Here is a 56,051-nt window from a genome sequence, read left to right as displayed (position 1 = left end):
GCGCATGCGCGATGCCGGAACGCAGGCGAGTTTCGCGCCGGCGCTGCCTTTCGCGCTGGTGTCGGATCGCGAGACGGTGGTCGGACGGGGCTGCCTCGGCGTGGTGCCGGCCGGCGAGCGCCCGCTCGGCGAGCGGGTCGGCGCCTGGTTCGCCGATCATCCGGGTGCGCGGCTGCTGGTCGGGGCGCTGCCCTACGATCATCGCGCGCCCGCCCATCTGTTCCAGCCGGCCGAGGTCTCGCGCAGCCCCGGCCGGGACTGCTTCGCCGCCGCCTTTTCCCCGCCGGCGCTCGTGCCGGCCGCGCCGGTGGCCGCCCCGCGCTGGGCCGCGCAGCCCGAGCCTTCGCTCGCCCGCTATCGCGCGGCGGTGGAGGAGGCTCTGGCGATGATGGCGCGCGGCGAGGACGGGCTGCGCAAGATCGTGCTGTCGCGCAGCCTGCGTCTGACGTCGGATCGGCCGGTAGAGGCCAGCGCCCTGCTGCGCCGGCTCGCGGAGGACCACCATGCCGTGGCGTTTTGCGTACCGCTGCCCGGGGAGCGCCCCCGCGCGCTGGTTGGCGCGACGCCGGAGCTCTTGATCGACAAGCAGGGTGCGGCCATCTTCTCCCATCCGCTCGCCGGCTCTGCCCGGCGTTCGCGAGAGAAGGTGGCCGACGAGGCGGCGGCGCGCGCGCTGCTGGCCTCCGAGAAGGACAATCGCGAGCACCGCGAGGTGGTCAGCGCCATTCTCGACCAGCTCGCGCCCTATTGCGCCGAACTCGGTGCGCCGGAGGGCACCCAGCTCACCGCGACCAACAGCATGTGGCATCTCGGTACCCGCATCACCGGGCGGCTGCGCGATGCCGCGATGCCGTCGGTCGACATCGCCGCGCTGCTGCACCCGACGCCCGCGGTCTGCGGCACGCCGCGCGCGGCGGCGGACCGGGCGATCACGGCGCTCGAAGGCTATGATCGCGGCTTCTACGCCGGCGCGGTCGGCTGGTGCGACGCCTCGGGCGATGGCACCTGGCATGTCGCCATCCGCTGCGCCGAGATCGCCGGCGCCGAGGCGCGGCTCTATGCCGGCGCCGGAATCGTGCCCGGTTCCGACCCGCAGGCCGAGGGTGACGAGACCTCCGCCAAGTTCGCCGCGCTGCTGCGCGCGCTCGGCATCGACGAAGACGGGCACCCTCTGTCGGAGGATGCGGCGTGATCCCGCTGACGCAGACATGGCCGGCCGAGTTGGCCGCGCGCTATCGCAAAAAAGGCTATTGGCGCGGCGAGACCTTCTCCGTCTTGCTGCGCGAGCGGGCGGCGCGCTTTGCCGGGCATACCGCCGTGGTCGCGGGCGAGACGCGCTGGAGCTATGCCGAGCTGCTGGCGCGTGCCGAACATCTGGCGGGCGGTTTCCTGGCGCTGGGGCTGAAGCCCGGCGACCGGGTGGTGGTGCAGCTTCCCAATATCGCGGAGTTCCTCTCCGTCGTGTTCGCCCTGTTCCGGGCGCGACTGGTGCCGGTCTATGCGCTGCCCGCCCACCGCGTGGTGGAAATCGCGCATTTTGCCCGTACGGCGGAGGCGCGTGGCTATGTGATCGCCTCCAGCCATGACGGCTTCGACTACCGCGCGCTTGCAGCGCAGGTGCAAAACGAGGTGCCGGCGCTGGAGCATGTCGTGGTGGTGGGCGAGGGCGGGCCGTTCGTCGCGCTCGACGCGCTGCCCGCCTTCAACGGCGAATTGCCGGAGGATGCCGACCCCTCCGAGGTCGCGTTCCTGCAGATTTCCGGCGGCTCGACGGGGCTGTCCAAGCTCATCCCCCGCACCCATGACGACTACATCTATTCGTTCCGCGCCAGCGCCGAAATCTGCGGCATGACGCCGGAGACCGTCTACATGGTCGCGCTGCCGGCCGCGCATAATTTCCCGATGAGTTCGCCCGGTTTCCTCGGCACGCTTCATGCCGGGGCCACTGTGGTGATGAGCCCGTCGCCAAGCCCGGAGGTCGCGTTCGCGCTGATCGAGCGCGAGAAGGTGACGATGGTCGGCCTCGTGCCGCCGCTCGCTTTGCTGTGGATGCAGGCGGCGCCGGGCACGAAGCACGACGTGTCCTCGCTCCAGGTCCTTCAGGTTGGCGGCGCCAAGTTCATGCCGGAAGCCGCGCGCCGTGTGCGACCGATACTCGGCTGCACGCTCCAGCAGGTGTTCGGCATGGCCGAGGGGCTGGTGAACTACACCCGCCTCGACGACCCGGAAGAGACCATCGTCGGAACGCAGGGCCGTCCCATCAGCCCCGATGACGAGGTGCTGATCCTCGACGACGAGGGCCGGCCCGTGGCCGAGGGCGAGGCCGGCAACCTGCTGACGCGCGGGCCCTACACCATCCGCGCCTATCACAATAATGACGGCGCCAATGCCCGCGCCTTCACCCCGGACGGCTATTACCGCACCGGGGACGTGGTGAAGCGCACGGCGGAAGGTTATCTGGTGGTGCAGGGCCGCGCCACCGACCACATCAACCGCGCCGGCGAGAAGATTTCGGCGGAAGAGATCGAGGATCATCTCCTCGCCCATCCGAACGTGTTCGATGCCGCGGTGGTGTCGCTGCCCGACGACTTCCTTGGCGAGCGCTCCTGCGCCTTCGTCATCGCGCAGGGCGAGATGCCGAAGGCGGCGGTGCTGAAGGCGTGGATGCGCACGCGCGGCCTCGCCGACTTCAAGGTGCCCGACCAGGTGGTGTTCGTGGACGCGTTCGAGACCACGGCGGTCGGCAAGGTCTCTCGCAAGGAGCTGCGCGCGAGCCTGCGCCGCCGCTTCCTCGAACAGGCAGAGGCGTGAGCATGGCGGACAAGCCCGGCCTTCCGGTCATCGGCACCTATGAACTGCCGCGCGCCGACGAACTGCCCGCTGCCCGCGCGCCTTGGGCTCTGGAGAAGCACCGCGCGGCGCTGCTGGTCCACGACATGCAGAACTATTTCCTGCGCATCTACCAGCACGATGCCGAGCCGATGCGCACGACGATTGCAAACATCGCCACGCTGATCGCGGCGGCGCGGGCGGCGGGCGTGCCGGTGTTCTACACCGCGCAGCATGGCAACCAGGACCGGCGCGACCGCGGGCTTCAGGCCGACCTCTGGGGGCCGGGAATGAGCGATGCGCCCGAGCACCAGCCGATCCACGAGGCGCTGGCGCCGGTAGTCGGCGATCTTGTACTGGTGAAGCACCGCTACAGCGCGTTCCAGCGCTCGAACCTTGAGACGCTGATGCGCGCGCGCGGCCGCGACCAGCTGGTCATCTGCGGCGTCTATGCCCATATCGGCTGCACGCTCACCGCCGCCGACGCCTTCATGCGCGACATCGAGCCTTTCATGGCCGCCGATGCGCTGGCCGATTTTTCCCGCGAGAAGCACGACCTCGCTTTGATATACGTAGCGGATGTCTGCGGCGTGCCGCTCGCCACCGAGCAGATTGTGGAGTTGCTGCGATGAGCATCGAACCCGGCGATATCCAGCGCATGGTCATCCCGGCCGAGCCGGTGACCAGGGAGAAGATGCGCGCCGACATCGCCCGTATGCTGCACGAGGACCCCTCCGAGATCGGCGACGAGGACAGCCTGATGGACCTCGGCCTCGATTCCATGCGCGCCATGAATTTGGTGCTGGCGTGGAGCGAGGGCGGGCTGGAGCTGGAATTCGCCGAATTCGCCGAGAACCCGACGCTCGCCGGCTGGTGGGCGCTGGTCGAGGCCCGGCAGAACGCGCGAAACGGCTGACGCCAGATGCCCGGTTCCGCATATCCGCTCACCGAGGCGCAGTCGGGCCTGTGGTATGCGCAGCAGCTCGCGCCCGGCAATCCGCTGTTCAACACCGGGCAATATATAGAATTGACCGGTCCGCTGGACCTCGCCGCCTTCGAGGCGGCGCTGGCGCAGGGCGTGAGCGAAGCGCAGGCGCTTGCGCTACGCATGGAAGAGACCGCCGCCGGCCCCGTACAGCTCGTGCTGGATGAGGCGCGCCCGCGTCTCGACATCATCGACGTGTCGTCGGCGCCGGACCCGCTGGCGGCGGCGGAAGCCGAGATTTCCCGCGACATGGCAGTGCCGGTCGACCCCGTGAGCGACCCGCTCGCGGCCGAGCGGCTGTTCCTGCTCGGCCCGCAGCGTTTCGTCTGGCAGCAGCGCATCCACCACCTCGCCATCGACGGCTACGGCATGATCCTGCTCACGCAGCGCATTGCCGAACTTTACAATGCGCGCCTGCGCGGCACGCCTGAGGGCAATCCGCTGCCCGGCCTTGAGGTGGTGCTGGCCGAGGACGCGGCCTATCGCGGCTCCGAGAAACGCGGGAAGGACGGCGCGTTCTGGCGCGAGCAGTTCACCGACAAGCCGGATGTCGCCTCGCTCGCCCCCGGGGCGCCGGTGAGCGCCGCCCATTTTCACCGGCGCGCGGTGGAGATGGACCGCGACGCCTTCGCCCGGCTGCGCGCGCTGGCCGAGCGTAACGCGATCCCGTGGCCGGACGTTCTCACCGCTCTCGCCGGGGCCTATGTCCGCCGGCATACCGGCGCGCCGGAAGTCATTCTCGGCGTGCCGTTCATGGCGCGGCTCGGCAGCGCGGCGGCCCGCGTGCCGGCGATGCTGATGAACGTGCTGCCGCTGCGGCTCGCCCCTGATGAAGAAGCCCCGCTCGACGAGATGCTGGCGCAGGCGGCCAAGGCGCTGACCCGCGCGCGCCGGCACGGGCGCTACCGCAGCGAGCAGCTTCGCCGCGACCTGAAGCTGATCGGCGGCCAGCGCCGACTGCACGGGCCGCTGGTCAACATCCTGCCCTTCGACGAGACCCCGCGCTTTGCCGGACTTGAGGCGCGGCTGGAGGTGCTGTCCACCGGGCCGGTGGAGGACATCACTTTCACCTTCCGGCTGCACGGCACGGACGGGCTGCGCCTGGAAGTCGACGCCAATCCGGACCTTTATCCGGCGCATGAGGTCGAGGCCCATGCCGCGCGACTCTCCCATTTCGTCGCCGCCTGCGTGGAGGCGCAGCGCCTCGCCGAGGTGCCGACCGCAACCCCGGACGAGTCGCGGCGCTACCTCCATGAGGTGAACGACACCGCCCATCCGGTGCCGGATCTGACGGCGAGCGCGCTGATCGAGGCTGGGCTTGCCCGCACGCCTCAGGCGCCGGCGGTGTGCTTTGGCGACGAGATGATCGATTACGCGACGCTGGAGGCGCGCAGCCGCGCGCTGGCCGGGCAGATGATGCGGGCCGGCGTCGGGCGCGGCACCATCGTTGCGGTCGCCCTGCCGCGCTCGACCGAGTTGATCGTGGCGCTCATCGCCGTGCTGCGCGCCGGGGCAGCCTATCTGCCGCTCGACCTCGCACACCCGGATGAGCGCCTCGCGCGTATCCTCGGCTCGGCCCAGCCGGTTCTGGCGCTGGCACTGCCGCAGGATGCGGCGCGGCTCTGTGGCGTGCCGGTGCTGGCGCCGGGCGACTGGGAGAGTCGGCCCGACGCGACGGCGCTTCCCGCCCCCCGCCCGGACGATGCGGCCTATGTGATCTACACCTCCGGCTCCACGGGGGAGCCCAAGGGCGTGGTGGTCGAGCATCGGGCCATCGTGAACCGGCTGGAGTGGATGCGCGTCCATTACGGCTTCGACGCGCGGGATCGCGTCCTACAGAAGACGCCGATGACCTTCGACGTCTCGGTCTGGGAGTTCTTCCTGCCGTTCATCTCGGGCGCCAGCCTCGTCGTCGCCCCGCCGGACGCCCACCGCGATCCGCGCGCCATCGCGACGCTCATCCGCGAGGCGGGCGTGACTACGGCGCATTTCGTGCCCTCCATGCTCGCCGCCTTCCTCGCCGAGCCGGCCGCGAAGGGGGTGGCGCTCGCCCGCGTGTTCTGCTCGGGCGAGGAACTGCCGGCGGAGCTGCGCGATCGCTTCCACCGCACGGTCACGGCGGAGCTGCACAATCTCTACGGGCCGACCGAGGCGGCGGTGGATGTCAGCTATTGGCCGGCCGGTCCGCAGGACGCCTCCCATCCCGTGCCGATCGGCTTTCCGGTGTGGAACACGCGGCTCTACGTGCTGGACGACGCCGACCGCCCGCAGCCGCCCGGCGTCGCCGGCCATCTCTATCTCGCCGGCGTGCAACTCGCGCGCGGCTATCTCGGCCGGCCGGACCTCACCGCCGAGCGCTTCGTCCCGGACCCGTTCGTGCCGGGCGAGCGCATGTACAGGACCGGCGACCTCGCCAGCTTTCGCCCGGATGGCGCGGTGGTCTATCTCGGCCGCTCCGACCACCAGATCAAGATTCGCGGCCTCAGGGTCGAGCTGGGCGAGATCGAGGCGGCGGTGATGAGCTCCGGCCTCGCGCGGCAGGCCGCGATCATCGCCCGCGAGGACCAGCCGGGGGCAAAGCGCATCGTTGCCTATGTGGTACCGTCGGGTGCGCCCGACATGGAACGGCTGCGGGCCCATGTCGCCGCCCATGTGCCGGACTATATGGTGCCTTCCGCCTTCCTCGCGCTGGAGGTCCTGCCGGTGACCGCCAACGGCAAGCTGGACCGCGCCGCGCTGCCGGCTCCGGACTATGCCGGCGCGGGCGGGCGGGCGCCGCGCACGGCGACCGAGGCGGTGGTCGCCGCCCTGTTCGCCGAGCAGCTCGGACTTGAGGGCGAATTGTCGGCGGAGGACGATTTCTTCACGCTGGGCGGGGATTCGCTTCAGGCGGTGGCGCTGCTGCTGCGCGTGCGCGAACTGTTCGGCAGCGATCCCGGCCTCGGCGCGCTGTTCTCACACCCCAGCGTCGCCGCGCTCGCGGCGCTGATCGAGGCCGGCGAGGGCGTGGTCGATGCCGGGCTCGGCCCGCTGATCACGCTCACTGAGGGCGATCCGGCGCTGCCGCCGCTGTTCGCCATCCATCCGGCCGGCGGCATTTCCTGGTGCTATGGCAGGCTGGCGCGGGCGCTTGAGCCGCGCCGGACCGTGTACGGCATCCAGGCCCCGGCGCTCTCCCCCAATGAGCCGCTGGCGGACAGCCTCGACACGCTCGCCGCCGATTATGCCGCGCGCATCCGGCAGGTGTTTCCGGAAGGTCCCTATCACCTCGTCGGCTGGTCGGTCGGTGGCATCCTCGCCCAGGCGGTGGCGGTGAAGCTGGCTGAGGGCGGCGCAAGGCTCGGCGTGGTGGCGATGCTCGATGCCTATCCCACCGATTGCTGGCGCGACGATCCGGAGCCGCAGGAAGGCGACGCGCTCAAGGCCCTGCTCGCCATTGCCGGCCATGATCCGGACCGGCTGCCGGCTCTCGCCCTGAACCGCGCCTCGGTCATCGCCTTCCTGCGCGCCACCAACAGCCCGCTCGGCACCTTGCCCGATGCGGCGCTGGACGGGGTGGTGCGGGTGGTGGCCGGCAACAGCGCGCTGGTGCGGGGCCATTTTCATGGAAGCTACAAGGGCACCATTACCTATTTCCGCGCTGCGCTGGACCATGAAGGCACCGGCCTGACGCCGGAACTGTGGGCACCGTATGTCGGGGCGCTCGACATCACCGAGGTCCCGAGCCTCCACGCCTTCCTCACCGGGCCGGACGCGGTCGCGGTGATCGCCCCGGTGCTGGCGCGAGCGATGGAGCGGACGGACAACAAGGACGAATCACCATGCGCGACAATGGCATCACCGGCCGCCTTGCTTTCGTCACCGGCGCCAGCGGAGGCATAGGCCGCGCGCTGGTCCGGCTGCTGGCGGAGGAGGGCGCGCGCGTGGTCGCCACCGACCGGCCGGACGCGCTGGAGGGCATCGAGGGCGCGCATCGCATCGCGCCGCTCGACGTGCGCGACAGCGCCGCCGTCGACGCTCTGGTGGCGCGGATCGAGGCGGAAGAGGGACCGATCGACCTTCTGGCGAATGTCGCGGGCGTGCTGTCCTATGTCCCGGTCACCGAGCTGTCCGATGAGGAATGGGACCGGGTGTTCGACATCAATGCCAAGGGCGTGTTCCGCGTCTCCCGCGCGCTGGCGCGGGTGATGCAGCCGCGCGGGCGGGGGGCGATGGTCACGGTGTCGTCCAATGCCGCCGGCATTCCGCGCCACGCCATGGCCGCCTATGCCGCTTCCAAGGCGGCCGCCACCATGTTCACGCGCTGCCTCGGGCTGGAGCTGGCGCCGCATGGCATTCGCTGCAACATCGTGGCTCCGGGCTCGACGCTCACCCCGATGCAGACCGGCATGTGGGCGGATGAGAACGGCGCGGCGCGGGTGATCGCCGGCTCGCTTGAGACCTTCAAGTCCGGCATCCCGCTCGGCAAGCTGGCGAACCCTGAGGATGTGGCGGAGGCGGCGGTATTCCTGCTCTCCTCTCGCGCCGGCCACATCACCATGACCGATCTTTATGTCGACGGCGGCGCGACACTGCGGGCGTGACGGCGATCAACTCTCAAGTGGCCGGTCGACCATGATCTGCAGCATGCCGCGCGAGCAGCGCTCCACGCGCGCCTCCACCTTGTAGACCTGCGCCAGCATCGGCGGCGTCACGGCCACTTCCGGCGCGCCGTCGGCGGCTATGCGGCCATTCTGAAGCACCACGATGCGCCGGGCGAAGCGCGCGGCCTGGGCGATGTCGTGCAGCACGATGATGACGATGATGCCGCGCTCGCGCGCCAGTTCCTCGACGAACTGCATCACCCGGATCTGGTGGTGAATGTCGAGTGCGCTGGTCGGCTCGTCCAGCAGCAGCACGGCCGGCTCGCGCACGATGGACTGGGCGAGGCTGGCGAGCTGGCGCTGGCCGCCGGAAAGTTCATCCAGCCCGCGCATGGCGAGATCGGCGATGCCAAGCCGTTCCAACGTCGCGAGCGCCTTCGCCCGCGCCTCGGCGGCCGGCAGGATGTCCTCGCGCGCGGACATCAGCGCCGAGAGCGTCGCCTCGAAAACGGTGAGCGCCACGCGCTGCGGCAGGGCCTGCGGCATGTAGGTGACATGGCGGGCATGGCCGGCAATAGAGAGCGCGGTCAGCTCGATATCATCGAGCCGAACCGAGCCGCGCGCCGGGTTGAGGCCGGCGAGCGCGCGCAGCAGCGTGGTCTTGCCGGCGGCGTTCGGGCCCACCAGCGCGGTGACGCCGCCCCCCGCAATATCCGGCAGGCTCAGATTTTCGATCACGGTCCGCCGGCCATAGCCGACATGCAGCCCCTCGACATGCAGCGCGCGCGCCATCACAGCCGCTCGCGCCGGGAGAAGATCAGGGCGATGAAGAACGGCACGCCGATCAGCGCCGTGACGATGCCGACCGGCAGCAGGGTGCCGGGCACGAGGATCTTGGAGGCGACCGACGCCAGCGACATGATCGCCGCCCCGCAGAGCAGGCTCGCCGGCAGGAAGAAGCGGTGGTCCTCGCCCACCAGCAGGCGCGCAATATGCGGCGCCACCAGCCCGATGAAGCCAATGGTGCCGACGAAGGCTACCGAGGTCGCCGCCAGGAGGCTGACCCGCAGCAGCGACAGGAAGCGCAGCCGGGCGACCGCGATGCCGAAGCTGCGCGCCCGGTCCTCGCCGAGCCGCAGCGCCGTCATCTTCCACGACGCCGCCAGCGAGAACGGCGCGGTGACGGCCAGCACGACGGCGAGGCCGGCGAGCTTCTCCCAGGTCGCCCGCGAAAGGCTCCCCATGCTCCAGAATACCAGCTGCTGCAGCGCCTCCTGGCTGGCGACGAACTGCACCAGCGCCACCAGCGCGTTGAAGGTGAACACCATGGCGATGCCGAACAACACCAGCGTCTCCACGCCCGTGCCGCGCAGACTGGCCAGCGCCTGCAACATCAGCACCGAGCCGAAGGCGAAGACGAAGGCCAGCGCCGGCAGGTTCCAGCCCGCCGGCAGGCCGGGGATGGTCAGTCCCAGCACCAGCGCCAATGCGGCGCCGAAGGACGCGGCGGAGGAGACGCCGAGCGTGAATGGGCTCGCCAGCGGGTTGTTGAGGATGGTCTGCATCTCCGCCCCCGCCAGCGCCAGCGCCGCGCCGACCAGCACGGCCATCAGCGCATAGGGCAGGCGCACCTCCCAGATGATCACCCGCGCCGGGGCGCTAAGCGCGGAGGGGTGCAGCAGGCCATTGACCACATCGCCGAGCGGCAGGTTCGAGGGGCCGGTGGCGATGTCGAACAGCAGCGCGACCATCATCACCACGCCGAGCCCCGCGACGATGGCGACGCGCCGGCGGATCAGCCGGGCGTAGGCGGCGAGCGGCGCGGGGGTGACGGCGGCGTCGGTCATGGCGGTGGTTATGGCTATCCTGCGCGCCGCCGGATCAGGCGGACGCGAATGGCGGCACGGCATGCCGCCGCCCGAGCGTTCAAGCATGCGGGGCGAGCATGGGTCAAGCCAATGAGGGATAAGGATAATCTTTAGAATCGTTCGATTCTGGGGTGAGGCGGTTTGCGTGCCCGCGCGCATCGGCTAGAGCTTTGCCGGCGCCCGGCAGCGGGTCTGCCCGAGGCCGAACGATGCAGCAGCCCGTCACCCTCCCCGATGCCTACAGCTTCGACCTCGCGGCGGGCGAGGGGCCGGCCTGGCGCATTTTTCTCGCCGTGCCGCACGAGGCGCCGCCGCCTGGCGGCTTTCCGGTGATCTATCTCCTCGACGCCAATGCCGGCTTCGCGACCCTCGTCGAGGCGCTGCGGCGTGGAGCGCAGCGGCCGCAGGGCACGGGCGTCGCGCCGGCCGTCATCGTCGGCATCGGCTATCCCGGCGAGGGGATCTATGACCGCGCCCGCCGCACCTTCGATTATACGGCGGGACCAAGCGTCGAGGCGTCGCCGAGCGCGGGCGAGGCGCGCGCGACTGGCGGGCGTGACGCCTTCCTCTCCTTCATCGAGGAGGTGCTGAAGCCGCGCATCACACGCGAATGCCCGGTCGATCCCGGCCGTCAGGCGCTCATCGGCCACTCGCTGGCCGGCTGGTTTGTGCTGGATGTACTGTGCCGGAACACGGCGTGCTTCCAGTCCTATGTCGCGATCAGTCCCTCGATCTGGTGGGACGAGCCCCGTCTTCTCTACGGGCTGGCGCATCTGGCGCGCGGGCCGCGCCGGCTCGCCGTCATGGTCGGCGAGTGGGAACAGCAGCTCGCGCCGTGGCAGCAGGGGCGCCCGCAATCGGCCGAGATGGCGGAACGCCGCGCCCGCCGCGCCATGGCCGACCGCGCGCGCGCCTTCACCGAGGCGGCGGCGGCTGCGCTCGGGCCGCAGGCGGAGGTGGCTTTCACCCTGCTGGCCGACGAGGACCATGCCTCCATCGTGCCCGCGGCGATGACGCGGGCGCTGCGCCTGATCTTGCGACCGTAAGGCGCCTTGCATGGCGGTGGCCGGCGCGGCATGAGTTTGGCGGCGTTTCTGTCGTGGAGACGTGATTTGCCATCCGGCCGGCGCGCGGTAGGTGTTGGCCTCCCCGGGCCTTTCCTAAAGCCGACAGGACTGCCGACGCATGACCGACATCGTTTCCCCCACGGCCTCCTCCACCCGCGCCGAGGTGCGCAACCGCCAGATCACCGCCGCCCTCATCGTGGCCGTCGGCGCGGCCGGGGCGCTGGCGGGGGCGTGGTACTTCCAGCTCGTGGTCGGCCTCGCGCCGTGCCCGCTCTGCCTGGAGCAGCGCCTGCCCTATTATATCGGCGTGCCGGTCGCGCTCGCCGTGATCGTCCTTGCCGGGATCGGCAAGGAAGGGCCGGCGCGGATGCTGCTCGGTCTGGCGGGCATGCTGATGGCGCTGTCGGGCGCGCTGGCGATCTATCATGCCGGCATTGAATGGCAGTTCTGGACCGGCCCGGTGACCTGCTCGGGCTCCGGCCCGGCGACCGGCGGCGGCAATCTGCTCGAAGCGTTGCAGACCGCCCATGTCGCGCGCTGCGACGAGGCGGCGTGGCGGCTCGCCGGCATTTCGCTGGCTGGCTACAACGCGCTGATCGCGGCGTTCCTGACCGTCGTCGCCATGTGGGGCGCGATGGCGAAAAGCCGGTGAGCGCGGCTCACGGGTCGAGCTCGGTGTCCCAGTAGAGATAGTCGACCCAGCTGTCGTGCAGGTAGTTGGGCGGGAAGTGCCGCCCGTTCTGGTGCAGGTCGAACACGGTGGGGTGATAGGGCCGCTGGCGCGGAATCATCCGCGCCTCCTCGGGCATCATCCCGCCCTTCCTGAGATTGCAGGGCGAGCAGGCAGCGACCACGTTTTCCCAGGTCGTCTGGCCGCCGCGCGAGCGCGGGATGACGTGATCGAAGGTCAGCTCGTCGCGGGATTCGCAGTACTGGCAGGTGAAGCGGTCGCGCAGGAACACATTGAACCGCGTGAAGGCCGGCTGGCGCGCCGGGCGGATGAAGGTCTTGAGCGAAACCACGCTCGGCAGCCGCATCTGGAAATGGGCGCTGGAGACCTGCCGCTCGTAATATTCGACGATGTTCACGCGATCGAGGAACACCGCCTTGATCGCATCCTGCCACGACCAGACCGAGAGCGGGTAATAGCTCAGCGGCCGAAAGTCGGCATTGAGCACGAGGGCCGGCCAGGCACCCTGCGAGATGCCGGACGATACGCCTTGGGACACAGCAGTCGCCGTCAAGCACTTGCTCCCCATTTCTGGAGCGCCGGCCCGGCACATGGCGCCGCGCGACGCACGGCCATACTCTATATGTAGCGTGTCAGTCTTGTGAAGCGCCTGTATGAGCCGCGATGATCGCGCGCCGCGCTCGGTTGCGCATCCCTCAGCTGCGCAGGACTTCCGACAGGAAGCGGCCGGCGAGCATCACGCCGGTCTCGTCGATGCCGTGGCCGAGCCCGTTCGACAGGTGCGCGCGGACATCGACGCCGCGCGCGCTCAGGCTTTCCACCGCGCGGGGCAGGGCCACCGGGGGAATCACCTCGTCGAGATCGCCATGGATCAGCAGCGCCGGCGGGCGGCTGTTGATCTGCGCATCCGCCGCCTCCAGCGCCGCGCCCTCGGGCAGCACATGGATGCCGGAGAAGCCGACAATGCCGGCCGGCGGGCGCTTGCGGCGTAGGCCGGTGTGCAGCGCCATCATCGTGCCCTGGCTGAAGCCGACCAAAGCGAGGCGCGAATCATCGAGCCCGAGCCGCGCCAGCTCGGCGTCGAGAAAGCCATCCAGCGCCGCCTGGGCGGACTGGACGCCGATCCAGCGCTCGCGGTCGTTGCGCTCGACATAGGCGAACCATTGCCGCCCGACCGGCGCTATGCCCAGCGGCTCCGGCGCGTGGGGGGAGACGAAGGCGGTGTCCGGCAGGCCGGACGCCCAGTAGCCGCCGAGATCGATCAGGTCGCGCCCATCCGCGCCGTAGCCGTGCAGCAGCACCACCAGCGAGGTCGCGGGGCGGCCGGAGCGGGGGGCGAGGCGGGGGCCGTCGAGCATCAGTTGCTCGCGGTGCGCGCGGCGCCGGCGACCTTGGGCGCCGGGCCGCGATTGAGCAGGGCGTCGATGCGCTCGCGCTCATCCTCGAAGGCGGCGTAGATCTTGCCGTCCAGCGCACGCCCGCGCGGCAGGCGGATACGCATCGGGTCGACGAAGCGTCCGTTCACCAGCACCTCGTAATGCAGATGCGCGCCGGTGGAGAGGCCGGTGGAGCCGATATAGCCGATGAGCTGGCCCTGCCGCACCCGTACGCCCTCGCGTATGCCCTTGGCGAAGCCGGACTGGTGCGAATAGGTGGTGACGTAGCCATTGGCGTGCTGGATTTCGATGCGGCGGCCATAGCCCGAGGTCCAGGCCGCCTTCTTGATGGTGCCGTTGCCGGCGGCATAGATCGGGGTGCCGGTGCGGTCCGACCAGTCGACGCCGGAATGCAGGCGGCTATAGCCGAGGATCGGGTGGCGGCGCATGCCGAAGCCGGAGCGCAGCGTGCCGCCCGAGAGCGGCTTGCGGACCAGGAACTTCTTCGCGCTCTTGCCGCCATCGTCATAGAAGTCGACCAGCCCGTCATCGGGGGTCTGGTAGCGATAATAGCGCCGCTCCTCGCCGCCGACCGTCAGGCCGGCATAGATCACGCCGCCAGCGCCGCCGCTCTCGTCCGGCTCGAACAGCACCTCGAACGAATCGCCGGCGCGCACGCGGCGCTGGAAGTCGACGTCGAAGGAATAGACCCGGATCAGGTTCTCGACCACCGGGCGCGGCACGTCGTTGCGCAGCGCGGTTTCCCACAGGCTCTCATAGAGCGTGATGCCGCCGCGGCCGGTCCCGTCCTCGTCGCCATCGTCGGGCGCGACGTCGGCGACCTGCATGTCCGCCGGCTCCTGCACGGCGAGGAAGCGTCCGGTATCGGACAGGGCGACCGTGCCCTGGTGGCCGCTGTCGCCGAACACGGCGACGCGCAGCGGAACAACGGTGCCGGCATCGCCCGCGTCCAGCAGCACCTTGAGGCGCAGGCCCTCGGTGAGCGGGCCCTTGAGGTCGCGGGTGGAGAAGGCCTCGGAGGCCGCGCGGGCGGAGACCTCGGCGACGCCGAGATCCATCAGGATCGAGGCGATGGTGTCGCCCTTCTTGGCGACCACCGCGCGCTCGGACCAGTCATTGCCGCCGGACGCGTCCTGATCGGTCTTGCCGATCGTGTTCATGTTGTCGGGCTGCGGCACGCCGTTCAGGGGGTCGTTCGCGCCAAACGAGGCATAGCCGAGCGCGCCGCCGAGGCTGGCCAGCGCGGGGGCAGTGGAATCGACCGTCGGCATGCCGAACTCGGCGGTCTCGCGCACCTTCATCAGCACGTCTTCCATCGGCAGCTCGCCGGTGAATTTGGTGCTGGGCGGCAGGCTGACCAGATCGCGCACCACGAGGGTCAATTCGCCGGTCGGCTCGGCCTGCACGGCCTCCTCGTCCTTCGCATTCACAGTCTCGGCGATCAGCTTGGCCGGGTTGAAACGCGGCACGTCGACCGAGGCGCTGGTGACGGTCTGGGCAAGGTTGGACGCGACCTTGGTGACGGCGCGCACCTTGATGACCTCGCGGTCGCCTTCCTTGGTCGCGGTGGACAGGCGGAGCGTCTGCTTGGCGCCAAAGCTCTCCGAGAGAAGCGACATGCGATCGCCCTTGCGGGCGACATTGGAAGGCCGCTCGCCGGCCGCCAGCGCACCGCGCAGCGCCGAGCGCACGGTCTCCGGGCTCTGGGCGAATCGATATTCGCCGTCGAGCGCGGCATAGACCGCCCCGCCCATCAGGGCGGCGCCGCAGATGCCGGTGAGCATGGTGGCCATCAGCCAGCGGATCGAGATGCGGCGGCGGTTGATCGGCTCCTCGGCATCGCCATCGACGCCGAGCGGGGGCTCGTCGCCGAGGTCGAAAGCCGCAGCGCGGGTGCGCCGCATGCCGATGGGTCCCCGCCTGCTCTCCAAGTCCATCCCCGTCTTCGCCGGCGCCCTGTCGATTGCCGGTCGTGCCGACCGGCCGGACGCCTTGTTCACCCGTTACCGGGCGGCTTGTGACCCGCCGAATGGCGGAAGCGGCCCGGTTTCAGCCGGATACCATCCGCCGGAAAGCCGGCCGGACGATGCCGGCTAGGGCCGGTGCCGTCAACCTCGCGATGACGCCGCGCTCGAATCGACGCGCGGCCATCGCGGACCGTTCGGGGCCGATGTAAAGCGGCGGCTCGCGGCGAAAGCAAGGCGGCGGGGGAAAATCGCGCAGCGGCGCCGCGAGTTACCGCAGGGCGGTGGCGGTCGCGCTGGAGGTGGCGGCGCGGCGTAGCGGCGAGGGCGTGGGCAGGGGCACCGGCGAGGGTTCCAGGGCAGTGCGCCAGGCCTCGGCATAATCCGGTTCCGTTGCCAGCGGCTGGAGCGCTGCGGGGGCGCCCAGCGCCACCGGGGTCGCGGTCACCGTCATCGGCACGGAAGAAGCCGCCGGCGTGCTCGCCGGGGCGAAGGCGGTGACGGAGGTGGCTGCAACACTCGCCGGGACGGCGCCGGCTGCCGACGCGCCCGCCATCTCGACGCCTGCCGGGGCGCCGCCATACTGCTTGAAGAACGACCAGATTTCCTCGGGCGCGTCGAGCCCCGAGCGGCGCGGGCCGAGCAGGACCGAGGCGAGCGCATCCACCGCGTCCACCGACTGGGCGGGGGGCTGGTGGCCGCCGGCGATCTCGTAATAGGCGACGCTCGCCCCGTCCTTGCACTCGCCCCAGCGGGTGATGCGGGTGTTGGGCTTATAGGCGGTCTTAGGCGCCGTGCAGCCGTCGATCTTCGCGAACAGCGCCGCGCTGGCATCTGCCGACATCAGCCGGGCGCCGGGGGTCGGGCGACCGAACATCGGAACGATGGGATCATAAGTGCCGTTCATCATCAGGATCGGCACCGGGCGCGCCGGCTTGCAGCTTTCGGCATAGCCCACCGGCACCGTCATCATCATGGTCGCGAAGGCGGCGAAGCGCTCGGCGTGGCGGCAGGCCATGAAAGCGGTGAGGAAGCCGCCATTGGAGAAGCCCATGAGATAGGCGCGCGAGGCATCCACGCGCCCTTCGGCCTCCAGCGTGTCGAGCACGGACAGCACGAACTGGGCATCGTCGCGCTTGTACAGCAGCGGGATGAAGCCCGCGATCGAGGAACGCCCATCGTTCCAGAGCAGGTTGAGCCCCTTGGGATAGGCGACGATGAAGCCTTCGCGGTCCGCGATGGCGTCGAGGTCGAGATAGCGCTGCATCGCCGAAGCCGGCTGCAACGCGCCATGCAGCGCGATCACCAGCGGCCGGGGGCCGGGCGGAAGCTGCTTGGGAACGTGCAGGATGTATTCGCGCGTCATGCCGCCGACCGCGATGGTGCGTTCCTGTGCGGCGAGCGGGGTCGAAAAGCTGGAGAGGAGCACGAAAGCCGCGAGCAACAATGCGCTCAGCAGGACGCAGGGTTTCGCGTTTTGCATGCTTGCTGCAGCCTCGATACGCCGGAACATGGGCGGTGCCTTTATAAACCGCCCTATTTCGCCAATTAAAAGGCAGGATGGTTAACAGCCCGTCATCGCCCGCCACCAAAGCAAGACGTGCAGTATAGCCGCAAGGGGGCTGCTCATCGCGCCGGCCTTGGGATAGGGTGCGCCCGCGGCGGTGCACCTGAACATTTGTGCCGCGCAATCGATAGGCGTCGCCTTTGGAATGATTGCGAACTGCAATCGTTTGGGTTACGCACACTCCGTATTCTTCAGGACTCAGGATGTCCGACATGGCAGGCGCGGCCCAGCGGCCCCTTTCCCCGCATCTCCAGATCTACCGTCCGATGCTCACGATGATGATGTCCATCGTGCACCGCATCACGGGCGTGGCTCTGTATTTCGGTACAGCTCTTCTGGTCATCTGGCTGGTCGCCGTCGCCAGCACCACGACATCGTTCGATGCCGTGAACGGCCTCTACGGAAGCTGGATCGGGCTGATCGTGATGGTCGGCTACAGCTGGGCGCTGATCCACCATCTGCTCGGCGGGCTGCGCCACTTCGTGTGGGACACCGGCGCCGGCTTCGGCCCGGAGGCGCGCGAGTTGCTGGCCAAGCTCACCATCGGCGGCTCCATCACGCTGACGGTCCTCTTGTGGATCGTGATCTTTCTGGTGAAGGGCTGAGCCATGAGCGGACCGTCGAACTCCTCGATGCTCACCCCGCGCCGACGCGTTGCCGGTCTCGGCTCCGCGCGCTCGGGTACCGGGCATTTCTGGCTGCAGCGCGTCACCGCGCTCGCCAATGTCCCGCTGGTGCTGCTCTCGCTCGCCATCATCATCTGCGTTGCCGGCGAGGGCCACGAATTCGCCCTCGAAGTGCTGGGCAACCCGGTGGTGGCGATCATCCTGCTGCTGACGCTGCTCTCCGTGGTGTTCCACATGCGGCTCGGCATGCAGATCGTGATCGAGGACTACGTGCACGCCGAGGGCTGCAAGGTCCTCTGTCTCATCGCCAATACCTTCTTCACGGTGGCGGTCGGCTGTGCCGGCGCTTTCGCCATCCTCAAGATCAGCTTCGGAGGCTGAACGATGGCCGGACCCACTGCCACCAACGGCGCGGCGAACGGCTCCACGGCGAGCCGCTGGGACGCTTACCCGATCATTGATCACACCTATGACGTGGTGGTCGTCGGTGCCGGCGGCGCCGGCCTGCGCGCGGTGGTGGGCTGCTCGGAAGCCGGCCTGCGTACCGCCTGCGTGACCAAGGTGTTCCCGACCCGCTCGCACACCGTCGCGGCGCAGGGCGGCATCGCCGCCTCGCTCGGCAATATGGGCAATGACGATTGGCGCTTCCACATGTACGACACCGTGAAGGGGTCGGACTGGCTGGGCGACCAGGACGCCATCGAATATCTCGTGCGCCACGCCCCCGCGGCGGTCTACGAGCTGGAGCACTGGGGTGTGCCGTTCTCGCGCACCGAGGAAGGCCGCATCTATCAGCGCCCGTTCGGCGGCATGACGGTCGACTACGGCAAGAGCCCGGCGCAGCGCACCTGTGCTGCCGCCGACCGCACCGGCCACGCCATCCTGCACACGCTCTACGGCGCCGCCCTGAAGCACTCGGCCGAGTTTTTCATCGAGTATTTCGCGCTCGACCTGATCATGGACGACGAGGGCCGCTGCGTCGGCATGATCGCCCTGAAGATGGACGACGGCACGCTGCACCGCTTCCGCTCGCAGATGGTGATTCTGGCCACTGGCGGCTACGGCCGCGCCTATTTCTCCGCGACCAGCGCCCACACCTGTACCGGCGACGGCAACGCCATGGTGCTGCGCGCGGGCCTGCCGCTGCAGGACATGGAGTTCGTGCAGTTCCACCCGACCGGCATTTACGGTTCGGGCTGCCTGATCACCGAGGGCGCGCGCGGCGAGGGCGGCTACCTCACCAATTCCGAGGGTGAGCGTTTCATGGAGCGCTACGCGCCCTCCGCCAAGGACCTCGCCTCGCGCGACGTGGTGTCCCGTTCGATGACGATGGAAATCCGCGAGGGGCGCGGCGTCGGCAAGAACAAGGACCACATCTACCTGCACCTCGACCATCTCGACCCGGCGATCCTGCATGAGCGCCTGCCGGGCATTTCCGAGAGTGCCAAGATCTTCGCCGGCGTCGATCTCACCAAGGAGCCGATCCCGGTGCTGCCGACCGTGCATTACAACATGGGCGGCATCCCCACCAACTTCCACGGCGAGGTGGTGACCAAGAAGGACGGCAATCCGGACCATGTGGTGCCGGGCCTGATGGCGGTGGGCGAATGCGCTTGCGTCTCCATCCACGGCGCCAACCGCCTCGGCTCCAACTCGCTGACCGACCTCGTGGTGTTCGGCCGCGCGGCCGCGCTGCGCTGCGCCGATATCCTCACCCCCGGCGAGAAGCAGCGCGAGCTGTCCAAGACCGCGAGCGACGCCGCGATCGCGCGCCTCGACCGCTTCCGTAACGCCACGGGCTCGACCCCGACCGCCGAGCTGCGCCTTTCGATGCAGAAGGTCATGCAGAACAACTGCGCGGTCTACCGCACCGGCGAGGTGCTGGAAGAGGGCCGCAAGCTGATTGCCGAGGTGTTCGCCGGCACCGACGACATCGACGTCACCGACCGTTCGCTGGTGTGGAACTCCGATCTCATCGAGACGCTGGAGTACGACAACCTGATCTGCCTCGCGACCGTGACCATGGAAAGCGCGGCCGCCCGCACCGAAAGTCGCGGCGCCCATGCCCGCGAGGACTTCCCCGAGCGCGACGACGCGAATTGGATGAAGCACACGCTGGCCTTCGTGGATTTCGAGACGCGCTCCGTCTCCCTCGACGACCGGCCGGTGCACACCTACACGCTGTCGAACGACATCCAGTACATCGAGCCGCGCAAGCGGGTGTACTGAGCCCGCGCGTTTAACGAACCTGCCGCCCCGTCCGGGGGTGGCGACCGAGGACGAAGGCCGACGATGGTCCAGCTCACGCTTCCGAAGAACTCGCAGCTCGTGGAAGGCAAGGTGTGGCCGAAGCCCGAAGGGGCGAACCGCCTCACCGAGTACCGCATCTATCGCTGGAACCCGGATGACGGGGTGAACCCGCATGTCGACACCTATTATGTCGATCGCGACGATTGCGGGCCGATGGTGCTGGACGGCCTCATCTACATCAAGAACACCATCGACCCGACGCTGACCTTCCGCCGCTCCTGCCGCGAGGGCATCTGCGGCTCCTGCGCCATGAACATCGACGGCACCAACACGCTGGCCTGCCTCAAGAGCATGGACGACGTGACGGCGAAGTCGGTGAACGTCTACCCGCTGCCGCATATGCCGGTGGTGAAGGACCTCGTGCCCGACCTCACCCAGTTCTATGCCCAGCACGCTTCGGTCGAGCCGTGGCTGCATACCGAGACCCCTTCGCCGGAAAAGGAGTGGCCGCAGGCGCGCGCCGACCGCGAGAAGCTCGACGGGCTCTATGAGTGCATCCTGTGCGCCTGCTGCTCGACCTCGTGCCCGAGCTACTGGTGGAACGGCGACCGCTATCTCGGCCCGGCGGCACTGCTGCAGGCCTATCGCTGGCTGATCGATTCCCGCGACGAGGCCACCGGCGACCGGCTGGACGACCTTGAAGACCCGTTCCGGCTCTATCGCTGCCACACCATCATGAACTGCGCCAAGGCCTGCCCGAAGGGGCTGAACCCGGCCAAGGCGATCGCCGAGATCAAGAAGATGATGGTCGCCCGCCAGTTCTGAGGCGGCGCCACCTGCCAATCTGACGTAATGGCCGGGCCTCTGTCCCGGCCATTTTCGTTTCCACGAGGCGACCGGCGTGCGGCGCGCAGCACGGCGGCTTGCCTCCGGCTTCCGCTGCTGTCTCACTGGCGCCATGTCGAGTTTCCGCCCCGCCTTCCGCTTCGCGCCGAGCCCGAACGGCCTGCTTCATCTTGGCCATGCCCGCTCGGCGCTGATCAACGCGCGGATGGCGCAGGCAGCCGGCGGGCGGTTCCTGCTGCGCATCGAGGACATCGACGCCACGCGCTGCCGTCCGGAGTTCGAGGCGGCCATTCATGAGGACCTCGGCTGGCTGGGTCTTGAGTGGGAACAGCCGGTGCGCCGGCAGTCCGAGCACATGGACGCCTACCGCGACGCGCTGGAGCGGCTCGCGGCGATGGGGCTGGTCTATGAGAGCTTCGAGAGCCGCAGCGACATAAGGCAGGCGCTCGACTCCCGCCCCGGCTGGCCGCGCGATCCGGACGGGGCGCCGCTGTTCCCGTTCCCGCGCGCGGCGATGAGCGATGCCGAGCGCGCCCGCCGCCGGCAGGCCGGGGAGCCGTTCGCGCTGCGGCTCGACATGGCCGCCGCGCTGGAGCGGGTGGGCAGGTCGCTGTTCTGGGACGAGGCGGGCACACCGGTCGCGGCGCGGCCCGAGCTCTGGGGCGATGTGGTGATCGCCCGGAAGGACACGCCGACCAGCTACCATCTTTCCGTGGTGGTCGACGACGCGGAGCAGGCCATCAGCCACGTCGTGCGCGGGGCGGACCTTTATGAGGCGACCGCCATCCATCGCCTGCTTCAGGAACTGCTCGGCCTGCCGGCGCCGGCCTACAGCCACCACACGCTGCTCATGGAGCTGGACGGGCGCAAGCTCTCCAAGTCGCGCGGCTCGCAGAGCCTGCGGGCGCTGCGCGCGGCCGGCATGACGCCCGAGGAGGCGCGTCTGCGGGCGCTGGCGTAAGACATGCCGGAAGCTATCCCACGCCGAGGATCAGGAACCACACCGTCACGGTGAACAGGCTGAGCACGGTCGACAGCGAGACCGCGCCGGCCGAGGCGGCGACGCCGACGCCGTAGCGCTGCGCCAGCAGATAGGCGTTGATGCCGCAGGGCATGGCGGCGAATACCACCGCCACATTCGCCCAGACCGGCGGCATGGGCAGCACCTGCACCAGCGCGAACACGATGGCCGGGTGCACGATCAGCTTCAGCAGCGCGATAGTCAGCGCCGGGCCGAAATCGCCGCGCATCGGATAGCGGTGCAGCGCCAGCCCCAGCGACACCAGCGCGCAGGGCACGGCGGAGGCGGCGAGCATGTCGAGCGTCTGCTTGAGCAGCCCGCCGGGCTGGAAGTCGACCAGCTTGGCGATGGCGCCGAAGAAGATGCCCAGCAGGATCGGATTGAACGCCAGCAGCCGCGCCAGCCGGCGCAGGCTGGCAGCGGAGAGCCCGCCGGAGGCGCCTTCCGTCAGCACGATGGCGACCAGCATCATAATCGGCAGGTGCACCGCCAGCAGCAGGAACAGCGGCACCGCACCTTCGGGCCCATAGGCCTGGAGGATCAGCGGCACGCCGACGAACACGGTGTTGCCCTGGCCGGAGGTGAGGCCGTGGATCACCGATTCGGTGTAGTCGCGCCCAAAAAGCCGGCGCGCTGCCAGCATGCCGAGCGCGAACACCGCGAAGGCGCCGGTGAAATAGGCGATCCAGTAGCCCCAGGGCTGCCCGGCCTCCGGCAGCTTCGCCTCAGCCAGCGTCTTGAAGATCAGCACCGGAACGGCGAGGCCGAACACATATTCGGACAGGCCCTCGGCGGCACGCTCGCGCAGATGGCCGGCGACCGAGGCGACGAAGCCGAGGCCGATCAGCCCGAACACCGGCGCCACGATGAAAGCGATGGCGCCGAGCTGCGCGAGCATGTCGCAAGGTCCTGATGTGGTTTTCACGCCGGGCGGAGGGTGCCCGTCGGCAGGAAAACATAAATCGCCCGGGCTGGGGAGCGCCCTGCGCGCATGCCTGCCGTCAGGCGGCCGCCATGTTCGCCATGTTGGATACCAGGTGCGATGAGCGCACCGGGACCATCACGTCGATGCGCGCCCACAGCCGCTCGGCGAGCTCAACCGGGGCGACAAAAGCGATTTCGGCGCGCAGCTCGCCGAGCTGGGCGGGGTCGATCCGTCCGTCGGACGGGCCGTCGATGCGCACACGGGTCGGCTGCACGTCGTGGAGGACAAAAGGCTCCAACAGGCGGAGCATGAGATTGGGATGGGCATCGGCCTCGACGACGAGGCGATGGCGAAACAGGTCGGCGGTCATGGCGAATTCCGATGACGGGAGAAGAGAGAGGACGCGCGTCAGAAATCCCGGCCGATTCAATCGGCCGGGCGACGAATTCGCCGGCCGAAGCGGGCGGGCGCTCTCCAAAGGGTCACCATCATGCTGGGGAAGCTATGTCCTCGCAGCGCGGTCGTCAATGGGTGCGGCGGCTCCGCCGTCGCGGATCCGGGGAGGGGCGAGGCGCCGGGAATTTGCAAAGCGGCGAGGCGCTTGCACGATTGTTGCTTGCGGCTTCACTGAACACGCGCGACCTGCGCGCGAAACCCTGCGACTGGTCCGCACGGCGCTTCGGTAACGGTGCGTGTTCCCCGCACCCGCGGGCTCTCCCACCTCAAGACAGGCTCTCTCCGATGGACCCGCACGACTATGGCAGCCCGGTCATCCGCATGATCGCCATGCCGGCCGATACCAACCCGGCCGGCGATATCTTCGGCGGTTGGCTTATGGCGCATATGGACCTCGCGGCCGGCAATGTCGCCGCGCGGCGCTCCAAGGGGCGGGCGGCGACGGTGGCGGTGGAGGCGATGAGCTTCCTCAACCCGGTGCTGGTCGGCGACGAGGTGAGCTTCTACGGCGCGGTGCTCTCGACCGGGCGCACCTCGATGCGGGTGCGGATCGAGGCGTGGCGCCGCAAGCGCGAGGCCGAGGACATGATCAAGGTGACCGAAGCGATCTTCACTTTCGTCGCCATTGACGAGAACCGCCGCCCGCGTCCGGTCGATTGAGCCGCTACAGGAAGCTCTGCGGGTCGATGTCGATCTCGACCTTGAGATTTCCGGTCGGACGCGGCGCGCCGGCCATCCATCGCCAGACATAGGCCGAGAGGTCGTAGCCGCGCGGCGCGCGCGTCAGCAGGCGGAAGCGGTGGCGCCCGCGCACCAGCGCCAGCGGCGCCTCCGCCGGGCCAAGCACGCGCACCTCCTCCGCGCGCGGCGAGCAGGCGGCGAGTGCGCGCGCATGCGCCTGCGCGGCATGGGCGTCGGTACCGGAGACGATGAGTGCGCAGAATCGGGCGAAGGGCGGAAGATGCGCCTCCTCGCGCACCGCGATCTCGCGGTCGTAAAAGGCGTCGCGGTCGCCCGCCACCAGCGCCTGCATCACCGGATGCTCGGGCATGTAGGTCTGCAGGAAGGCGCGGCCCTCGACCTGCGCGCGGCCGGCGCGGCCGGCGACCTGATGCAGCAGCTGGAAGGTGCGCTCCGCCGCGCGGGGATCCCCGTGCCCCAGTCCCACATCGGCATCGATCACGCCGACCAGCGCGAGGCCGGGGAAATTGTGCCCCTTGGCGACGAGCTGGGTGCCGACCACCACATCGACCTCGCCGTCCTCGATGGCCTTCAGTTCGGCGCGCAGCCGCTCCACGCCGCCGGCAAGATCGCTGGACAGCACCTGCGTGCGGGCATGGGGCAGCAGCGCCGCCACTTCCTCATGCAGCCGCTCCACGCCCGGCCCGCAGGGGATCAGCGCGTTCGGCTCGTGGCAGGACGGGCATTCGCTCGGCACCGGCGTGGCGTAGCCGCATTGGTGGCACTCCAGCCGGCGGCGGAAACGATGCTCCACCAGCCAGGACGAGCAGGACGGACATTTGATGCGATGTCCGCAGGCCCGGCACAAGGTGAGCGGGGCATAGCCGCGCCGGTTGAGGAACAAGAGCGACTGCCCCCCGGCCTCGATGGTGCGCTCCATCTCCTGCACGAGGCGCGGGGCGATCCACTTGCCCTTGGGCGGACCGTCGCGGCGCAGGTCGATCGGCTCCAGCCGCGGCACGCGGGTGCCGGCGAAGCGCTCGGGCAGATGCAGGCGGGTGTAGCGCCTGCGTCGGGCATTGACCTCGGTTTCCAGCGAGGGGGTGGCGGAGGCGAGGACGATCGGCGCGCCGACGAGGCGGGCGCGCACCACCGCCATGTCGCGGGCGTGGTAATGCACGCCGTCTTCCTGCTTGTAGGCGCCGTCATGCTCCTCATCGACGATGATGAGGCCGAGATCGCGGAAGGGGAGAAACAGCGCGGAACGCGCCCCCGCCACAACGGAGACCTCGCCCGAGGCGACGCCCGCGAACAGCCGGGAGCGCTTCTTGGTGGCGACGGCGGAATGCCACTGTCCCGGCGCCACGCCGAAGCGCCGGGTGAAGCGGTCGAGGAAGGCCTGCGTCAGGGCGATCTCCGGCATCAGGATCAGCACCTGACGTTTTTCGCGGATCGCGGTCGCCACCGCCTCGAAATAGGCCTCCGTCTTGCCCGAGCCGGTCACGCCGTCGAGCAGATGCGCCTTGAAGGCGCGCGCGCTCACCGCCGCGCTCAGCTCGGCGGCGGCCTCGGCCTGCGCCGGCAGCAATTCCGGCACCGCATGGTCGGGGTCCGGCGGCTCCGCGGCGGGCTCCGGCGGCAGCACCACGGTTTCCAGCGCGCCGTCGTCGATCAGCCCGTCCACCACCGAGGGCGAGACGCCCGCCTCCCGCGCGGCATCCGCCTTGGCACGCACGAAGCCGTCCGCCAGCGCTGTGATCAGCCGCTCGCGCGCGGCCGTCATGCGCTCGGGCCGGCGACCCGTGGCGCGCACGCCGGTGCGCTCGCGCCCTTCGCCACGCGTCTCGTCATGGCGCAGGGCGAGGCGCAGCACCATGCCAGGCGGCGTCACCGTGTACTCGGCGATCCAGCGGATGAAGGCCAGCATGTCCGCCCGGAGCGGGGGCACGTCATATTTGCGATGGATCGGCTTGAGCTTCGCGGGATCGACCGTCGGAGCACCCTCCGCGCGGGGCCAGACGCAGCCGAGAAGGCGCCGCGTGCCGAGCGGTACCACCACAATGTCGCCCGGCTCCACGCTCATGCCTTCCGGCACGCGATAGGAATAGGCCGAACCGACCGCGACCGGCAGCAGCACGTCCGCGATGGTCTCGCGCGGCGGGAACAGGGACGGTGAATCGGCGGGGCTTGTCTGCGGCATCATGCCTTCATAGCGTCATCCCGCCCGCAGGCGTAGCCGGATAGGCCCGTCGTCGTCCAGCAGGGTGATGCGGTGGAAGGGCGACGTTAAGAACACCGCGGCATCCTTGCCGCCTCACTGCAGGAGACACCATGGCCAGCACCGATGCGCAGAAGGCGGCCCGCGCGGAAGACGCGCTGATGGCCGGCGCGGCGCCCGATGTTGCCGCCGTCGCCAAGGCATGGCTGGCGCGGCTGGCCCATGAGCGTCGGCTCTCGCCCAAGACCCGCGAAGCCTATGCCCGCGACCTGCTCGTCTTTCTCGGCCTGCTCGCCGGCCACATCGGCGCGCCGCCGGACATGGCGGCGTTGGGCGCGCTACATCCGCGCGATGTGCGCGCGGTGATCGCGGCGCGGCGGGCGGAGGTCATCGAGCCGCGCACGCAGATGCGCTTTCTCGCCGCCGCCCGCTCCTTCGCCCGCCATATGGAGCGCGAGGGGCTCGGCAAGGTCGGTGCATTGACGGCGGTGAAGGCGCCACGCATCGCCAAAACCCTGCCGCGCCCGGTCTCAGTCGACGACGCGCGGGCGCTGGGCAATGCGGATACCCGCGCGGGCGAGAACCGCGAGCCCTGGGTGCTGGCGCGCGACGCCGCCGTGATCTCGCTGCTCTACGGCTCCGGCCTGCGTATTTCCGAAGCGCTCGGCCTGCACCGGCGCGACATGCCCGAGCCGGGGCGCGGCGACCAGATCATCGTCCACGGCAAGGGCAACAAGACCCGCATGGTGCCGGTGCTGCCCGGCGTGCTGGCGCTGATCGACGATTATGCCCGCGCCTGTCCCTATGAGCTGGAGCCCGACCGCGCGCTGTTTCGCGGCGCCAAGGGCGGGCCGCTCTCGCCGCGTATCGTCCAGCTCGCGGTGGAGCGGATGCGCGGCAGCCTCGGCCTGCCGGACAGCGCGACGCCGCACGCGCTGCGCCACTCCTTCGCCACCCATCTTCTGGCGCGGGGCGGCGATCTGCGCTCGATCCAGGAGCTGCTCGGCCACGCCTCGCTCGCGACCACGCAGATTTACGCCGCGGTGGATTCGGCGGCGCTGATGGCGGCGTGGAAATCCGCCCATCCGCGCGCGCGATGACGGACAGGGAGACACGCATGCAGACGATCCGCCCGATGATCGAGCATATGTCGATCGGCGTTTCCGACTATGAACGTTCACTCGCCTTCTATGACGCGGTGCTGGCGCCGCTCGGGTTCACACGGGTGTCCTCCCATCCCGAGCCCGAGGGCGAATCCGCCTGCTGGGGACCAGAAGGCGAATTGCCCTCGCCGGAGGGCACGCCCGGCGCCGCGCCGTTCTGGATTCAGCACCGCGCGGACAAAGTGGTGCCGCCGCCGGGCTTTCATCTGTGCTTCATGGCGCCTTCGCGCGCGGCGGTGCGTGCCTTCCATGCGGCGGGGGTGGCGACGGGCGGGCGCGACGAGGGCGCTCCGGGGCTCCGCCCGCATTATGGCGAGGGGTATTATGCCGCCTTCCTGTTCGATCCCGATGGCTGGAAGATCGAAGCCGTGACCTACACGGATGCGTGAGACCGCCGCTTCTGCCGTCTATTGAGGCACCTAGGTGCCGGTGCCGGTCTTTTCATCGCGGGCAAAGCGGGCGACACTTTTCCCCATCGTCAACCTAACCTCTGAGGAGAGTGTCTGATGAAGCGTCTTGCCACCGCGCTCTGCGCACTTGCCCTGACCGCTGCGGCCTCCGGCGCCGCGCTCGCCGACTGCTCGCCGGGCCACACCGCCTCGACCCCGGTACAGACCGACACCAAGGGCACCTGAACCCGCATTCCTCCGAACGCGAACGGCCCGGAAGTCGCCTTCCGGGCCGTTTTTATGTCGTGAACGCCGCGCTTCACATGTGGATGGCGCGCTTCTCCACCGCCATCGCCGCTTCCTTCACCGCCTCTGAGCGGGTGGGGTGGGCGTGGCAGGTGCGGGCGAGGTCCTCGGACGAGCCGCCGAACTCCATCAGCACCGCGCATTCATGGATCATCTCGCCGGCCTCGACGCCGATGATGTGGGCGCCCAGCACCTTGTCGGTGGTGGCGTCGGCGAGGAACTTCACGAAGCCGTCGGTCTCGTTGTTCGCCTTGGCGCGGCCATTGGCGAGGAACGGGAACTTGCCGACCTTGTAGGCGATGCCGGCGCTCTTGAGCTCTTCCTCGGTCTTGCCGACGCTCGCCACTTCCGGCGAGGTATAGACCACGGCCGGGATGACGTCGTAATTCACATGGCCGGCCTGGCCCGCCAGCAGTTCGGCGATCGCCACGCCCTCGTCCTCGGCCTTGTGGGCCAGCATCGGGCCGACAATGGCGTCGCCGATGGCGAAGATGCCGGGCACGTTGGTGCGGTAATAGTGATCGGTGACCACGCGGCCGCGCTTGTCGGTCTCGACGCCGAGCGCCTCCAGCCCGAGCCCTTCGGTGTAGGGCACGCGGCCGATGGCGACCAGCACCACATCGGCCTCCAGCGTCTCTGCGGCACCGCCGGCGGCCGGCTCGACGCCGACCTTCAGCACCTTGCCCGAACTGTCGACGCCGGTGACCTTGGCGCCGAGCTTGAAGGCGATGCCCTGCTTTTCCAAGATGCGCTGGAACGACTTGGCGACTTCGAGGTCCATCCCCGGCAGGATGCGGTCGAGATATTCGACCACCGTGACCTCGGCGCCGAGGCGGCGCCACACGCTGCCGAGCTCCAGCCCGATGACGCCGGCGCCGACCACCAGCAGCTTGCCGGGCACCTTCTCAAGCGCGATGGCGCCGGTTGACGAGACGACGCGGGTCTCGTCGATCTCGATGCCGGGAAGCTTCGCCACATCCGAGCCGGTGGCGATCACGATCGCCTTGGTCTCCAGCGACTGAGCGGTGCCGTCGGCCATGGCGACGTCGACCTTGCCCGTCGCCGGGATCGAGGCGGTGCCGTGATAGGTGTCGATCTTGTTCTTCTTCATCAGGAAGGCGACACCCTTGGTGTTGCCGTCCACCGCCTGGTCCTTGAAGCCGAGCAGCGCCTTGTGGTCGAGCTTGGGCTTATCGACCACGATGCCCATCTGCGCGAAGCTGTGATTGGCCTCGTCGAACAGATGCGAGGCGTGCAGCAGCGCCTTGGAGGGAATGCAGCCGATGTTCAGGCAGGTTCCGCCGAAGGTGGCGCGCTTTTCCACCACCGCGACCTTGAGGCCGAGCTGAGAGGCGCGGATCGCGCACACATAGCCGCCGGGGCCGGTGCCGATGACGACAAGATCGTAGGAGGACATTGGTCGTTTCCTTTGGGCGGTGCCTTGAAGTCTCGTGAGTGGTCAGCCGGCCTTCTGGGCGGCAAGGCGCAGGCCGAGCAGAACGAAGGTCGCGCCGGTCACGCGGTTGAACCAGCGTCCCCACGCCTTGAAGCGGGCGCGGACCAGCGGATTGGTGAAGAACAGCGTAACGCCGGCGAACCAGGCGATCAGCGCGCTCGCCATACCGATCCCGTACAGGAACGAGACGGCGACCGGCGTCTCATGGCTCACCAGCGTGGCGAATAGCGAGAGGAAGAACAGCACCGGCTTGGGGTTCAGCGCGTTGGTGAGGAACCCCGCGCCGAAGCAGGCGGCCAGCGACATGGAACGCCGCGCGCCCGCTTCCGTGGCGAGCGCGCCCTCGTCGATGTCCAGCGGCTTCTCGAAGAACGACTTGATGCCGAGATAGAGCAGATAGGCGACGCCGAGCCACTTGATCAGCGCGAACAGCGCCAGCGACTGCGACACGATGAGGCCGAGGCCGAGCAGCGTGTAGCTGATGTGGAACAGCAGCGACGCGCCGATGCCGAAGCTGGTGACCAGCGCCGCGCGCCGGCCATGCACCACGCTCTGGCGCACGACGAGGGCGAAATCCGCCCCCGGCGCCACGATAACCACCGCGAACACGGCCATGAGGGCCGCGAACTCGCTCAGATAGTTCATCCTATCCTCCGCCGGGCCAGCACCCGGCTCACAGGCAGGCCCGGATCACTGGCCCGCGCCGATCACAGGTCCAGCACGAGGCGGGTCGGGTCTTCCAGCGCTTCCTTGACGCGGACCAGGAAGGTCACGGCGCCCTTGCCGTCGACGATGCGGTGATCATAGGACAGCGCCAGATACATCATCGGGCGGACCACGACCTGACCCTTGACCACTACCGGACGCTCCTCGATGCGGTGCATGCCGAGAATGCCGGACTGCGGGGCGTTGAGGATCGGCGTCGACATCAGCGAGCCGTAGATGCCGCCATTGGTGATCGTGAAGGTGCCGCCCTGCATGTCCTCGATGCCGAGCTTGCCGTCACGCGCCTTGCGGCCATAACCGGCGATCGCCTTCTCGATGCCGGCGATGGACAGCTCGTCGGCGTCCTTCACCACCGGGACCACGAGGCCCTTATCGGTGCCGACCGCGATGCCGATATTGTAGTAGTTCTTGTAGATCAGGTCCTGGCCGTCGATCTCGGCATTGACCTCGGGCACGTCCTTGAGCGCCTGGATGACGGCCTTGCTGAAGAAGCCCATAAAGCCGAGCTTCACGCCGTGCTTCTTCTCGAACACGTCCTTGTACTGCGCGCGCAGGCTCATCACCGCCGACATGTCGACATCGTTGAAGGTGGTGAGCATCGCGGCGGTGTTCTGCGCGTCCTTCAGCCGCTTGGCGATGGTCTGGCGCAGCTTGGTCATCTTCACGCGCTCTTCGCGCGAGGCGTCGGCCGGGGCGGAGGGGGCGCGCACCTGCACGGGCGCCGGCGCGGCGGCCGGAGGATTGGCGAGCGCCGCAAGCGCATCGCCCTTGGTCACGCGCCCGTCCTTGCCCGAGCCGGCCAGCAGCGAGAGGTTGAGGCCGGTTTCGGCGGCGATCTTGGCGACGGCCGGACCGTTCGAGCCGGCAGCGGCCTGAGCGGGAGCGGCGGCCGGGGCGGGAGCCGGCTTCGGGGCCTCGGCCTTGGGCGCTTCGGCCTTCGGGGCGTCGGCCTTGGCCGGAGCGGGAGCCGCGCCGCTGCCTTCGCCAATCTGGCCGAGCAGGGCGCCGACGCCGACGGTCTCGCCGTCCTTGGCGATGATTTCCGACAGCACGCCGGCGGCGGGGGCGGGGACCTCGATCGTCACCTTGTCGGTTTCGAGTTCCACGATCGGCTCGTCGGCGGCGACGGCCTCGCCCGCCTTCTTGAACCACTTGCCGATGGTCGCTTCGGTGACCGATTCGCCCAGCGTGGGAACGCGGATCTCGGTGGCCATGCTCGTTTTCCTTACCCTCTGGCCGGCTGCCTAGCCGGCGCTCCCTGTCGGTTCGTCAATCGGTCGGGGGCGCGCGGGGCTTGTTAGCCCAGCGCGTCCTGCAAGAACGCCTTGAGCTGGGCCAGATGCTTCGACATCAGGCCCGTCGCGGTGGCGGCGGAAGCGGGGCGGCCGGTATAGCGCGGGCGGGCCGAAGCCGAGCCGGTCTGTTCCAGCACCCATTCCAGATAAGGCTGCACGAAAGCCCAGGCGCCCTGGTTCTTCGGCTCTTCCTGGCACCAGACGATCTCGGCCTGCTTGAAGCGCGAGAGCTCCTGAACCAGAGTCTTGAGCGGGAACGGGAAAAGCTGCTCGACGCGCATCAGGTAGATGTCGTCGATGCCCCGGCGCTCGCGCTCCTCGTACAGGTCGTAATAGACCTTGCCCGAGCACAGCACGACCCGGCGGATCTCGCTGTCCGGCTTGAGGATGATGGCCTCGGGCGCCTTCACCGTCTGGCTCTGCGCGTCGTCCCACAGCACGCGGTGGAAGGTGGTGCCGGGGCCGAACTCGGCGAGCGAGGAGACGGCGCGCTTGTGGCGCAGCAGGCTCTTCGGCGTCATCAGGATCAGCGGCTTGCGGAAGTCGCGCTTCAGCTGGCGGCGCAGGGCATGGAAATAATTCGCCGGCGTCGTCAGGTTGGCGACCTGCATGTTGTCCTCGGCGCACATCTGGAGATAGCGCTCCAGACGGGCGGAGGAGTGCTCAGGGCCCTGGCCTTCATAGCCATGCGGCAGCAGGCAGACGAGGCCGGACATGCGCAGCCACTTGCGCTCGCCCGAGGACAGGAACTGGTCGAAGATCACCTGCGCGCCGTTGGCGAAGTCGCCGAACTGGGCTTCCCAGAGCGTCAGCGCGTTGGGCTCGGATAGTGAATAGCCGTATTCGAACCCAAGCACCGCCTCTTCCGAGAGCATCGAGTTGATGACCTCGTAATGCGCCTGATTGTCCGACAGGTGGTTGAACGGGGTGTAGCGCTCCTCGTTCTCCTGGTCGATCAGCACGGAGTGGCGTTGCGAGAAGGTGCCGCGCTCGCAATCCTGGCCGGACAGGCGGACGGGATGGCCTTCGAGCTGCAGCGTGGTGAAGGCGAGCGCTTCGGCGGTCGACCAGTCGATCCCGGCGCCATCGGTGACGATCGCCTTGCGGCGGGCGTCCAGAAAGCGCTGGATGGTGCGGTGGACGTGGAAGCCCTCGGGCACGGTCGTGATCTTGTTGCCGATCTCGCGCAGTTCGTCGAGCGCGACGCCGGTCACGCCGCGGCGCGGGTCGTCCTCGCCATCGGCGACCTTGAGCCCGGCCCAGCGGCCATCCAGCCAGTCGGCCTTATTGGGCTTGTAGGCCTGGCCGGCGTCGTATTCGCCGTCGAGCCGCGCGCGCCAGTCGGCCTTCATCTTGTCGAACTCGCCCGCCTCGATCACGCCCTCGGCTTCGAGCTTCTTCGAGTAGATTTCGAGCGTGGTCGGGTGCTGCTTGATGGCCTTGTACATCAGCGGCTGGGTGAAGGCCGGCTCGTCGCCTTCGTTATGGCCGAAGCGGCGGTAGCAGAACATGTCCACCACCACCGGCTTGCGGAAGCGCTGGCGGAATTCGATCGCGATCTTGGCGGCGAAGGTCACCGCCTCGGGATCGTCGCCGTTCACATGGAAGATCGGCGCCTCGATGGTCTTCGCCACATCCGAGGGATAGGGCGAGGAGCGCGAGAAACGCGGATAGGTGGTGAAGCCGATCTGGTTGTTGATGATGAAGTGGATCGAGCCGCCGGTCTGATGACCCTTGAGGCCGGACAGGCCGAGGCATTCGGCCACCACGCCCTGGCCGGCGAAGGCGGCGTCGCCGTGCAGCAGCAGCGGTAGCACCTGGGTGCGCTCGCTGTCGCCGAGCAGGTCCTGCTTGGCGCGGCACTTGCCGAGCACCACCGGATCGACGATTTCCAGATGCGAGGGGTTGGCTGTCAGCGACAGGTGGACCTGGTTGCCGTCGAACTCGCGGTCCGAGGAGGCGCCGAGGTGATACTTCACGTCGCCGGAGCCTTCCACCTCGTCGGGGGCCCAGGAGCCGCCCTTGAACTCGTGGAACAGCGCGCGGTGCGGCTTGCCCATAACCTGGGTGAGCACGTTCAGGCGGCCGCGATGGGCCATGCCCAGCACGATCTCCTTGGCGCCGAGCTGGCCGCCGCGCTTGATGATCTGCTCCAGCGCCGGGATCAGGCTCTCGCCGCCATCGAGGCCGAAGCGCTTGGTGCCGGTGTAGCGAACGTCGAGGAACTTCTCGAAGCCCTCGGCCTCCACCAGCTTGTTGAGGATCGCGCGCTTGCCCTCGCGGGTGAAGCTGATTTCCTTGTCGGGTCCTTCGATGCGGTCCTGGATCCACGCCTTCTCCTCGGGCGAGGAGATGTGCATGAACTCGACGCCGAGCGTGGCGCAATAGGTGCGCTGAAGGATCGCGACCATCTGGCGGACGGTGGCGAACTCCAAGCCGAGAACGTAGTCGATGAAGATCGGGCGGTCGAGGTCGGCCTCGCGGAAGCCGTAGGACGCCGGGTCCAGCTCGGGCGCGAGGCGCTCGGGCTCAAGGCCCAGCGGATCGAGCTTGGCGTGGAGATGGCCGCGCATGCGATAGGCGCGGATCATCATCAGCGCCTTGACCGAGTCGCGGGTGGCCTGCTGGACATCGGCGGAGCTCAGCTCGACGCCGGACTTCTGCGCCTTCTCGGCGACCTTGGCCTCGACCTTCTTGCCGACGGCCTTCTCAACCTCGATCCAATTGCCGTCCATGGCCGAGACCAGCTCGCCATTGGCGTGGATCGGCCAGTTGTCCCGCTTCCAGGAGGCGCCGCGGGCGCTCTTCTCGACATCGGCGGGGGCGTCCTTCAGGCCGGCGAAGAAGGCCTGCCATTCCGCGTCCACCGATGACGGGTCGGCCTCGTAGCGGGCATAGAGATCTTCGATCCAGGCCGCATTGGCGCCGTAGAGGAAGGAGGTGTTGAGCAAGGCTTCGTTCAAGTCCGCGCGCGACATCGTCGGCTCCTAGAGGACCACTATTGGTCCGGGGACAGAGCTTCCATCCCGAACATCCTGCCCGCCATGGTGCGGAGAGGGGGCCCGGTGCCCCGGATGTTCGGGGCGAAAGCTCGGGTCAGCGTCTATATAAGTCTCGTGTTGACTTCATGAATGCCGCAGGAATGCGGCACAGTCCTGCAAAAATGCACCAAGGCACGTTCCCGACAATCTCAAAGGCACGTCGAAGCAAGATCGGCACCATGATCCGGATGGAAAGGGCAGCCCCCGAACTTGTGAAGGCTGCCCGAATTTCCGCGCCGGTCGCCTGACCTCACTTGGCGAGGTCGGGGGCGATCTTCTTGCATTCGCCGACCAGTTCCTCGACCGAGGCGATCGACTTGTCGAGCATGGCCTGTTCGGCCTTGTCGAGGCTGATCTCGACCACGCGCTCGACGCCGCCGGCGCCGATGATCACCGGCACGCCGAGATAGAGGCCGTCCACGCCATACTCGCCGGTGAGGTAGGCGGCGCAGGGCAGCAGGCGCTTCTTGTCGCGCAGATAGGAGGTCGCCATCTCAATGGCCGAGGCGGCCGGCGCATAGAAGGCCGAGCCGGTCTTGAGCAGGTTGACGATCTCGCCGCCGCCCTTGCGGGTGCGGTCGACGATGGCGTCCACCTTCTCCTGGCTGGTCCAGCCCATCTTCACCAGGTCCGGCAGCGGGATGCCGGCGACGCCCGAGTAGCGCACCAGCGGAACCATGTCGTCGCCGTGGCCGCCGAGCACGAAGGCGGTCACGTCCTCGACCGAGACCTTGAACTCATCGGCGAGGAAATAGCGGAAGCGGGCCGAGTCCAGCACGCCGGCCATGCCGACCACCTTGTGGGTGGGCAGGCCGGAGGCCTTCTGCAGCGCCCACACCATGGCGTCGAGCGGGTTGGTGATGCAGATCACGAAAGCGTCGGGGGCGTATTTGGCGATGCCCGCGCCGACCTGTTCCATGACCTTGAGGTTGATGCCGATCAGGTCCGAGCGGCTCATTCCCGGCTTGCGCGGCACGCCCGCGGTGACGATGATCACGTCGGAGCCGGCGATCGCCTCGTAGGAATTCGTGCCCGAGAGAGCGGCGTCGAACCCGAGCACCGGCGCAGCCTCGGCGATGTCCAGGCTCTTGCCCTGCGGAATACCTTCCGCGACATCGAACAGCACGACGTCGCCAAGTTCCTTGAGACCCGCGAGAAGGGCGAGCGTGCCGCCGATCTGACCGGCCCCGATCAGTGCAATCTTTGCTCGAGCCATGAGATTTCCTGACATTCCTTGGGAGAGGTGCGGCGCTCCGCCGCGCGGCTTCCGATAACCCTTCTCGCCGCATGGTTCAAGCGATGAAGCCCCTCAGCGTAACCCTGCGGGGCTACGACTTTCCGACAATGCTTGGCATATGGAATACAAGATTCACGATGCCTGCCGATGAGGCTCGCGATCTTCTGAATCCTGCCCGATAAAGGTATCCAGGTAGCTATCCAAGATGCTCGCCTTCCGCCGTTCGCGCAAGGCTGCCATGCCCTCGGCGAGGAGCTTCGCCTGTGTGCGGCGCCAGCGTCGCACGTCCTGCGGCGGCCGCTTCAGCGCCGGCGTTGCAGCAGGTCTTCCATCAGCTCGATCTGAATCGACTGGATATCCGCCAGACGCTGCCACTGATGGGTGAGCATGTGGTCGATCTTCTCGTGCAGATGCCTGATTTCCAGCTCGGCCTTGAGGTTGACCCGGTAGTCGTTCTGCGAGCGCAGCCGGTCCTTCGCCTCCTGCCGCTTCTGGCTCATCATGATGATCGGGGCCTGAAGCGCGGCGATGCACGACAGGACGAGGTTCAGCAGGATGAACGGGTAGGGGTCGAAGGGCGCGGAAGCCGCCATCGCGACGTTCACCCCCATCCAGACCAGGATCAGCGCGCAGAAGGACAGGATGAAGGTCCAGCTTCCGCCGAAGGCGGCGATGGTGTCGGAGGCGCGGTCGGCGAAGCTGCGGCGCTCGTCGATCTCGTCCTCGATATTCTCGGTCAGGATGTCGTTCTGCGCGAGGCTGTCGATCACGTCGTGATCGAGCTGGGTCAGCGCGCCGCGCTCGGCTTCCAGCGTCTGCGCGATGAAGGCGGCACGCTCACGCGAGAGCGCGCTGCGCGAAATCAGCGCGTCGGGCGGCAGTTCGGGATGCACGGCGCGGATATGGTCGGCCAGCGAGGGCCGCAGCATGTCGAGCCGCACGCCGTCGCGGGCGGTGATGTTCTGCCCGGTCAGGGCGCATTTATGCGTGGCGTGGTCTTTATGGCCGTTCCTGCTCATGACGCCATTCCTGTCTGGAACGCTCTACCTGCCTCGGCCTGCCGAAATCAGGTCTCGACCAGCCCGGTCGTGTCGCCGCTCGCCTGCGAGTCGCCGCGCCCGTGCGGGCGGGCAATATAGTCGCTGGAGCGCATCTCGTGCAGGCGCGACACGGTGCGCGCCCATTCGAACGCCTCCGCGCCCTCGGTGCCGAGATAGAGGTTTTCCGGCTCCGCGGCGGCCGAGGCCACCAGCTTGACGCCCTTCTCGTACAGTTCGTCGATCAGGGTGATGAAGCGCTTCGCTTCGTTGCGACGGTCCTGGTCGAGCTGGGGAATGTGTTCGATCAGCAGCGTGTGATAGGTGCGGGCGATACGCAGATAGTCCGACGCGCCGAGCGGCTGGACGCACAGATCCTCGAAGCTGAAGCGTGCCGCGCCGCTGCCGGCGCGCGGCACCACGATGGTGCGTCCGGCCGATTCCACGGTCTGCCGCGCCCCGCCGTCCATGCCGACGAGGCGGTGCCAGATCTTCTCCATCTCCCGGTCGATGTCGGCCTGGGTCTCGTGGCCGGTCGGCACATGCCAGCTGCGCACGCCGTCCAGCTTCTCCATGCGGTAGTCGGTCGGCGACTCAATGCGCACGACGTCCATGTGCTGCTGGATCTGCGCGATGAACGGCAGGAACAGCGCGCGGTTGAGGCCGCCCTCATACAGATTTTCCGGCGCCACGTTCGAGGTGGCGACGATGACGACACCGAACTCGAACAGCTTCTCGAACAGCCGGCCGAGGATCATGGCGTCGGCGATGTCGGTGACGTGGAACTCGTCGAAGCACAGCAGCCACGCTTCCTCGTAGAGCGCGGTTGCTACCAGCGCGATCGGGTCGGCTTCCTTGATGCGTCCGGCTTTCATATCGCCGCGCACCTTGAAGATGCGGGCGTGAACGTCGGCCATGAATTCGTGAAAATGGGCGCGGCGCTTGCGCTTGCGCACCGCGACGCACTCGTAGAACAGGTCGACCAGCATGGTTTTGCCGCGGCCGACCGAGCCGTGAATGTACAGGCCGCGCACGCGGGGAATGGTGTCCTCGCGCTTGGCGAACAGCCAGCCGAGCGCGGAAGACTTGCGCGCGAGGCGGCGCGTGGCGATCCGCTGCTCCAGATCGGCCAGCGCCGCGACCACGCGGGCCTGACCGGCATCGGGAACGATGTCGCCGGCCGCCATGCGGGCTACATAGCGCGCCGCAAGGACCGAGCCCCCGGCTTCGGCGGTGAGCTCCATCTCGGCCCAACTCCCCTCTTCTATTGCATTGCACGCTTAGCCGCACGGCGCGCGTGCAGCAAGTATCGACTGTCGCTTCTAAAACGAAGGTGGCGTGCACACGGCGCGGGATATCGGCGCTTATATGCAATCATGCAAGAAGCCATACGGCTCCGCTTGGTCGGCGTTGCTTCGGCGACAGGCGTGCTGCCTCGCGCATTTCCCAATTGTCGTGCTCGCCAAGCCGGCGCACATTTACCACCGCACCGGCTTGTACGCATGCGAGCCATGCGCGCGTGAATATTGTATAATGGTGCGGTGCGCATATTTCTGGTGCGCCGCAGCAAGCGAATGGTTGCGGTTTTCGAGGCGAGACAATGCCCGGTACCGAACATTCAATGGCCAACCATGCGGCGCCTGTTGCGCGGCAGGAGGCCGAACTTGCCTTCGGGCAGATCCGCAAACTGGTCCCTTCGGACCGGCAGATTTTCCTCGACCACCTCCTGCGGCTGGACCCGCTGAGCCGCTTCATGCGCTTCGGCGGGGTGATGGCGGACAGCGCGCTGGCGCGTCACGCCCGTCGGGCGATGTCGGGCGATGCCAGTCTGATCGGTTATTTCGTCGACGGCGAACTGCGCGCGGTTGCCGAGCTGCACCCGCTGCCGCGACGCGAGGGAAAGCAGGCTTCCGCCGAGGCGGCGTTCAGCGTCGAGCGGCCGTGGCAGGGCAAGGGCATCGGCTCCTCGCTGATGCGCCAGCTGGTGCTGATCGCGCAAAATCGCGGCATCGAAGACCTTCAGGTGGTGTTTCTGCCCAATAACGGCCGGATGAAGCGGCTCGCCGTGAACCACGCCGCCGACTTCTCGCTGGACAGCGAGGAAGTGGTCGGCCACATGCGTACCCCGCCGGCCACTCCGTTCTCGCGGCTGCGCGAGCTGATCGGCGACGTGTTCGCGGTCTTCGCCTCGGCGGCGGAGATCCAGGAGCGGATGCTCCCCCCGCCGATGCGCGGCAACTGACGCATACCGAGCTTTCCTTCCCGGCGCCGGAGGCTCCTCAGGGGAGACTTGGCTGCTGCCGCCTTGACTTGGCCGCTATCGAGCCCGAGACAGGAAACCGTCTGGCTCGAATCCGCTCATGATCATGGCATTTTATCGCACACTGGCCTGCGCGTGGCGCGCGCTTGCGTTTCGTTTCCTCGCGGCGGCGGTGATCCTGCTGATCGCGGGTGCCGGCCTTAATGGCCCGGCCTTCGCTCAGCCGGCCAACGAACAGGCTGCGATCCACGCCAAGCTCGAAGGCCAGCGTGCCATCGTCGACAGCGTGGAGGCCGCGCTCGGCCGCGACAGCCTAAGTACGTCAGACCTTGATGGTCTGCGCGGCCGGATCGACCCTGTCCGCGACGAACTCACCGCCGGCATCGCTTTGCTGGATCCGCTGCTGGGCGAGTTGCAGAAACGCATTCAGGAAATCGGCCCGAAGCCGGCCGAAGGCGCGCCGCCGGAAAATCCCTCCATCACCCAGGAGCGCGAGCAGCTTACCGCTCGCGCCTCCGAGCTGGACGGCGTGGTGAAGCAGGCGCGGCTTTTGAAAGTGCGCGCGGATCAGGTTGCCGACCGCATCACCAGCCGGCGTCGCGCCCTGTTCACCGACACGCTGCTGCTGCGTTCCTACAGCGCGCTTGACCCGCAGCTCTGGATGTCCGCCGCCGCCGCCATCCCGGGCGAGCTGCGCGGCATTCGCTATCTGCTGACCGACTGGATGGCCTTCGCCAATGCCCGCATGTCGGTGGCCGGGCAGATTGCCGTGGCCTTCGGCATTCTGTGCATCGTCGCTTTCGTATTCGGCCTTCAGCGCGTCACCACGCGGCCGATCCGCCGGATTGAAGAGAGCGGGAGCGGCGAGGAATTGACGCGCCTGAAGGCGTGCGCACTCTCCGCGCTGATCGCGCTGGTGACCATGGCGGCCGCGCCGCTGGCGCTGTTTGCCGCGCTGGCGCTGCTGGAGGCGTTCGACCTGCTGCCTTCACGCGTGGCCGAGGTGGCGCAGGGGCTGAACCTCGCGGTGACGGTTGTCGCGATCGGCCGTGGCCTGCTGCTCGGCGCGCTCGCCCCCGACGACAGCCGCCGCCGCGTGCTGCCGCTCTCCGATCCGGTCGCGAAACTGCTCTACAACAGCTCACTGACCGGGCTCTGGGTGCTGGGCGCCAGTGCGCTCCTGAATACGATGCACCGCGCGCTGGTGGCGCCGGTGCCGCTCACCGTCGCGACCACGGCCTCGATGGCCATCGCGCTGGTGGTGATCGCGGCGCGCAGCATCCGCAAGCTGAACGAGGACAACCCGGAAGAGGAGACGCCGCCCGAGGCCGGCGACACCGCATCCGCCGGGCCGACCTCGGTGCTGCAATGGATCCGCTTCCCGTTCTGGCTGATGAACACGATCATCCTGGTCGCGCTGATCGCCGGCTACGTGAATCTCGGCGGCTTCCTCGCCTCGCGTTCGCTGATCGCCGTGGTGACCGTTGGCGCGTTCTATCTGGTCATCGCGCTGATCAACGCCTTCTTCATCGACGGCATCACCAACGGTCCCCGTGCCCGGGCCGTGGCGAAGATGCTCGGTGTGCGGGTGGCGAGCCTGGAATTGCTGGCGGTGCTGCTCGCGGGCGTACTGAAAGCGGTCGCCTTCCTGGTGATGATGATCCTGGTGGTCGGGACCTGGGGAACCTCCACCGCGGACCTCAGGGATTTCGCCAACCGCATCACCTTCGGTTTCACCATCGGCAACTCGACGATCACCATCGGCGCGGTGCTGAGCGCGATGCTGTTCCTCGCCGCCGGCATATTGGTGGCGCGGGCGCTGCAGCGCTGGGTGGCGGTGGCGATCCTGCCGCGCACCAGTTTCGACACCGGCCTGCAGAACTCGATCTCGACCATCATCGGCTATGTTGCCTCGATCGCGGTCATCGCCATGGCGATGGGGCAGATTGGCATCAATCTCGAAAACATAGCGCTGGTCGCCGGTGCGCTCTCGGTCGGTATCGGTTTCGGCCTCCAATCTATCGTGTCGAACTTCGTCTCCGGCCTGATCCTGCTGGCCGAGCGGCCGATCCGCGTCGGCGACACCATTTCGGTGAAGGGCGAGGAGGGCTATGTGCGCCGCATCAGCGTGCGCGCCACCGAGATCGAGACCTTCGACCGCGCGGCGGTGGTCATTCCCAATTCGGACCTGATCACCGGCATGGTGAAGAACTTCACCCATGCCAACACCACCGGCCGCGTCATCGTGCCGGTCAACGTCGCCTATGATTCCGATGCCGACGAGGTGCGCGATATTCTGATCGGCTGCGCCTGCGACCATCCGCAGGTGCTGCGCTCGCCGCCGCCGCGCGTGTATCTGCTGGCCTTCGGCGATAGCTACCTCAAATTCGAGCTGCGCTGCGTGGTCGCCAATGTCGATTACGCGCTGACGGTGAAGAGCGACCTGCATTTCGCGGTGCTGGAGCGGCTGAAGGCCGCGCGCATCGGCATTCCCTACACCACCTGGAGCATCTATCGCGGCGGCAGGATCGGCGCGGACGACTCCGATGGCGAGGACGCTTCCGAATGACCCCCGGCGCCGCGCGCCGCTCCGTTTTCCTTCTCACCGCAGAGGCCATGATGTCTCGACTTTCTTTCACGTGCCTCGCCGGTGTACTGGCTTTGGCGGCTCTGATCTCGGGGTGCGCCAGTGCTCCGACCGAGATGCCGGTCAACGAAACCTTCTACGCCGACATGTCCAAGGGCGGCACGCTGGATCCGGCGGCGGCGGCGTCGCTGGTCAGCGACTATCGGCGCGGCAAGGGCCTGACTGCCGTGAGCATCGATCCGGTGCTGATGAGCGTGGCCGAGCGCCAGGCCAAGGCGATGGCGGCGGCGGACGAACTGTCCCATTCCGTGGGCGGGCGCAGCTTCAACGCCCGGCTCAAGGCGGCGGGCTTTCGCGGGCTGAAGGCGGTGGAGAATGTGGGCGCGGGCTATCACACCCTCGCCGAGGCATTCTCGGGCTGGCGCGATTCCCCCTCGCACAACAAGAACATGCTGCTGCCGGGCGCGACGGCGATGGGCATCGCCGCGGTGCCGGCGCCGCGCAGCAAGTACAAGGTCTATTGGGCCATGGTGCTAGCGGTGCCAGATCCGCGCGCGGAAGTGCCGCCGTCGGCGCCCGCCGGCGGGGAAACCACCGTGACCTTCGGCGGCGCGCCGATGCCTGGCGGCCAGTAGCGCGCCTCAGCGGCGCAGCGTCGCCGGCGCCAGCGGGTTGTCGGTCAGCGCCGTGCCGTCGGGCTGGTCCGGCGCCGGCAGACCCATGAAGGCGTCGAACAGCCGGCGGATCACCGCTGGCTCGACATCGCGCACGATCATGACGAGGCGGGTGCGCCGGTCGTCGTCCGGCCAGGCGGGAAGCTGGCTCGGCGGGTGCAGCACATGCTGCACGCCGTGCAGCACCACCGGATGCTCCGGGTCCTCCGCCAGCTTCACGATGCCCTTGAGCCGCAGCAGCTTCGGCCCGTGCGTGCCGCGCACCAGCTCCAGGAACATGTCGATCGCCGCCGCCGACACCGGCGCCTCGGTCGCGACGGTGAAGGCGCGGATGCGGTCGTCATGGCGGTTGGCGTCGTGGGAATGGCCGCGCGCGGCCGCTTCCGCCGCGTCGACCGCCTCGGCGGAGAGCCAGCGGGCGACGTCGGGAATCTTCGCCGACGGGTCGAACAGGCCGGCATTGAGCAGCGCCGCCGGCGTTGCCTCGCCCTTCGCGGCATCGAGCCGCCGCGCGCCGGGGGCGAGCGTGCCGAGACGGGCGAGCAGCGCGTCGAAAGCGGCCTGCCGCTCCGGCGTGTCGACGAGGTCGGTCTTGGTCAGCACGATGCGGTCGGCGATGGCGGCCTGACGCACCGCCTCGGGATGCTCGTCCAGCGTCGCCATGCCGTTGACGGCATCGACCACGGTGACGACGCCATCGAGCCGGAAGCGCATCACCAGATAGGGATGCATCATCAGCACATGCAGGATCGGGGCGGGGTCGGCGAGGCCGGTGGTCTCGATCACCACCCGGCGGAACGGGGGGATGACGCCGTTGTCCATGCGCCGCAGCAGGTGCTCCAGCCCCTCCACCAGATCGCCGCGCACGGTGCAGCACAGGCAGCCCGAGGCCAGCAGGACGGTCGCGTCGTCGAAATGCTGCACCAGCAGATGGTCGAGCCCGATCTCGCCGAATTCGTTGATCAGCACGGCGGTGTCGGCGAGGCCTGGGTCGCTCAGCAGCCGGTTGAGCAGCGTGGTCTTGCCCGCCCCGAGGAAGCCAGTGAGCAGGGTGACGGGGATCGGGTCCGGCTGGCGCCGGCGCGGCGCGTCGGTTGGCGGCTGGTCGGGCAGCGGCTCGTCGGTCATGGAGGCGATAGTCCTGTGCGTGCCCTCGCGGTAACGCGCGGGTCACCGCTACATAGGCTCAGGGGGTCGGCGGCGGAAGAGGCACCGGCGCATAGGACGGGGCCGCGGAAGCCGCCGGCTTTGGCGCCGCCGCGGGCTTGGGCGCTGCCGCGGGCTTGGCCGGCGCACTGGCCGCCGGTTTTGCCGGGGGCTTGGGCGCCGCGTTGGCGGCGGTCTTCGGCTGGTCCTTGGCCGCGGGCTTGGCGGCCGGTTTGGCGGCCGGCTTCTTGGCGTCCTGCTTCTTCGCCGGGGGCGGGGGATAGGCAGCGTCCAGCGCCGCCTGGCTCGGCACCGGGCCGACCCAGACCGGGACCGGCGGCATCGACGGCGGCAGGTTCACCAGCAGGCTGGCGCCGGTGACATTGGCGCCGAGGTCGCCCATGCCGGAGGCGACAAAGCCGGTGGCGGAGGGGCCGCTGTCGTCATCGGCTTCCGATGCGGTGTTCTTGCGCTTGCCGCCACAGACCTGTGCCCGAAGGTCCGGCGGCGCGCCGCCTTCGTTGCGCAGCGAATCCACCGTGGGCGCGGCGGCGGCGAACACGCTCCAGCTATGATTGAAGCCCTTTTCCAGCAGCAGCGCGGCCTGTTCGGTGCGCTCCTTGCCGGAATTGGTGCCGAGCACCACCACCAGCACGCGCTTGTCGCCGCGCTTGGCGCTGGCGACCAGATTGAAGCCGGAGGCGCAGATGAACCCGGTCTTCATGCCGTCGGCGCCGGGATAGCGGTCGATCAGCTTGTTGTAGTTGCGGATCACCCCATTGCCGAGCTTGATGGCCGGGATGCGGAACAGTTCCTCATATTCGGGAAACTCGGTCATGATCGCGCGCGCCAGCACGGCAAGATCGCGTGCGGTGGTGATCTGCTCGGGGTCCGGCAGCCCGTTGGGGTTGGCGTAATGGGTGCCGGTCATGCCGAGATCGCGCGCGGCCTGGTTCATCTCGTTGACGAAGCCCGGCAGCGTGCCGCCCACGCCCTCGGCCAGCACCACGGCGATGTCGTTGGCCGACTTCACCAGCATCATCTTGAGCGCGTTGTCGATGGTGACCTGGGTGCCGACCTTGAAGCCCATCTTCGAGGGCTTCTGGGCCGCCGCGTTCTCGCTCACCGTCACCAGAGTCTGCGCCGTCACGCGGCCGGCGCGGATGGCGCGGAAGGTGACATAGGCGGTCATCAGCTTGGAGACCGAGGCGGGATACCACGGCTTGGTGGCCTCCTCCGCGAGCAGGACCTTTCCGCTGTCCACCTCGATCACCAGCGAGGGCGTGGCGCGGGCCAGCGCGGGGGCCAGCACGGCCACGGCGCCGAGAAGCACCGCAAGGCATTTCATCGAAGGGAAACGGGGAAAGCTCGACACGTCTCTGTCATCCGTTCTCAGCATCCGCCAGAGGCGAATTCATCCATTGAGGAGGGCGTCGCCCGCGCAGGCCATCCTTTTCAATAACCCGATCGAACGCCGGGATCAAAACGCAAGTGCCCCGGTATCGGGCGCCGCGCGTTCACAGCGGCGCTACCGGGAGGATTTCCGCGCGGCGGGCCGGCCCCGTGAGGCCGGCAAGGCCCGAATTTTGCTTGCAATTTGCGTGCATGCGGCAATCGCCACATCCCGTTCATCGAATTCACCTTAAGGTTAAGGCATGAGTGATTCGATTCGCCGTCTTCACGAGGCCGTCCTCGCCGCGCGCAAGGATTCCGGAACCTCTCCCCGCACCACGCGCCTGTTCGCGAAGGGCCGGGCCTTCATTGCCAAGAAGGTGGCGGAGGAAGGGGTCGAGGTGGCGCTGGACGGCGTGACCGGAAATGCCTCGGGCGTGGTGAGCGAGAGCGCGGACCTGCTGTACAATCTGGTCGTGCTGTGGGCGGATGTGGGAATCCAGCCGGAGGACGTCTGGGCCGAGATGCGCCGGCGCGAGCAGTTGCTCGGCCTCGCCGAGAAGCTGCCCAAGCGCGGGGCGGGCGCGGCCAAGGCTACGGCCAAGCGGGCGGTCTATCCCGCCGGCGTGGTGCCCCCGCGGCGGCAAGAGCTGGCCGGGGAGGGCGCCCATACCGATGCCGCTATCGCCCGGCGCGGGCGGGGCTGACCGTCGCCGTTTTCCGATTTCACGACGCTTTTTCCAACCGTCCGTTTCCATCGCCACTTTTTTCAGTTTCGGGTCATCATGCTGCGCCGCCTTTACGACTGGGTCATCAACCTCGCTGAACGCCCCCAGGCCACCTGGGCGCTGGCCGGGGTTTCGTTCGCCGAAAGCTCGTTCTTCCCGGTGCCGCCGGATGTGATGCTGGTGCCGATGTGCGTGGCGCAGCCGAAAAAGGCGTGGTGGTACGCGCTGGTCTGCACCATGGCCTCGGTGGTCGGCGGCCTGTTCGGCTACGCCATCGGCGCGCTGCTGTATGAATCGGTGGGCCTGTTCCTGATCCAGCTCTATGGATATGGCGACAAGGTGGAAGCCTTTTCGCAGGCCTATGCCGAGTACGGCCACTGGATCATCCTGATCAAGGGCCTGACCCCGATCCCCTACAAGGTGGTGACCATCACCTCGGGCTTCGCCCATTACAGCCTGTTCTGGTTCATCGTGCTGTCGGTGATCACGCGCGGCCTGCGCTTCTTCCTGGTGGCGGGGCTGCTGTACTGGATCGGTCCTTCGGCCCGCACCTTCATCGAGGAGCGGCTCGGCCTCGTCACCGCGCTGTTCGCCGTGCTGGTGGTCGGCGGCTTCATCGCGGCGGTCTATCTGTTCTGACGGCCGCTCAGCGCTTGTGGCCGCCGAGCCGGGCCTCCAGCACGGTCTTGGCCAGCAGGGTGACGATGGCGAGGAAGGCCAGCAGCGAAGCGACCGCGAAGGACGCCTGGAACTGGTACTCGTTGTAGAGGATCTCCACCTGCAGCGGGATGGTGTTGGTCTCGCCGCGCACATGGCCGGAGACCACCGACACCGCGCCGAACTCGCCCATGGCGCGGGCGTTGCACAGCAGCACGCCGTAGAGCAGCGCCCATTTGATGTTGGGCAGCGTCACCTTGCGGAACACGGTCCAGCCGCCGGCGCCGAGCGTCACCGCCGCCTCTTCCTCCGTCGTGCCCTGTTCCTGCATCAGCGGGATCAGCTCGCGCGCCACGAAGGGGAAGGTGACGAAGATGGTGGCGAGCGTGATGCCGGGCCAGGCGAAGATGATCTTCCAGCCATGATCGATCAGCCACGGCCCGAAATAGCCCTGCGCGCCGAACAGCAGCACGAAGACGAGGCCGGCCACCACCGGCGAGACCGAGAACGGCAGGTCGATCAGCGTGATCAGGAAGCTCTTGCCGGGGAAGGAGAACTTGGTGATCGCCCACGCCATGACCAGCCCCATGGTCGTGTTCGCCGCGACCGAGAGCGCGGTGACGAGCAGCGTCAGCTCGATCGCCGCCAGCGCGTCAGGGTCGGCCAGCGCGGCGGTATAGGCATCCCAGCCCTTGGAGAAGGCCTGCGCGAACACGTTGATGAGCGGCAGGATCACCAGCAGGGCGACGATCGCCGTCGCGGCGGCGATGATCGCCCATTTGACCGCGGCCGGCTCGGAGCGGATCGAGGGACCACTCATTTCAGCCTCCCGGTGCGGCTCTCCTGCCAGCGCTGGAGACCGTTGATGACGAAGAGCAGCGCGAAGGAGGCGACCAGCATGGTGGCGGCGATGGTGGTGGCATCGGCGTAGCGGAACTCCTCCAGCCGGATCACGATCAGCAGCGGCGCGATCTCGGAGACGTTCGGCAGATTGCCGGCGATGAAGATCACCGAGCCGTATTCGCCGACCGCGCGGGCGAAGGCGAGGGCGAAGCCGGTGAGGAAGGCCGGCAGCACGGCGGGCAGCACCACGCGGCGGATGGTGGTCCAGCGCCCGGCGCCGAGCGTGGCGGCGGCCTCCTCCAGCTCGTGGTCGAGGTCTTCCAGCACCGGCTGCACCGTGCGCACCACGAAGGGCAGGCCGATGAAGATCAGCGCGATCAGGATGCCGAGCGGGGTGAAGGCGACCTTGATGCCGAGGGGCGCCAGCCAGGAACCGATCCAGCCATTCTCGGCATAGAGCGTGGTGAGCGCGATGCCGGCGACCGCCGTGGGCAGGGCAAAGGGGATGTCGATCAGCGCGTCGAGCACGCGCCGGCCGGGGAAATCATAGCGCACCAGCGCCCAGACCACGACCGCGCCGAACACGAGATTGACGCTGGCGGCGACCAGCGACAGGCCGAACGAAATCTTGAACGCGTTCAGCGTGCGCGGCGAGGTGAGGATCGCCACGATGCGGTCGAGCGGCAGTTCCGCCGTCTTCAGAAACAGCGCGGCCAGCGGGATCAGCACCACCAGCGAGAGCCAGAGCACGGTGAGGCCCAGCGTCAGGCCGAAGCCCGGGATGACGCTCTGCTGCCGCGCGGCAGGCGCGCGCGGTGTGGAGACGGGCAGGTAACTGTCGGCCAAGTGCGGGCTCCGGCGCGTTTACGACAGAGGCGCCGGACCTCAAGCAAGGTCCGGCGCGAAGGTGTCGGAGGAAAACGAGAGGCGGTGGCGGGGTCAGTTCGAGTAGATCTGGTCGAAAACGCCGCCGTCGGAGAAGTGGGTCGCCTGTGCCTTGCGCCAGCCGCCGAAGGCGGGATCGTCGATGGTGACGAGGTTGAGGTGCGGGAACACCTTGTCGAACTGCTTGGCGACTTCCTCGTCGCGCGGGCGGTAGAAGTTCTCGGCGGCGAGCTTCTGGCCTTCCTTGGAATAGAGGAACTTCAGATAAGCCTCGGCGGCGGCGCGGGTGCCCTTGCGGTCGACATTCTTGTCGACGATGGCGACCGGCGGCTCGGCGAGGATCGAGAGCGAGGGGATCACGATGTCGAACTTGTCATCGCCGAATTCCTTCTTGGACAGGAAGGCCTCGTTCTCCCAGGCCAGCAGCACGTCGCCTACGCCGCGCTCGGTGAAGGTGACGGTGGAGCCGCGCGCGCCGGTGTCGAGCACGGGCACGTTCTTGAACAGGGCCTTCAGGAAGTCCTTGGCCTTCGCATCATCGCCATTGTTCTGCTTGAGCGCATAGGCGTAGGCGGCGAGGTAGTTCCAGCGCGCGCCGCCCGAGGTCTTCGGGTTCGGCGTGATCACCTGCACGCCCGGCTTCACCAGGTCGTTCCAGTCCTTGATGCCCTTGGGATTGCCCTTGCGGACCAGGAACACGATGGTCGAGGTGTAGGGCGAGGAGTTGTCCGGCAGGCGCTTCTGCCAGTCCTTGTCGAGGAAGCCCTTATCGGCGATGGCGTCGATGTCATAGGCCAGCGCCAGGGTGACGACATCGGCTTCGAGACCGTCGATCACCGAGCGCGCCTGCTTGCCCGAGCCGCCATGCGAAGCCTTGATCTCGATGGTCTTGCCGGTGTCCTTCTGGAATTTCTCCGCGAACAGCTTGTTGTACTGCTGGTAGAGCTCGCGGGTGGGGTCGTAGGACACGTTGAGCAGCGACACGTCCGCCGCCCGCGCGGCGAGCGGGGCGACCAGCGGCAAAGCCACCGCCGCGATCAGCGCGGCCGCCGCCGCATGCTTGAAATTGAAGGACATCGGAAACTCCCTTGGAACGGCGTCTGGCCGGATTGAGGGGAGATTTTCACGTCGTTCGAGCGTGGTCAATAATAAAATACAAAATCAATAGAAAAAGAGATTTATTTAGCGATCATCGCGTGTGGAATGTGCCTGGGCGACACTTCGTAAAGAGGCGCGCCTGAAAAAATCATTTTGTAATCAAGCAGATACCTAAAGCGGCCCGCGCGCCTATTGCCCGGGCAGCATGGTGTGAATGCCGCATTCGGTCTTTGCCTTGCCCTGCCAGCGGCCGGAGCGCGCATCTTCTCCCGGTTTCGCGCGGCTGGTGCAGGGCATGCAGCCGACCGAGGAAAAGCCCTTGGCGACGAGGGGATGCGGGGGCAGGGCGAAGCGCGTATGGGCGGCCTCGACGTCGGCGCGGTCGAGCGAGGCCAGCGGATTGAACTTCAACCGCCGCCCGTCGCGCTCCACCACCGGGATGAAGGCGCGCAGGCCGCCCTGATAGCGCTTGCGCCCGTTCAGCCACGCATCGAAATCGCTGAGCGTGCGCGCCAGCGGCTCGACCTTGCGGATGAGGCAGCAGGCATCGGGATCGCTGAACCACAGGTCGCGGTCGGGATCGCGCTCCGCCAGCCGCGCGGCATCGGGCTGGATGGAGCGCACATCGGTGAGGCCGAGCTGAGCGGTGAGCGTGTCGCGATAGGCCAGCGTCTCCTCGAACAGCCAGCCGGTGTCGAGAAACACCACCGGGATCGAGGGATCGACCTGCGCCATATAGGCGATCAGCACCGCCGATTCCGTGCCGAAGGACGAGACGAGGCACAGCCGGTCGCGCCCCACCGTGCGCACCGCCTGCGCAATGATCTCCTCGGGCGAGGCCTTGGCGAGCGCGAGCGACAGCGCTTCCACCTCGTCGCCCTTCGGCGGGAGGAGGGTGCTTTCCGGCGACACGGCGTGCGAGGCGGCTTGCCCGGCGGGGATCATGATCTCACTCCTGCGCGGCGACGCGGCCGAGCCGCTGACGCAGCAGGCTCGGACGGCCGTCGGCGGTAGGCTGGTAGAACACGGTATAGGTCTCCAACGCGTCCTCGACGGCGGCAGCGTCGGCTTCCTTGGCGGGCTCGATCTGGTCGAAACCGGAGCGGGCCATCAGCAGGAACTGGTCGCGCAGCACATTGCCGATGGCGCGCAGCGGCCCCTTCCAGCCGAGCCGCTCGCGCAGCAGGCGGGCCTGGCTATAGGCGCGCCCGTCGCGGAAGGTGGGGAACACCAGCGCGATCAGCGAGAGCTGGCCGAGAAAGGGTTCGATCTCGCCGATCGGACGGTTGTTCGGCCAGATGATGCCGACCGGGGCCTGACGGCTCTTCAGCGTCTCGGCCTCGCTCAGAAAGCGATCGACGCCGATCAGGACCGGCACGCCCTCGGGCAGCGCCTCGTCATCGGCGACGCGGGTGAAGCGGTCCTCGACCGGATGTCCATTCTCAATGAGCGGCATAGACGCGCTCCTTGAAGGGTTCGATGCCAAGGCGGGCGACGGTATCCACGAAAAGCTCCTGAGGCCCGCTACGCAATTCCATATAGGTATCCACCACGTCCTCGATCAGGCCCGGGACCTGCTCGTAGGACACGGCAGGCCCGAGCAGGGTGCCGAGCTGGGCATGCTCGTCCGCCCGGCCGCCGAGGGTGATCTGGTAGAATTCCTGGCCGTTCTTCTCGACGCCGAGAATGCCGATATGGCCGACATGGTGATGGCCGCAGGCATTGATGCAGCCGGAGATGTTGACGTGCAGCCGGCCGACGCCGCGCGCCTTCTCAAGATCGGCGAAGCGCTTGGCGATCTCCTGCGCCACCGGAATGGCGCGGGCATTGGCCAGCGCGCAGTAATCGAGGCCGGGGCAGGCGATGATGTCGTTGACGAGGTTGACGTTCGGCGTGGCGAGGCCCGCCGCCTCCAGCGCGCGCCACAGCGCCGGCAGATCCTTCTGCGCGACGTTGGGCAGGCACAGATTCTGCTCGTGGCCGACGCGGATTTCGTTGAAGCCGTAACGCTCGGCAAGGTCCGCCACCACGTCCATCTGGTCGGCGGTGGCATCGCCCGGAGGGGCGCCGACCGGCTTCAGCGACACGGTGACGATGGCGTAGCCCGGCCGCTTGTGCGTCGTCACCGAATTGCGGTGCCAGGTGGCGAAGGCCGGGTCCTTGAGCGCTTCGGTCAGCTCCGCCGGCTGGTCGGCGAGCGTCTCGTAGGCGGGATAGAGGAAGCGGGCGCGGATATCGGCGATGATCTCGTCGGACAGGTGCAGCGCGCCGTCGCGGATCGCTTCCCATTCCTTCTCGACCGCCTCGGCGAAGGCCTCGGCGCCGATCTCGTGCACCAGGATCTTGATGCGGGCCTTGTAGATGTTGTCGCGCCGGCCGAACTGGTTGTAGACGCGCATGATCGCCTCGATATAGCTGAGGAGATGGCGCGCGGGCAGGAACTTGCGGATGCTCTTGCCGACGAAGGGCGTGCGGCCGAGACCGCCGCCGACCAGCACCTCGAAGCCGAGCTCGCCGGCCTCGTTGCGGTGCAGCCGCAGCCCGACATCGTGCACCTTCACCGCCGCGCGGTCCTTCGCCGCCGCGGTGATGGCGATCTTGAACTTGCGGGGCAGGTAGGTGAATTCGGGGTGCAGCGTCGAATACTGACGCAGGATTTCCGCCCAGATGCGCGGATCGTCGCATTCTTCCGGGGTCGCGCCGGCCCACTGATCGGTGGTCACGTTGCGGATGCAGTTGCCCGAGGTCTGGATGCCGTGCACGCCGACTTCCGCCAGCGACGCCATGGCGTCCGGCAGGTTCTCCAGCTTGATCCAGTTGAACTGGATGTTCTGGCGGGTGGTGAAATGGCCGTAGCCGCGATCATAATGGCGCGCGACATAGGCCATGCGGCGCAGCTGGGTCGCCGAGAGCGTGCCATAGGGAATGGCGATGCGCAGCATATAGGCGTGAAGCTGGAGATAGACGCCGTTCATCAGGCGCAGCGGCTTGAACTCGTCCTCGCTGAGGGCTCCCGAAAGCCGTCTTTCGACCTGATCGCGGAATTCCGCGGTCCGTTCGGCAAGGAAGGCGCGGTCGAATTCATCATAGACATACATGGCGGCAGCTTCTTTTCGGCGTCGGAATAGATGTCAGCGCGGCAGCTCGAAGGTGGGGCCGGCAACGCGGATGCGCTCGCGCAGATTGCCCGGCAGCACCTGGCCGTCATCGAGCACGACGGGGGCGACATAGGCGCCGACGGCCTCGATGTCGCTCTGCTGCGCGGCGGCCAGAAGGGCGATGGCTTCCGGCGCCGTGGTCACGACGGCGGCGTCGTTGAGATCGACGGACCAGCCCTGATCGGGCGTGCGCCACACCACCACGCCGTCGGTGAGGCGGTTGGCGGTGACGGCGACGGGGCCATGCACTTTCAGCTTCTGTTGTTGAGGCGCAGCCATGCGACCCTCTTCCCCCGTTGAATGATCGGCGAGCCTATAACACGAATTTAGAACGTGCAAAATCAATTAATGCACAAGTTTTATGTGTGATATGCTAATATATGGAAATTGCAGAGTTTTCAGCCGTGGATCGCGATGCGTAGGCCGTGGGCGTCGCATTCCGGGATCGGCGGGAAGCTGATCGCCTCCCCGCGAGCGATCCGTCCCGCCGTCCAGGCGGCGGCGCAGGCGTCGATGAGGTCGTCCTGCCCCACGCCGAGCGCGCGCGCCTTGGAGGCGGAGAACAGCTCCTGCGAAAAGCCGGCGGCGTCGAGAAGGCCGCGCCGCTGCGCCAGCCCTTCCGGATTCGGGCGATTCTGCACCTTCTTCGCGGTGGTCACCTCCGTCTCGCCGTTCATCGCCCAGAAGCTGACTTCCGGGTGGCACTCGAACACGCGCGGCTGGAGCGCGGGATTGGCCCGCAGCCAGCGATCGATGTCCAGAATGCGGGGGAACAGGGCAAAGCCCTGCTTGGCGACCGCGCGCGGGGGCTCGGATGTTGCGCGGGCGCGCGCGCAAGCATGCCGGTAACGCTCATCCTCCGGCACGCTCGCGTCTTCCGAGGCCTCGACGGCGGCGCGCGAGGGCATGGAGAACACGCTGGACTGACGCCGGCCGAGCTTCGGACGCACCAGCCGTTCCGGCGCGCGGCCCTTCGCCTCGATGCGTTCCGGCAGGCCGATCGGCATGTCGACGGCGACGAGATCGGGTGCCAGCGGACGCTCGAACAGCTCTGCCAGCCGCGCGATGCGGGCCGCGTGGCCGGAGCCGTCCGGCTCGATGATGACGGCGACCCAGCCGCCCTTGCAGCCATCGACCCCCGCGACGCGCATCAGCGCCATCCTTCAGATGATGTTGAGCTCGGCATGGGGCCGGTTGGCCGCCACGCGCTCATAGCCAAAGACGCCGAGGTCCAGCGAGACCGAGCGGCCATGGACGATCCATTCCGCGATGGCGCGCCCGGCGGCGGGGGCCTGCTGGAGGCCGTGGCCGGAAAAGCCGTTCATAAAGAAGAAATTGCCGACCTCCGGGTGCGGGCCGATCACCGCGTTATGGTCCAGCAGGTTCATCTCGTAATGCCCGGCCCAGGCGCGCACCACCTTGACCTCCTCCATCGCCGGAATACGGAAGGCGAGGTTCGGCCAGGTGACCTCCTCGAACAGCGGCCAGTCGACCTCGAAATCCTCGCCCGGATCGCGGTCCTCCTCCGGCTCCGGCGCGCCGCAGATCTGGTAAGCGCCTTCCGGGCGGATCCAGAAGCCGGTCGGGTCGACCAAAAGCGGCATGTTGGGCAGGCCGGTGCGGCAGTGCAGGACGAAGATGCAGCGCTTGCGGCCCTCGACGGGGAGGGGAATGCCGGCCATGCCGGCGACGCGCCCGCCACGCGGGCCGGCGGCATTCACCAGCGCCCCGCAGCCAAGGCGCCGCCCGTCGGCGAGCGTGACCCCGATGATGCGCGCGCCCTCGCGCGCGATCGCGGTCACCTCTCCGGTGATGAACGTCGCGCCCTGGCGCTTGCCCGCCGCGCGGGTGGCGGCGAGCAGAGCGTGGGCGTCGAACCAGCCCTCGCCCGAGAGGCCATAGGCGCCGGCCGCGAGGCCCTCGACATTCAGCCAGGGAAAGCGCGCGGTCATTTCCTGCGGCGAGAGCAGGGCGATTTCCGCTCCTTCCGCCTTCTGCACCGCGTGATTGGCGGTGAGGATCGGCAGGCCGGCCTCGCTCGCGAGGATGAGATAGCCGCCCTCATGCCAGCCGAGATCGACCTCCTCGCCCAGATGCGCCTTCACATTGCGGATGAAGTCCAGCCCATGGAGCGACATGCGGATGTTCTCGGGGATCGAGAATTGCTGGCGCAGCGACGCGGCGGAGAGCGTGGTGGAAGCCTGCGCGAAATTCGGATCGCGCTCGATCACCGCGATACGGCCGGAAAAGCCGGGATCGCGGGTGAGATAATAGGCCGTCATCGCGCCCATGATCGCGCCGCCGACGATCACCACGTCATATGTCTCATCAAAAGCCACGCTCATGGCCATATGCTCCGAAGCCCGCTTCACGCCGGCAGGCGGCAACGAACGCGCGTTGTCACCCCGGCTCACAGCCGGATAGGCTCACCGCGCGCACTTGCCAACCTAGCCGAGCGAATCATGTCCCCACCCATCGTGCCCCGCCGTTCCGTGCTGTTCATGCCCGGCTCCAATCCCCGCGCGCTGGAAAAGGCCCGCACGCTGCCCGCCGACGGCATCGTCATCGATCTTGAGGACGCGGTGGCGCCGGACGCCAAGGCCGATGCCCGCGAAGGGGCGGTGCGCGCAGTGGGCGAGGGCGGCTTCGGGCCCCGCGAGGTGGTGATCCGCGCCAATGCGGCCGATACGCCCTGGTTCGAGGACGACCTTGCCGCCATCGCCGCGGCGAGCGCGAGCGGGGCGGGACCGGATGCCGTGCTGCTGCCCAAAGTGTCCGATCCCGAGGTGCTATTCGTCGCCGCGCGCCGTCTGGAGGCGCTGGGCGCCGCGCCCTCGCTGCGGCTCTGGGCGATGATCGAGACGCCGATCGCCGTGCTGCGTGCCGCCGAGATCGCGCTCGCGGCCCGCAACCCGCAGTCGCGCCTCGCCGTGCTGGTGCTCGGCACCAATGACCTTTCCAAGGAGACCCGCACCCGCATCGTACCCGGCCGCCTGCCGATGCTGGCCTGGCTGTCGCACTGCGTGCTGGCGGCGCGGGCCGGGGGCGTCGATGTGCTCGACGCGGTGTGGAACGATTTTCGCGATGTCGAGGGCTTCACCGCCGAATGCGCGCAGGCGGCCGAGCTCGGCTTCGACGGCAAGACGCTGATCCACCCCAGCCAGATCGACCCCTGCAACGCGGCTTTCTCGCCGCCGGAGGACGAGGTGGCGCGGGCGCGCGAGATCATTGCGCTGTTCGACCAGCCGGAGAACGCCGGCAAGGGGGTTCTGCAGATGAACGGGCGCATGGTCGAGCGCATGCATGCCGACATCGCCCGCAAGACCGTGACGCTCGCCGACGCCATCGCCGCGCGGGCCTGAACCGAGGACGCCATCATGAAGCTCTATCGCTATCTCACCGGCCCGGACGACGTGTCGTTCTGCAAGCGGGTCTCGGCCGCGCTCAACAAGGGCTGGCAACTCCAGGGCAGCCCGACCCTGACCTTCGACCCGTTGAAGGGGCGGGTGATCTGCGGGCAGGCCATCGTCAAGGAAGTCGAGGGCGAGTGGTCGGACGAGGTGGTGCTGTCGGACCACTGACCTTCCAGCGACCTGCCGGGTGGCGGGAACGCTTATGTTTCAAGGCAAAGGCCGGTGCCGCCGCACCGGCCTTTTGCATGGGTTCACGGCCTCGCGAGCAGCACGCGCGGCGGCAGATTTTCGGGGTGATTTTTGCGGCTGCGAAGAGGCTTGAGAAAAGGTCAGGCATTCTAACCTATTGATAGGTAAGGCTTTCTGACGGGTCGCCTCCCCGCTTTTCCACAGAGGGTGGCATGTGACGATTTTCTGAAAAGGCGTGTTGACATCGGGGGAGGGAGGGACCTATAAAGCGCCCATCGACGGGGCGCGCCGCTGACGCGGTGCTGACGCTCCTCTGGTTGATCCCGACAGAGACGAGGTCTTCGGACCGGCGGTCGCCGGAGGGAAAACTGTCGAGTGCTTAAGGGTGTGAGCCCTT

Annotated in this window: 51 protein-coding genes (1 of these 51 running past the window's edge); 24 read left to right on the top strand and 27 right to left on the bottom strand. The window is 68.2% G+C overall.

Annotated features, from left to right (window positions below; translation table 11 throughout):
- The 6 genes in view from VRZ77_RS11560 to VRZ77_RS11535 are tightly spaced (at most 6 nt apart) and all read left to right on the top strand, a layout consistent with a single transcriptional unit that may run on beyond the window.
- A protein-coding gene (locus VRZ77_RS11560) for an isochorismate synthase (RefSeq protein WP_414592807.1) crosses the window boundary here: on the top strand, positions 1 to 1,192 show its 3' portion. It extends 26 nt beyond the left edge of the window; only the last 1,192 of its 1,218 coding nucleotides appear in the window; the start codon falls outside the window, past its left edge; it ends in the stop codon at positions 1,190 to 1,192.
- On the top strand, positions 1,189 to 2,811 hold the full coding sequence (locus tag VRZ77_RS11555) for a (2,3-dihydroxybenzoyl)adenylate synthase (protein ID WP_414592806.1): 1,623 nt from the start codon (positions 1,189 to 1,191) through the stop codon (positions 2,809 to 2,811). The genes VRZ77_RS11560 and VRZ77_RS11555 overlap by 4 nt, the downstream gene beginning before the upstream one ends.
- Positions 2,812 to 2,813: 2 nt before the next feature.
- Positions 2,814 to 3,461, top strand: a complete 648-nt coding sequence (locus VRZ77_RS11550) for an isochorismatase family protein (protein WP_414592805.1) — start codon at positions 2,814 to 2,816, stop codon at positions 3,459 to 3,461.
- Positions 3,458 to 3,745: a phosphopantetheine-binding protein gene (locus tag VRZ77_RS11545; RefSeq protein WP_414592804.1), complete on the top strand. Its 288-nt coding sequence runs from the start codon at positions 3,458 to 3,460 to the stop codon at positions 3,743 to 3,745. The genes VRZ77_RS11550 and VRZ77_RS11545 overlap by 4 nt, the downstream gene beginning before the upstream one ends.
- 6 nt (positions 3,746 to 3,751) lie before the next feature.
- The gene (locus VRZ77_RS11540) at positions 3,752 to 7,696 is read left to right on the top strand and encodes an amino acid adenylation domain-containing protein (RefSeq protein WP_414592803.1); all 3,945 of its coding nucleotides are present in this window, start codon (positions 3,752 to 3,754) and stop codon (positions 7,694 to 7,696) included.
- The gene (locus tag VRZ77_RS11535) at positions 7,636 to 8,397 is read left to right on the top strand and encodes a 2,3-dihydro-2,3-dihydroxybenzoate dehydrogenase (protein WP_414592802.1); all 762 of its coding nucleotides are present in this window, start codon (positions 7,636 to 7,638) and stop codon (positions 8,395 to 8,397) included. Before VRZ77_RS11540 ends, VRZ77_RS11535 begins: the two co-directional genes overlap by 61 nt.
- Before the next feature lie 6 nt (positions 8,398 to 8,403).
- Here the strand turns inward: VRZ77_RS11535 and VRZ77_RS11530 are convergent, their stop codons facing one another.
- Complete coding sequence (locus VRZ77_RS11530; protein ID WP_414592801.1) at positions 8,404 to 9,189, bottom strand: ABC transporter ATP-binding protein; 786 nt, start codon at positions 9,187 to 9,189, stop codon at positions 8,404 to 8,406.
- Positions 9,189 to 10,244 carry a FecCD family ABC transporter permease gene (locus VRZ77_RS11525; RefSeq protein ID WP_414592800.1) on the bottom strand — a complete coding sequence of 352 codons (1,056 nt, stop codon included), beginning with the start codon at positions 10,242 to 10,244 and terminating at the stop codon, positions 9,189 to 9,191. Before VRZ77_RS11525 ends, VRZ77_RS11530 begins: the two co-directional genes overlap by 1 nt.
- A gap of 230 nt (positions 10,245 to 10,474) precedes the next feature.
- On the opposite strand from VRZ77_RS11525, the gene VRZ77_RS11520 reads away from it, so the two are divergent.
- Together VRZ77_RS11520 and VRZ77_RS11515 are read left to right on the top strand one after the other, a co-directional pair.
- Complete coding sequence (locus tag VRZ77_RS11520) at positions 10,475 to 11,311, top strand: alpha/beta hydrolase (RefSeq protein WP_414592799.1); 837 nt, start codon at positions 10,475 to 10,477, stop codon at positions 11,309 to 11,311.
- A gap of 139 nt (positions 11,312 to 11,450) precedes the next feature.
- A complete protein-coding gene (locus VRZ77_RS11515) occupies positions 11,451 to 11,984 on the top strand; it encodes a disulfide bond formation protein B (protein WP_414592798.1) in 534 nt (177 codons plus the stop codon).
- Positions 11,985 to 11,991: 7 nt separating this feature from the next.
- On the opposite strand, the gene VRZ77_RS11510 is transcribed toward VRZ77_RS11515, so the two are convergent.
- The 4 genes from VRZ77_RS11510 to VRZ77_RS11495 form a co-directional block, all read right to left on the bottom strand.
- On the bottom strand, positions 11,992 to 12,537 hold the full coding sequence (locus VRZ77_RS11510; RefSeq protein ID WP_414592847.1) for an HNH endonuclease: 546 nt from the start codon (positions 12,535 to 12,537) through the stop codon (positions 11,992 to 11,994).
- A 181-nt stretch (positions 12,538 to 12,718) separates the two neighbouring features.
- Entirely contained in the window at positions 12,719 to 13,381 is a 663-nt protein-coding gene (locus tag VRZ77_RS11505; protein ID WP_414592797.1) for an alpha/beta hydrolase, read from the bottom strand.
- The gene (locus tag VRZ77_RS11500) at positions 13,381 to 15,324 is read right to left on the bottom strand and encodes a M23 family metallopeptidase (protein ID WP_414592796.1); all 1,944 of its coding nucleotides are present in this window, start codon (positions 15,322 to 15,324) and stop codon (positions 13,381 to 13,383) included. Before VRZ77_RS11500 ends, VRZ77_RS11505 begins: the two co-directional genes overlap by 1 nt.
- Before the next feature lie 331 nt (positions 15,325 to 15,655).
- Complete coding sequence (locus VRZ77_RS11495) at positions 15,656 to 16,867, bottom strand: PHB depolymerase family esterase (protein WP_414592795.1); 1,212 nt, start codon at positions 16,865 to 16,867, stop codon at positions 15,656 to 15,658.
- Positions 16,868 to 17,154: 287 nt separating this feature from the next.
- Between VRZ77_RS11495 and sdhC the strand changes: the two genes are divergently transcribed.
- From sdhC to gluQRS, 5 genes are all read left to right on the top strand, one after another.
- Positions 17,155 to 17,556, top strand: coding sequence for a succinate dehydrogenase, cytochrome b556 subunit (gene sdhC, locus VRZ77_RS11490; protein ID WP_414592794.1), 402 nt, complete (start codon positions 17,155 to 17,157; stop codon positions 17,554 to 17,556).
- A 3-nt stretch (positions 17,557 to 17,559) separates the two neighbouring features.
- Complete coding sequence (gene sdhD, locus VRZ77_RS11485; RefSeq protein WP_414592793.1) at positions 17,560 to 17,958, top strand: succinate dehydrogenase, hydrophobic membrane anchor protein; 399 nt, start codon at positions 17,560 to 17,562, stop codon at positions 17,956 to 17,958.
- Between the two features lie 3 nt (positions 17,959 to 17,961).
- Complete coding sequence (gene sdhA / locus VRZ77_RS11480) at positions 17,962 to 19,806, top strand: succinate dehydrogenase flavoprotein subunit (protein WP_414592792.1); 1,845 nt, start codon at positions 17,962 to 17,964, stop codon at positions 19,804 to 19,806.
- 63 nt (positions 19,807 to 19,869) lie between these two features.
- Positions 19,870 to 20,652 carry a succinate dehydrogenase iron-sulfur subunit gene (locus tag VRZ77_RS11475; RefSeq protein WP_414592791.1) on the top strand — a complete coding sequence of 261 codons (783 nt, stop codon included), beginning with the start codon at positions 19,870 to 19,872 and terminating at the stop codon, positions 20,650 to 20,652.
- 133 nt (positions 20,653 to 20,785) lie between these two features.
- Entirely contained in the window at positions 20,786 to 21,634 is an 849-nt protein-coding gene (gene gluQRS / locus VRZ77_RS11470; protein ID WP_414592846.1) for a tRNA glutamyl-Q(34) synthetase GluQRS, read from the top strand.
- 13 nt (positions 21,635 to 21,647) lie between these two features.
- Here gluQRS and VRZ77_RS11465 read toward each other — a convergent pair whose 3' ends face one another.
- Positions 21,648 to 22,592, bottom strand: coding sequence for an AEC family transporter (locus tag VRZ77_RS11465; protein WP_414592790.1), 945 nt, complete (start codon positions 22,590 to 22,592; stop codon positions 21,648 to 21,650).
- 103 nt (positions 22,593 to 22,695) lie between these two features.
- Positions 22,696 to 22,989: a hypothetical protein gene (locus VRZ77_RS11460; RefSeq protein WP_414592789.1), complete on the bottom strand. Its 294-nt coding sequence runs from the start codon at positions 22,987 to 22,989 to the stop codon at positions 22,696 to 22,698.
- A 371-nt stretch (positions 22,990 to 23,360) separates the two neighbouring features.
- On the opposite strand from VRZ77_RS11460, the gene VRZ77_RS11455 reads away from it, so the two are divergent.
- Positions 23,361 to 23,735, top strand: a complete 375-nt coding sequence (locus VRZ77_RS11455; RefSeq protein WP_414592788.1) for an acyl-CoA thioesterase — start codon at positions 23,361 to 23,363, stop codon at positions 23,733 to 23,735.
- Between the two features lie 4 nt (positions 23,736 to 23,739).
- Here VRZ77_RS11455 and VRZ77_RS11450 read toward each other — a convergent pair whose 3' ends face one another.
- Entirely contained in the window at positions 23,740 to 25,956 is a 2,217-nt protein-coding gene (locus VRZ77_RS11450; protein WP_414592845.1) for a primosomal protein N', read from the bottom strand.
- Positions 25,957 to 26,087: 131 nt separating this feature from the next.
- On the opposite strand from VRZ77_RS11450, the gene VRZ77_RS11445 reads away from it, so the two are divergent.
- The 3 genes from VRZ77_RS11445 (at position 26,088) to VRZ77_RS11435 (ending at position 27,772) form a co-directional block, all read left to right on the top strand.
- Positions 26,088 to 27,074 (top strand): tyrosine recombinase XerC, encoded by a 987-nt coding sequence (locus tag VRZ77_RS11445; protein ID WP_414592787.1) that lies wholly within the window; start codon positions 26,088 to 26,090, stop codon positions 27,072 to 27,074.
- A 17-nt stretch (positions 27,075 to 27,091) separates the two neighbouring features.
- A complete protein-coding gene (locus tag VRZ77_RS11440; RefSeq protein ID WP_414592786.1) occupies positions 27,092 to 27,526 on the top strand; it encodes a VOC family protein in 435 nt (144 codons plus the stop codon).
- A gap of 117 nt (positions 27,527 to 27,643) precedes the next feature.
- On the top strand, positions 27,644 to 27,772 hold the full coding sequence (locus VRZ77_RS11435; protein WP_414592785.1) for a hypothetical protein: 129 nt from the start codon (positions 27,644 to 27,646) through the stop codon (positions 27,770 to 27,772).
- A gap of 73 nt (positions 27,773 to 27,845) precedes the next feature.
- On the opposite strand, the gene lpdA is transcribed toward VRZ77_RS11435, so the two are convergent.
- From lpdA to zapE, 7 genes are all read right to left on the bottom strand, one after another.
- A complete protein-coding gene (gene lpdA / locus VRZ77_RS11430) occupies positions 27,846 to 29,249 on the bottom strand; it encodes a dihydrolipoyl dehydrogenase (RefSeq protein WP_414592784.1) in 1,404 nt (467 codons plus the stop codon).
- Positions 29,250 to 29,291: 42 nt separating this feature from the next.
- Positions 29,292 to 29,933, bottom strand: a complete 642-nt coding sequence (locus VRZ77_RS11425; protein ID WP_414592783.1) for a LysE family transporter — start codon at positions 29,931 to 29,933, stop codon at positions 29,292 to 29,294.
- Between the two features lie 62 nt (positions 29,934 to 29,995).
- The gene (gene odhB, locus VRZ77_RS11420) at positions 29,996 to 31,228 is read right to left on the bottom strand and encodes a 2-oxoglutarate dehydrogenase complex dihydrolipoyllysine-residue succinyltransferase (protein WP_414592782.1); all 1,233 of its coding nucleotides are present in this window, start codon (positions 31,226 to 31,228) and stop codon (positions 29,996 to 29,998) included.
- 83 nt (positions 31,229 to 31,311) lie between these two features.
- On the bottom strand, positions 31,312 to 34,287 hold the full coding sequence (locus tag VRZ77_RS11415) for a 2-oxoglutarate dehydrogenase E1 component (protein ID WP_414592781.1): 2,976 nt from the start codon (positions 34,285 to 34,287) through the stop codon (positions 31,312 to 31,314).
- A gap of 313 nt (positions 34,288 to 34,600) precedes the next feature.
- Positions 34,601 to 35,566, bottom strand: a complete 966-nt coding sequence (gene mdh / locus VRZ77_RS11410; RefSeq protein WP_414592780.1) for a malate dehydrogenase — start codon at positions 35,564 to 35,566, stop codon at positions 34,601 to 34,603.
- A 323-nt stretch (positions 35,567 to 35,889) separates the two neighbouring features.
- Entirely contained in the window at positions 35,890 to 36,606 is a 717-nt protein-coding gene (locus VRZ77_RS11405) for a DUF1003 domain-containing protein (RefSeq protein ID WP_414592779.1), read from the bottom strand.
- Between the two features lie 47 nt (positions 36,607 to 36,653).
- Entirely contained in the window at positions 36,654 to 37,868 is a 1,215-nt protein-coding gene (zapE, locus tag VRZ77_RS11400) for a cell division protein ZapE (protein WP_414592778.1), read from the bottom strand.
- A 377-nt stretch (positions 37,869 to 38,245) separates the two neighbouring features.
- On the opposite strand from zapE, the gene VRZ77_RS11395 reads away from it, so the two are divergent.
- From VRZ77_RS11395 to VRZ77_RS11385, 3 genes are all read left to right on the top strand, one after another.
- Positions 38,246 to 38,866 carry an N-acetyltransferase family protein gene (locus tag VRZ77_RS11395; RefSeq protein WP_414592777.1) on the top strand — a complete coding sequence of 207 codons (621 nt, stop codon included), beginning with the start codon at positions 38,246 to 38,248 and terminating at the stop codon, positions 38,864 to 38,866.
- A gap of 118 nt (positions 38,867 to 38,984) precedes the next feature.
- Positions 38,985 to 41,453: a DUF3772 domain-containing protein gene (locus VRZ77_RS11390; RefSeq protein ID WP_414592776.1), complete on the top strand. Its 2,469-nt coding sequence runs from the start codon at positions 38,985 to 38,987 to the stop codon at positions 41,451 to 41,453.
- Positions 41,450 to 42,106, top strand: coding sequence for a CAP domain-containing protein (locus tag VRZ77_RS11385; RefSeq protein WP_414592775.1), 657 nt, complete (start codon positions 41,450 to 41,452; stop codon positions 42,104 to 42,106). Before VRZ77_RS11390 ends, VRZ77_RS11385 begins: the two co-directional genes overlap by 4 nt.
- Before the next feature lie 6 nt (positions 42,107 to 42,112).
- On the opposite strand, the gene VRZ77_RS11380 is transcribed toward VRZ77_RS11385, so the two are convergent.
- Complete coding sequence (locus tag VRZ77_RS11380; RefSeq protein WP_414592774.1) at positions 42,113 to 43,273, bottom strand: CobW family GTP-binding protein; 1,161 nt, start codon at positions 43,271 to 43,273, stop codon at positions 42,113 to 42,115.
- A 58-nt stretch (positions 43,274 to 43,331) separates the two neighbouring features.
- A complete protein-coding gene (locus VRZ77_RS11375) occupies positions 43,332 to 44,666 on the bottom strand; it encodes a D-alanyl-D-alanine carboxypeptidase family protein (RefSeq protein WP_414592773.1) in 1,335 nt (444 codons plus the stop codon).
- Positions 44,667 to 44,946: 280 nt separating this feature from the next.
- Between VRZ77_RS11375 and hisE the strand changes: the two genes are divergently transcribed.
- Positions 44,947 to 45,390, top strand: a complete 444-nt coding sequence (hisE, locus tag VRZ77_RS11370; protein ID WP_414592772.1) for a phosphoribosyl-ATP diphosphatase — start codon at positions 44,947 to 44,949, stop codon at positions 45,388 to 45,390.
- Positions 45,391 to 45,468: 78 nt separating this feature from the next.
- Positions 45,469 to 46,050 carry a YqaA family protein gene (locus tag VRZ77_RS11365; protein ID WP_414592771.1) on the top strand — a complete coding sequence of 194 codons (582 nt, stop codon included), beginning with the start codon at positions 45,469 to 45,471 and terminating at the stop codon, positions 46,048 to 46,050.
- Positions 46,051 to 46,057: 7 nt separating this feature from the next.
- Here the strand turns inward: VRZ77_RS11365 and cysW are convergent, their stop codons facing one another.
- The 9 genes from cysW to VRZ77_RS11320 form a co-directional block, all read right to left on the bottom strand.
- Entirely contained in the window at positions 46,058 to 46,888 is an 831-nt protein-coding gene (gene cysW / locus VRZ77_RS11360) for a sulfate ABC transporter permease subunit CysW (protein WP_414592770.1), read from the bottom strand.
- Positions 46,885 to 47,757 carry a sulfate ABC transporter permease subunit CysT gene (gene cysT / locus VRZ77_RS11355; protein ID WP_414592769.1) on the bottom strand — a complete coding sequence of 291 codons (873 nt, stop codon included), beginning with the start codon at positions 47,755 to 47,757 and terminating at the stop codon, positions 46,885 to 46,887. The genes cysW and cysT overlap by 4 nt, the downstream gene beginning before the upstream one ends.
- 93 nt (positions 47,758 to 47,850) lie before the next feature.
- Positions 47,851 to 48,873 (bottom strand): sulfate ABC transporter substrate-binding protein, encoded by a 1,023-nt coding sequence (locus VRZ77_RS11350; RefSeq protein ID WP_414592768.1) that lies wholly within the window; start codon positions 48,871 to 48,873, stop codon positions 47,851 to 47,853.
- Between the two features lie 210 nt (positions 48,874 to 49,083).
- Positions 49,084 to 49,839 (bottom strand): phosphoadenylyl-sulfate reductase, encoded by a 756-nt coding sequence (locus VRZ77_RS11345; protein ID WP_414592767.1) that lies wholly within the window; start codon positions 49,837 to 49,839, stop codon positions 49,084 to 49,086.
- 4 nt (positions 49,840 to 49,843) lie between these two features.
- Positions 49,844 to 50,350: a DUF934 domain-containing protein gene (locus VRZ77_RS11340; protein WP_414592766.1), complete on the bottom strand. Its 507-nt coding sequence runs from the start codon at positions 50,348 to 50,350 to the stop codon at positions 49,844 to 49,846.
- Positions 50,337 to 51,992 carry a nitrite/sulfite reductase gene (locus tag VRZ77_RS11335; protein WP_414592765.1) on the bottom strand — a complete coding sequence of 552 codons (1,656 nt, stop codon included), beginning with the start codon at positions 51,990 to 51,992 and terminating at the stop codon, positions 50,337 to 50,339. The genes VRZ77_RS11340 and VRZ77_RS11335 overlap by 14 nt, the downstream gene beginning before the upstream one ends.
- A gap of 33 nt (positions 51,993 to 52,025) precedes the next feature.
- Entirely contained in the window at positions 52,026 to 52,331 is a 306-nt protein-coding gene (locus VRZ77_RS11330; protein ID WP_414592764.1) for a DUF2849 domain-containing protein, read from the bottom strand.
- Positions 52,332 to 52,450: 119 nt separating this feature from the next.
- Complete coding sequence (locus tag VRZ77_RS11325) at positions 52,451 to 53,203, bottom strand: DUF429 domain-containing protein (RefSeq protein WP_414592763.1); 753 nt, start codon at positions 53,201 to 53,203, stop codon at positions 52,451 to 52,453.
- Between the two features lie 12 nt (positions 53,204 to 53,215).
- Positions 53,216 to 54,397: an NAD(P)/FAD-dependent oxidoreductase gene (locus VRZ77_RS11320; RefSeq protein WP_414592762.1), complete on the bottom strand. Its 1,182-nt coding sequence runs from the start codon at positions 54,395 to 54,397 to the stop codon at positions 53,216 to 53,218.
- A 117-nt stretch (positions 54,398 to 54,514) separates the two neighbouring features.
- On the opposite strand from VRZ77_RS11320, the gene VRZ77_RS11315 reads away from it, so the two are divergent.
- Together VRZ77_RS11315 and VRZ77_RS11310 are read left to right on the top strand one after the other, a co-directional pair.
- Positions 54,515 to 55,414, top strand: coding sequence for an HpcH/HpaI aldolase/citrate lyase family protein (locus VRZ77_RS11315; RefSeq protein ID WP_414592761.1), 900 nt, complete (start codon positions 54,515 to 54,517; stop codon positions 55,412 to 55,414).
- 15 nt (positions 55,415 to 55,429) lie between these two features.
- Entirely contained in the window at positions 55,430 to 55,633 is a 204-nt protein-coding gene (locus VRZ77_RS11310; protein ID WP_414592760.1) for a DUF1737 domain-containing protein, read from the top strand.
- Positions 55,634 to 56,051 lie beyond the last annotated feature (418 nt).

This window comes from Ancylobacter sp. G4_0304 (assembly GCF_047501495.1).
GTDB lineage: Bacteria > Pseudomonadota > Alphaproteobacteria > Rhizobiales > Xanthobacteraceae > Ancylobacter.
This window is presented reverse-complemented; position numbering and strand designations above follow the sequence as displayed.

Coding starts and splice junctions, on each gene's coding strand:
- VRZ77_RS11550 (WP_414592805.1), top strand. CDS start 2,814: ATGGCGGACAAGCCCGGCCTTCCGGTCATCGGCACCTATGAACTGCCG.
- VRZ77_RS11545 (WP_414592804.1), top strand. CDS start 3,458: ATGAGCATCGAACCCGGCGATATCCAGCGCATGGTCATCCCGGCCGAG.
- VRZ77_RS11540 (WP_414592803.1), top strand. CDS start 3,752: ATGCCCGGTTCCGCATATCCGCTCACCGAGGCGCAGTCGGGCCTGTGG.
- VRZ77_RS11535 (WP_414592802.1), top strand. CDS start 7,636: ATGCGCGACAATGGCATCACCGGCCGCCTTGCTTTCGTCACCGGCGCC.
- VRZ77_RS11530 (WP_414592801.1), bottom strand. CDS start 9,189: ATGGCGCGCGCGCTGCATGTCGAGGGGCTGCATGTCGGCTATGGCCGG.
- VRZ77_RS11525 (WP_414592800.1), bottom strand. CDS start 10,244: ATGACCGACGCCGCCGTCACCCCCGCGCCGCTCGCCGCCTACGCCCGG.
- VRZ77_RS11520 (WP_414592799.1), top strand. CDS start 10,475: ATGCAGCAGCCCGTCACCCTCCCCGATGCCTACAGCTTCGACCTCGCG.
- VRZ77_RS11515 (WP_414592798.1), top strand. CDS start 11,451: ATGACCGACATCGTTTCCCCCACGGCCTCCTCCACCCGCGCCGAGGTG.
- VRZ77_RS11505 (WP_414592797.1), bottom strand. CDS start 13,381: ATGCTCGACGGCCCCCGCCTCGCCCCCCGCTCCGGCCGCCCCGCGACC.
- VRZ77_RS11500 (WP_414592796.1), bottom strand. CDS start 15,324: ATGCGGCGCACCCGCGCTGCGGCTTTCGACCTCGGCGACGAGCCCCCG.
- VRZ77_RS11495 (WP_414592795.1), bottom strand. CDS start 16,867: ATGCAAAACGCGAAACCCTGCGTCCTGCTGAGCGCATTGTTGCTCGCG.
- sdhC (WP_414592794.1), top strand. CDS start 17,155: ATGTCCGACATGGCAGGCGCGGCCCAGCGGCCCCTTTCCCCGCATCTC.
- sdhD (WP_414592793.1), top strand. CDS start 17,560: ATGAGCGGACCGTCGAACTCCTCGATGCTCACCCCGCGCCGACGCGTT.
- sdhA (WP_414592792.1), top strand. CDS start 17,962: ATGGCCGGACCCACTGCCACCAACGGCGCGGCGAACGGCTCCACGGCG.
- VRZ77_RS11475 (WP_414592791.1), top strand. CDS start 19,870: ATGGTCCAGCTCACGCTTCCGAAGAACTCGCAGCTCGTGGAAGGCAAG.
- gluQRS (WP_414592846.1), top strand. CDS start 20,786: ATGTCGAGTTTCCGCCCCGCCTTCCGCTTCGCGCCGAGCCCGAACGGC.
- VRZ77_RS11465 (WP_414592790.1), bottom strand. CDS start 22,592: ATGCTCGCGCAGCTCGGCGCCATCGCTTTCATCGTGGCGCCGGTGTTC.
- VRZ77_RS11460 (WP_414592789.1), bottom strand. CDS start 22,989: ATGACCGCCGACCTGTTTCGCCATCGCCTCGTCGTCGAGGCCGATGCC.
- VRZ77_RS11455 (WP_414592788.1), top strand. CDS start 23,361: ATGGACCCGCACGACTATGGCAGCCCGGTCATCCGCATGATCGCCATG.
- VRZ77_RS11450 (WP_414592845.1), bottom strand. CDS start 25,956: ATGCCGCAGACAAGCCCCGCCGATTCACCGTCCCTGTTCCCGCCGCGC.
- VRZ77_RS11445 (WP_414592787.1), top strand. CDS start 26,088: ATGGCCAGCACCGATGCGCAGAAGGCGGCCCGCGCGGAAGACGCGCTG.
- VRZ77_RS11440 (WP_414592786.1), top strand. CDS start 27,092: ATGCAGACGATCCGCCCGATGATCGAGCATATGTCGATCGGCGTTTCC.
- VRZ77_RS11435 (WP_414592785.1), top strand. CDS start 27,644: ATGAAGCGTCTTGCCACCGCGCTCTGCGCACTTGCCCTGACCGCTGCG.
- lpdA (WP_414592784.1), bottom strand. CDS start 29,249: ATGTCCTCCTACGATCTTGTCGTCATCGGCACCGGCCCCGGCGGCTAT.
- VRZ77_RS11425 (WP_414592783.1), bottom strand. CDS start 29,933: ATGAACTATCTGAGCGAGTTCGCGGCCCTCATGGCCGTGTTCGCGGTG.
- odhB (WP_414592782.1), bottom strand. CDS start 31,228: ATGGCCACCGAGATCCGCGTTCCCACGCTGGGCGAATCGGTCACCGAA.
- VRZ77_RS11415 (WP_414592781.1), bottom strand. CDS start 34,287: ATGTCGCGCGCGGACTTGAACGAAGCCTTGCTCAACACCTCCTTCCTC.
- mdh (WP_414592780.1), bottom strand. CDS start 35,566: ATGGCTCGAGCAAAGATTGCACTGATCGGGGCCGGTCAGATCGGCGGC.
- VRZ77_RS11405 (WP_414592779.1), bottom strand. CDS start 36,606: ATGAGCAGGAACGGCCATAAAGACCACGCCACGCATAAATGCGCCCTG.
- zapE (WP_414592778.1), bottom strand. CDS start 37,868: ATGGAGCTCACCGCCGAAGCCGGGGGCTCGGTCCTTGCGGCGCGCTAT.
- VRZ77_RS11395 (WP_414592777.1), top strand. CDS start 38,246: ATGGCCAACCATGCGGCGCCTGTTGCGCGGCAGGAGGCCGAACTTGCC.
- VRZ77_RS11390 (WP_414592776.1), top strand. CDS start 38,985: ATGATCATGGCATTTTATCGCACACTGGCCTGCGCGTGGCGCGCGCTT.
- VRZ77_RS11385 (WP_414592775.1), top strand. CDS start 41,450: ATGACCCCCGGCGCCGCGCGCCGCTCCGTTTTCCTTCTCACCGCAGAG.
- VRZ77_RS11380 (WP_414592774.1), bottom strand. CDS start 43,273: ATGACCGACGAGCCGCTGCCCGACCAGCCGCCAACCGACGCGCCGCGC.
- hisE (WP_414592772.1), top strand. CDS start 44,947: ATGAGTGATTCGATTCGCCGTCTTCACGAGGCCGTCCTCGCCGCGCGC.
- VRZ77_RS11365 (WP_414592771.1), top strand. CDS start 45,469: ATGCTGCGCCGCCTTTACGACTGGGTCATCAACCTCGCTGAACGCCCC.
- cysW (WP_414592770.1), bottom strand. CDS start 46,888: ATGAGTGGTCCCTCGATCCGCTCCGAGCCGGCCGCGGTCAAATGGGCG.
- VRZ77_RS11350 (WP_414592768.1), bottom strand. CDS start 48,873: ATGTCCTTCAATTTCAAGCATGCGGCGGCGGCCGCGCTGATCGCGGCG.
- VRZ77_RS11345 (WP_414592767.1), bottom strand. CDS start 49,839: ATGATCCCCGCCGGGCAAGCCGCCTCGCACGCCGTGTCGCCGGAAAGC.
- VRZ77_RS11340 (WP_414592766.1), bottom strand. CDS start 50,350: ATGCCGCTCATTGAGAATGGACATCCGGTCGAGGACCGCTTCACCCGC.
- VRZ77_RS11335 (WP_414592765.1), bottom strand. CDS start 51,992: ATGTATGTCTATGATGAATTCGACCGCGCCTTCCTTGCCGAACGGACC.
- VRZ77_RS11330 (WP_414592764.1), bottom strand. CDS start 52,331: ATGGCTGCGCCTCAACAACAGAAGCTGAAAGTGCATGGCCCCGTCGCC.
- VRZ77_RS11325 (WP_414592763.1), bottom strand. CDS start 53,203: ATGCGCGTCGCGGGGGTCGATGGCTGCAAGGGCGGCTGGGTCGCCGTC.
- VRZ77_RS11320 (WP_414592762.1), bottom strand. CDS start 54,397: ATGAGCGTGGCTTTTGATGAGACATATGACGTGGTGATCGTCGGCGGC.
- VRZ77_RS11315 (WP_414592761.1), top strand. CDS start 54,515: ATGTCCCCACCCATCGTGCCCCGCCGTTCCGTGCTGTTCATGCCCGGC.
- VRZ77_RS11310 (WP_414592760.1), top strand. CDS start 55,430: ATGAAGCTCTATCGCTATCTCACCGGCCCGGACGACGTGTCGTTCTGC.